The sequence below is a fragment of the Bacillus sp. M6-12 genome (genome assembly GCF_002860285.1).
Lineage (GTDB): Bacteria > Bacillota > Bacilli > Bacillales > DSM-1321 > Peribacillus.
Genome location: NZ_PGVF01000005.1, coordinates 115,344 through 173,014 on the forward strand (window position 1 = coordinate 115,344; position 57,671 = coordinate 173,014).

General features: G+C 39.1%; 59 protein-coding genes, 2 pseudogenes and 1 riboswitch (2 of these 62 cut by a window edge). Of the genes and pseudogenes, 20 read left to right on the forward strand and 41 right to left on the reverse strand.

From position 1 onward, the window contains the following. The 9 genes and pseudogenes from CVD28_RS07980 to CVD28_RS29235 form a co-directional block, all read right to left on the reverse strand. Window positions 1-209, reverse strand: partial view of a flavodoxin domain-containing protein gene (locus CVD28_RS07980; RefSeq protein WP_101591844.1) — the 5' portion only. The gene continues 226 nt to the left of window position 1, outside the view; only the first 209 of its 435 coding nucleotides appear in the window; the start codon lies at window positions 207-209; its stop codon lies beyond the left edge, outside the window. Beyond that, window positions 210-1,256: a ribonucleotide-diphosphate reductase subunit beta gene (locus CVD28_RS07985; RefSeq protein ID WP_101591845.1), complete on the reverse strand. Its 1,047-nt coding sequence runs from the start codon at window positions 1,254-1,256 to the stop codon at window positions 210-212. Between the two features lie 27 nt (window positions 1,257-1,283). Then, window positions 1,284-3,566: a ribonucleoside-diphosphate reductase subunit alpha gene (locus CVD28_RS07990; protein WP_101591846.1), complete on the reverse strand. Its 2,283-nt coding sequence runs from the start codon at window positions 3,564-3,566 to the stop codon at window positions 1,284-1,286. A 70-nt stretch (window positions 3,567-3,636) separates the two neighbouring features. After that, window positions 3,637-3,729 (reverse strand): annotated as a pseudogene (locus CVD28_RS28640) (acyl-CoA thioesterase); the annotation flags it as partial. Between the two features lie 198 nt (window positions 3,730-3,927). Next, window positions 3,928-4,105: riboswitch (cobalamin riboswitch) on the reverse strand. A gap of 140 nt (window positions 4,106-4,245) precedes the next feature. After that, window positions 4,246-5,448 carry an MFS transporter gene (locus CVD28_RS08000; RefSeq protein WP_101591847.1) on the reverse strand — a complete coding sequence of 401 codons (1,203 nt, stop codon included), beginning with the start codon at window positions 5,446-5,448 and terminating at the stop codon, window positions 4,246-4,248. 100 nt (window positions 5,449-5,548) lie between these two features. Next, window positions 5,549-5,806 (reverse strand): hypothetical protein, encoded by a 258-nt coding sequence (locus tag CVD28_RS08005; protein ID WP_101591848.1) that lies wholly within the window; start codon window positions 5,804-5,806, stop codon window positions 5,549-5,551. A 285-nt stretch (window positions 5,807-6,091) separates the two neighbouring features. After that, window positions 6,092-7,558 carry an aldehyde dehydrogenase family protein gene (locus tag CVD28_RS08010; protein WP_101591849.1) on the reverse strand — a complete coding sequence of 489 codons (1,467 nt, stop codon included), beginning with the start codon at window positions 7,556-7,558 and terminating at the stop codon, window positions 6,092-6,094. Between the two features lie 275 nt (window positions 7,559-7,833). Further along, window positions 7,834-8,259, reverse strand: coding sequence for a MarR family winged helix-turn-helix transcriptional regulator (locus tag CVD28_RS08015; protein WP_101591946.1), 426 nt, complete (start codon window positions 8,257-8,259; stop codon window positions 7,834-7,836). 306 nt (window positions 8,260-8,565) lie between these two features. Further along, a pseudogene (locus tag CVD28_RS29235) lies at window positions 8,566-8,826 on the reverse strand (FixH family protein); the annotation flags it as partial. Window positions 8,827-9,382: 556 nt separating this feature from the next. Here CVD28_RS29235 and CVD28_RS08025 point away from each other — a divergent pair. The 5 genes from CVD28_RS08025 (at window position 9,383) to CVD28_RS08045 (ending at window position 12,916) form a co-directional block, all read left to right on the forward strand. Next, window positions 9,383-9,964, forward strand: a complete 582-nt coding sequence (locus CVD28_RS08025; RefSeq protein WP_180954053.1) for a copper resistance CopC family protein — start codon at window positions 9,383-9,385, stop codon at window positions 9,962-9,964. Continuing rightward, a complete protein-coding gene (locus tag CVD28_RS08030; RefSeq protein WP_101591852.1) occupies window positions 9,961-11,040 on the forward strand; it encodes a copper resistance D family protein in 1,080 nt (359 codons plus the stop codon). Before CVD28_RS08025 ends, CVD28_RS08030 begins: the two co-directional genes overlap by 4 nt. A 610-nt stretch (window positions 11,041-11,650) precedes the next feature. Continuing rightward, the gene (locus tag CVD28_RS08035) at window positions 11,651-12,031 is read left to right on the forward strand and encodes a YmaF family protein (RefSeq protein ID WP_101591853.1); all 381 of its coding nucleotides are present in this window, start codon (window positions 11,651-11,653) and stop codon (window positions 12,029-12,031) included. A gap of 124 nt (window positions 12,032-12,155) precedes the next feature. Then, a complete protein-coding gene (locus CVD28_RS08040; protein ID WP_101591854.1) occupies window positions 12,156-12,467 on the forward strand; it encodes a hypothetical protein in 312 nt (103 codons plus the stop codon). A gap of 236 nt (window positions 12,468-12,703) precedes the next feature. Continuing rightward, window positions 12,704-12,916 (forward strand): hypothetical protein, encoded by a 213-nt coding sequence (locus CVD28_RS08045; RefSeq protein WP_180954055.1) that lies wholly within the window; start codon window positions 12,704-12,706, stop codon window positions 12,914-12,916. Window positions 12,917-13,038: 122 nt separating this feature from the next. Here the strand turns inward: CVD28_RS08045 and CVD28_RS08050 are convergent, their stop codons facing one another. The 6 genes from CVD28_RS08050 to CVD28_RS08070 form a co-directional block, all read right to left on the reverse strand. Beyond that, window positions 13,039-14,457, reverse strand: coding sequence for an NAD(P)/FAD-dependent oxidoreductase (locus CVD28_RS08050; RefSeq protein ID WP_101591855.1), 1,419 nt, complete (start codon window positions 14,455-14,457; stop codon window positions 13,039-13,041). A 55-nt stretch (window positions 14,458-14,512) separates the two neighbouring features. After that, window positions 14,513-14,683, reverse strand: coding sequence for a hypothetical protein (locus CVD28_RS27970; RefSeq protein ID WP_180954057.1), 171 nt, complete (start codon window positions 14,681-14,683; stop codon window positions 14,513-14,515). A 99-nt stretch (window positions 14,684-14,782) separates the two neighbouring features. Then, window positions 14,783-15,238, reverse strand: a complete 456-nt coding sequence (locus tag CVD28_RS08055) for a MarR family winged helix-turn-helix transcriptional regulator (RefSeq protein WP_101591856.1) — start codon at window positions 15,236-15,238, stop codon at window positions 14,783-14,785. A gap of 178 nt (window positions 15,239-15,416) precedes the next feature. Continuing rightward, window positions 15,417-16,937 carry a class I adenylate-forming enzyme family protein gene (locus CVD28_RS08060; protein ID WP_101591857.1) on the reverse strand — a complete coding sequence of 507 codons (1,521 nt, stop codon included), beginning with the start codon at window positions 16,935-16,937 and terminating at the stop codon, window positions 15,417-15,419. A gap of 221 nt (window positions 16,938-17,158) precedes the next feature. Beyond that, the gene (locus tag CVD28_RS08065; RefSeq protein ID WP_101591858.1) at window positions 17,159-18,301 is read right to left on the reverse strand and encodes an acyltransferase family protein; all 1,143 of its coding nucleotides are present in this window, start codon (window positions 18,299-18,301) and stop codon (window positions 17,159-17,161) included. Between the two features lie 234 nt (window positions 18,302-18,535). After that, on the reverse strand, window positions 18,536-19,402 hold the full coding sequence (locus CVD28_RS08070; RefSeq protein ID WP_101591859.1) for an AraC family transcriptional regulator: 867 nt from the start codon (window positions 19,400-19,402) through the stop codon (window positions 18,536-18,538). Between the two features lie 214 nt (window positions 19,403-19,616). Here CVD28_RS08070 and CVD28_RS08075 point away from each other — a divergent pair, with 214 nt between their 5' ends. After that, entirely contained in the window at window positions 19,617-20,705 is a 1,089-nt protein-coding gene (locus tag CVD28_RS08075; protein WP_101591860.1) for an AbrB family transcriptional regulator, read from the forward strand. 54 nt (window positions 20,706-20,759) lie between these two features. Here CVD28_RS08075 and CVD28_RS08080 read toward each other — a convergent pair whose 3' ends face one another. The 4 genes from CVD28_RS08080 to CVD28_RS08095 form a co-directional block, all read right to left on the reverse strand. Next, window positions 20,760-21,239, reverse strand: coding sequence for a DinB family protein (locus tag CVD28_RS08080; protein WP_101591861.1), 480 nt, complete (start codon window positions 21,237-21,239; stop codon window positions 20,760-20,762). 27 nt (window positions 21,240-21,266) lie between these two features. After that, the gene (locus CVD28_RS08085; protein WP_101591862.1) at window positions 21,267-21,644 is read right to left on the reverse strand and encodes a DUF2750 domain-containing protein; all 378 of its coding nucleotides are present in this window, start codon (window positions 21,642-21,644) and stop codon (window positions 21,267-21,269) included. Between the two features lie 107 nt (window positions 21,645-21,751). After that, entirely contained in the window at window positions 21,752-22,231 is a 480-nt protein-coding gene (locus tag CVD28_RS08090) for a DinB family protein (RefSeq protein WP_180954059.1), read from the reverse strand. Window positions 22,232-22,485: 254 nt separating this feature from the next. After that, on the reverse strand, window positions 22,486-23,181 hold the full coding sequence (locus CVD28_RS08095) for a DUF421 domain-containing protein (protein ID WP_180954062.1): 696 nt from the start codon (window positions 23,179-23,181) through the stop codon (window positions 22,486-22,488). A gap of 212 nt (window positions 23,182-23,393) precedes the next feature. On the opposite strand from CVD28_RS08095, the gene pssA reads away from it, so the two are divergent. Beyond that, a complete protein-coding gene (pssA, locus tag CVD28_RS08100) occupies window positions 23,394-24,140 on the forward strand; it encodes a CDP-diacylglycerol--serine O-phosphatidyltransferase (RefSeq protein WP_101591865.1) in 747 nt (248 codons plus the stop codon). A gap of 91 nt (window positions 24,141-24,231) precedes the next feature. Further along, complete coding sequence (locus tag CVD28_RS27975; RefSeq protein ID WP_180954064.1) at window positions 24,232-24,402, forward strand: hypothetical protein; 171 nt, start codon at window positions 24,232-24,234, stop codon at window positions 24,400-24,402. A gap of 148 nt (window positions 24,403-24,550) precedes the next feature. Here the strand turns inward: CVD28_RS27975 and CVD28_RS08105 are convergent, their stop codons facing one another. Next, complete coding sequence (locus CVD28_RS08105; protein ID WP_101591866.1) at window positions 24,551-26,926, reverse strand: immune inhibitor A domain-containing protein; 2,376 nt, start codon at window positions 26,924-26,926, stop codon at window positions 24,551-24,553. 292 nt (window positions 26,927-27,218) lie between these two features. On the opposite strand from CVD28_RS08105, the gene CVD28_RS08110 reads away from it, so the two are divergent. Then, window positions 27,219-28,379 (forward strand): glycosyl hydrolase family 18 protein, encoded by a 1,161-nt coding sequence (locus tag CVD28_RS08110; RefSeq protein ID WP_101591867.1) that lies wholly within the window; start codon window positions 27,219-27,221, stop codon window positions 28,377-28,379. A gap of 58 nt (window positions 28,380-28,437) precedes the next feature. Here CVD28_RS08110 and CVD28_RS08115 read toward each other — a convergent pair whose 3' ends face one another. The 8 genes from CVD28_RS08115 to CVD28_RS08145 all read right to left on the reverse strand — a co-directional run bounded on the left by CVD28_RS08115 (window position 28,438) and on the right by CVD28_RS08145 (window position 35,370). Next, window positions 28,438-28,698, reverse strand: a complete 261-nt coding sequence (locus tag CVD28_RS08115) for a DUF1292 domain-containing protein (RefSeq protein ID WP_101591868.1) — start codon at window positions 28,696-28,698, stop codon at window positions 28,438-28,440. A 62-nt stretch (window positions 28,699-28,760) separates the two neighbouring features. Then, entirely contained in the window at window positions 28,761-29,651 is an 891-nt protein-coding gene (ligD, locus tag CVD28_RS08120) for a non-homologous end-joining DNA ligase (RefSeq protein ID WP_101591869.1), read from the reverse strand. A gap of 145 nt (window positions 29,652-29,796) precedes the next feature. After that, entirely contained in the window at window positions 29,797-30,225 is a 429-nt protein-coding gene (locus CVD28_RS08125) for an EamA family transporter (protein WP_101591870.1), read from the reverse strand. Window positions 30,226-30,666: 441 nt separating this feature from the next. Continuing rightward, window positions 30,667-30,792 carry a hypothetical protein gene (locus CVD28_RS28645; RefSeq protein ID WP_257985794.1) on the reverse strand — a complete coding sequence of 42 codons (126 nt, stop codon included), beginning with the start codon at window positions 30,790-30,792 and terminating at the stop codon, window positions 30,667-30,669. Further along, on the reverse strand, window positions 30,779-31,060 hold the full coding sequence (locus CVD28_RS08130; protein ID WP_142384746.1) for a heavy-metal-associated domain-containing protein: 282 nt from the start codon (window positions 31,058-31,060) through the stop codon (window positions 30,779-30,781). Before CVD28_RS08130 ends, CVD28_RS28645 begins: the two co-directional genes overlap by 14 nt. Before the next feature lie 5 nt (window positions 31,061-31,065). Beyond that, entirely contained in the window at window positions 31,066-31,563 is a 498-nt protein-coding gene (locus tag CVD28_RS08135) for a DUF1641 domain-containing protein (RefSeq protein WP_101591872.1), read from the reverse strand. Then, the gene (gene fdhF, locus CVD28_RS08140) at window positions 31,538-34,522 is read right to left on the reverse strand and encodes a formate dehydrogenase subunit alpha (RefSeq protein WP_101591873.1); all 2,985 of its coding nucleotides are present in this window, start codon (window positions 34,520-34,522) and stop codon (window positions 31,538-31,540) included. The genes CVD28_RS08135 and fdhF overlap by 26 nt, the downstream gene beginning before the upstream one ends. Further along, entirely contained in the window at window positions 34,519-35,370 is an 852-nt protein-coding gene (locus tag CVD28_RS08145) for a formate/nitrite transporter family protein (protein WP_101591874.1), read from the reverse strand. The genes fdhF and CVD28_RS08145 overlap by 4 nt, the downstream gene beginning before the upstream one ends. A 100-nt stretch (window positions 35,371-35,470) precedes the next feature. Here CVD28_RS08145 and CVD28_RS08150 point away from each other — a divergent pair, with 100 nt between their 5' ends. The 6 genes from CVD28_RS08150 (at window position 35,471) to CVD28_RS08175 (ending at window position 42,131) form a co-directional block, all read left to right on the forward strand. Then, entirely contained in the window at window positions 35,471-35,689 is a 219-nt protein-coding gene (locus tag CVD28_RS08150; RefSeq protein ID WP_101591875.1) for a hypothetical protein, read from the forward strand. A 288-nt stretch (window positions 35,690-35,977) separates the two neighbouring features. Beyond that, window positions 35,978-36,727, forward strand: coding sequence for a uracil-DNA glycosylase family protein (locus CVD28_RS08155; protein WP_257985795.1), 750 nt, complete (start codon window positions 35,978-35,980; stop codon window positions 36,725-36,727). Window positions 36,728-36,883: 156 nt separating this feature from the next. Then, the gene (locus CVD28_RS08160; RefSeq protein WP_101591876.1) at window positions 36,884-38,350 is read left to right on the forward strand and encodes a spore germination protein; all 1,467 of its coding nucleotides are present in this window, start codon (window positions 36,884-36,886) and stop codon (window positions 38,348-38,350) included. A 9-nt stretch (window positions 38,351-38,359) separates the two neighbouring features. Further along, entirely contained in the window at window positions 38,360-39,445 is a 1,086-nt protein-coding gene (locus tag CVD28_RS08165; protein ID WP_180954066.1) for a GerAB/ArcD/ProY family transporter, read from the forward strand. Then, a complete protein-coding gene (locus CVD28_RS08170) occupies window positions 39,438-40,556 on the forward strand; it encodes a Ger(x)C family spore germination protein (protein WP_101591878.1) in 1,119 nt (372 codons plus the stop codon). Before CVD28_RS08165 ends, CVD28_RS08170 begins: the two co-directional genes overlap by 8 nt. An 84-nt stretch (window positions 40,557-40,640) precedes the next feature. Beyond that, window positions 40,641-42,131 (forward strand): amidase family protein, encoded by a 1,491-nt coding sequence (locus CVD28_RS08175; RefSeq protein WP_257985796.1) that lies wholly within the window; start codon window positions 40,641-40,643, stop codon window positions 42,129-42,131. Window positions 42,132-42,187: 56 nt separating this feature from the next. Here CVD28_RS08175 and CVD28_RS08180 read toward each other — a convergent pair whose 3' ends face one another. The 5 genes from CVD28_RS08180 to CVD28_RS08200 form a co-directional block, all read right to left on the reverse strand. Beyond that, a complete protein-coding gene (locus CVD28_RS08180; protein WP_101591879.1) occupies window positions 42,188-42,529 on the reverse strand; it encodes a nuclear transport factor 2 family protein in 342 nt (113 codons plus the stop codon). An 11-nt stretch (window positions 42,530-42,540) separates the two neighbouring features. Next, window positions 42,541-43,866 carry a serine hydrolase domain-containing protein gene (locus CVD28_RS08185; protein WP_101591880.1) on the reverse strand — a complete coding sequence of 442 codons (1,326 nt, stop codon included), beginning with the start codon at window positions 43,864-43,866 and terminating at the stop codon, window positions 42,541-42,543. Between the two features lie 81 nt (window positions 43,867-43,947). Then, window positions 43,948-44,526, reverse strand: a complete 579-nt coding sequence (locus CVD28_RS08190; protein WP_101591881.1) for a branched-chain amino acid aminotransferase — start codon at window positions 44,524-44,526, stop codon at window positions 43,948-43,950. 41 nt (window positions 44,527-44,567) lie between these two features. Then, complete coding sequence (locus CVD28_RS08195) at window positions 44,568-45,227, reverse strand: NUDIX hydrolase (protein WP_101591882.1); 660 nt, start codon at window positions 45,225-45,227, stop codon at window positions 44,568-44,570. Between the two features lie 281 nt (window positions 45,228-45,508). After that, window positions 45,509-45,847, reverse strand: coding sequence for a hypothetical protein (locus CVD28_RS08200; protein ID WP_101591883.1), 339 nt, complete (start codon window positions 45,845-45,847; stop codon window positions 45,509-45,511). A gap of 401 nt (window positions 45,848-46,248) precedes the next feature. Between CVD28_RS08200 and CVD28_RS08205 the strand changes: the two genes are divergently transcribed. Next, a complete protein-coding gene (locus tag CVD28_RS08205; RefSeq protein WP_101591884.1) occupies window positions 46,249-46,524 on the forward strand; it encodes a YqhV family protein in 276 nt (91 codons plus the stop codon). A gap of 105 nt (window positions 46,525-46,629) precedes the next feature. Here CVD28_RS08205 and CVD28_RS08210 read toward each other — a convergent pair whose 3' ends face one another. The 5 genes from CVD28_RS08210 to speD all read right to left on the reverse strand — a co-directional run bounded on the left by CVD28_RS08210 (window position 46,630) and on the right by speD (window position 52,303). Continuing rightward, window positions 46,630-47,466, reverse strand: a complete 837-nt coding sequence (locus tag CVD28_RS08210; RefSeq protein ID WP_101591885.1) for a deoxyribonuclease IV — start codon at window positions 47,464-47,466, stop codon at window positions 46,630-46,632. A 207-nt stretch (window positions 47,467-47,673) separates the two neighbouring features. Beyond that, the gene (locus CVD28_RS08215; protein ID WP_257985797.1) at window positions 47,674-50,259 is read right to left on the reverse strand and encodes a helicase-related protein; all 2,586 of its coding nucleotides are present in this window, start codon (window positions 50,257-50,259) and stop codon (window positions 47,674-47,676) included. 184 nt (window positions 50,260-50,443) lie between these two features. Then, window positions 50,444-50,896, reverse strand: a complete 453-nt coding sequence (locus tag CVD28_RS08220) for a CoxG family protein (RefSeq protein WP_101591886.1) — start codon at window positions 50,894-50,896, stop codon at window positions 50,444-50,446. A gap of 88 nt (window positions 50,897-50,984) precedes the next feature. Next, on the reverse strand, window positions 50,985-51,296 hold the full coding sequence (locus tag CVD28_RS08225; protein ID WP_101591887.1) for an MGMT family protein: 312 nt from the start codon (window positions 51,294-51,296) through the stop codon (window positions 50,985-50,987). Between the two features lie 179 nt (window positions 51,297-51,475). Further along, the gene (gene speD / locus CVD28_RS08230) at window positions 51,476-52,303 is read right to left on the reverse strand and encodes an adenosylmethionine decarboxylase (protein ID WP_101591888.1); all 828 of its coding nucleotides are present in this window, start codon (window positions 52,301-52,303) and stop codon (window positions 51,476-51,478) included. Between the two features lie 471 nt (window positions 52,304-52,774). On the opposite strand from speD, the gene CVD28_RS08235 reads away from it, so the two are divergent. From CVD28_RS08235 to CVD28_RS08245, 3 genes are all read left to right on the forward strand, one after another. Then, complete coding sequence (locus CVD28_RS08235) at window positions 52,775-53,011, forward strand: alpha/beta-type small acid-soluble spore protein (RefSeq protein ID WP_101591889.1); 237 nt, start codon at window positions 52,775-52,777, stop codon at window positions 53,009-53,011. Between the two features lie 269 nt (window positions 53,012-53,280). After that, entirely contained in the window at window positions 53,281-53,844 is a 564-nt protein-coding gene (locus CVD28_RS08240) for a YitT family protein (protein ID WP_101591951.1), read from the forward strand. Window positions 53,845-54,297: 453 nt separating this feature from the next. After that, complete coding sequence (locus CVD28_RS08245) at window positions 54,298-54,660, forward strand: VOC family protein (protein ID WP_101591890.1); 363 nt, start codon at window positions 54,298-54,300, stop codon at window positions 54,658-54,660. Window positions 54,661-54,700: 40 nt separating this feature from the next. Here CVD28_RS08245 and CVD28_RS08250 read toward each other — a convergent pair whose 3' ends face one another. Continuing rightward, the gene (locus tag CVD28_RS08250) at window positions 54,701-55,177 is read right to left on the reverse strand and encodes a YbaK/EbsC family protein (RefSeq protein WP_101591891.1); all 477 of its coding nucleotides are present in this window, start codon (window positions 55,175-55,177) and stop codon (window positions 54,701-54,703) included. Between the two features lie 148 nt (window positions 55,178-55,325). Between CVD28_RS08250 and CVD28_RS08255 the strand changes: the two genes are divergently transcribed. Beyond that, complete coding sequence (locus tag CVD28_RS08255) at window positions 55,326-56,846, forward strand: PAS domain-containing sensor histidine kinase (protein WP_180954068.1); 1,521 nt, start codon at window positions 55,326-55,328, stop codon at window positions 56,844-56,846. A gap of 43 nt (window positions 56,847-56,889) precedes the next feature. Here the strand turns inward: CVD28_RS08255 and CVD28_RS08260 are convergent, their stop codons facing one another. Then, a complete protein-coding gene (locus tag CVD28_RS08260; RefSeq protein ID WP_101591893.1) occupies window positions 56,890-57,438 on the reverse strand; it encodes a DUF1700 domain-containing protein in 549 nt (182 codons plus the stop codon). Beyond that, window positions 57,407-57,671, reverse strand: partial view of a PadR family transcriptional regulator gene (locus tag CVD28_RS08265; RefSeq protein WP_101591894.1) — the 3' portion only. It continues 110 nt past the right edge of the window; 265 of the gene's 375 nt are visible here — the last part of the coding sequence; its start codon lies off the right edge, out of view; its stop codon occupies window positions 57,407-57,409. Before CVD28_RS08265 ends, CVD28_RS08260 begins: the two co-directional genes overlap by 32 nt.

Below are 57,671 nucleotides of genomic sequence, written 5' to 3' on the forward strand. Positions count from 1 at the left end.
AGCTTCAGCATTTCTTTTGGGATTTCTCCATTTCCCCATGTATATGAACCAATAGCAAAAGCCTGGAATTCAGTTAGACGAGATATAGGAAACTCTTCTATTTTATAAATTGTAGTGTCGACTGACTTACTGAGGCAAATTTGATATAGGTCCCCGGCTAATTCTTTCGTGTTTCCTGTAATTGAAGTATAAACAATCGCAGCTTTCATCTACAATTCATCAAAGCCATTGGAATGTGAAACTTTTGTATAGGTTCTGGATTTTTGTTCAAAAAAATCGGATTTTGTTTCATTCATCATCTCATCTCCAAAAACTTGAATCCATGGCATTGGATTCTTTCTTTCTTCATAAAGATTTTTAAGTCCAAACTGTCTTAATCGCTTGTTTGCCAGATATTCGACATACCCTTCGAATTCAGCCAAATCAATCCCTTTTATTTGGGCTAATATATAATGGGCCCACTCTTTTTCGAGCTGCACAGCCGTATTAATTGTTTGATAAATATATTCAATATTCTCATCGGTATTAAGATGAGGATTCTCGGTTAAGAGAATACGGATAAACTGGGAAATAAAGTAGGCGTGCTGCATTTCATCCCGCTGAATATAGCTGATCATTGTACTGGTTTTAAGCATTTTTTGATGGCGGGCCAAATGGTAGAAAAAAGCAAAGCCAGCATAAAAATAAATGCCTTCAAGATTTATAGAGTTCACACATAATTTGAATAACGACTGCTGGTTAGGGTTCTGTCTAAATTCCTCATAAGCATCCAATATGAGTTTATTTCGTTTCCGTACAATCAGATCGTTTTTGGCCTGATTAAACCGGTTATTTTGCTCATCCAGGGGAATGAGCGAGCTTAGTATATAGGAATATGATTCATTATGAACTGCTTCCTGCTGAGAAATAACTGCAAAAATAGCCTTGAAACTGGAATCTGACACATAATCCATCACCTGGCTCATTGTCGGAGTTTGCAGGCTGTCGAGTGATGCAAGCTGTGTATTGATCCGTAAAAATACGTCTTGCTCATGTTTACTTAAGAAATCCCACTGCTTAATATCGTCCTGCATATTAATTTCCTGAGCCTTCCAAAAGTTGGATAGCAGAGTTTGATACAATTCGTACATTTGGGGGTATGCAATATCGTTCCAGTTAAGAATACCTGAAGACTCTCCGTTAATAACCCCGGTAGATTTATTTGGATATTCAGGATTCAATAGCTTAATTTTGGACAATGTTTTATGTTCCAACAAAGATAATACCTCCTCATATTTTGTTCACTAGCTATGGCAAGCCTCACATTCTTCAACTTCGGATTGAGAAGTGCTTCGCACATAATAGGTGGTTTTTAACCCATATCTCCATGCTTCCGTATGGAGATGTAATAAGTCTTTCGCTTTAATATCATGGCGGACGTAGAGGTTAAAGCTAATTGCTTGGTCTATATGCCGCTGGCGGGCTGCGTTTTGCCGGATACTCCAAGTCTGATCTAATACATGCCTGGAACGGCGATAGTAGTTGTATGTGTTATGATCCAGATCCGGTGCGGTTACTTTAAATTTAAAATTTTTCTTTTCCTCTGCATATTCGACTGCATACAAAGGATCAATTCCATCAGTAGAACCGCCAATCTTTGCTGTTGATGAGTTTGGAGCAACAGCCATCATCCATCCATTACGGACACCATATTTTGCAATTTCTTCCCTTAATTCAATCCATTTGGCAGTTTTGTAGCCTTTGCGCTCAAAATAACGGCCAGTTTGCCATTCGGAACCATTAAAAGTACTATAGGCTCCTTTTTCCTTTGCTAGTTCCATAGAAGAGTGTATTGTATGGTAGGCAATCTCCTCATATAACTTATCAGCATAAGAGACAGCTTCTTCCGATTCCCAATATATTCCCTCCAATGCCAATAGGTGGTGCCAGCCAAACGTGCCTAAGCCTACTGCCCGATATTTTTTGTTCGTCAATTCTGCTTGTCCAACTGAGATCGAATTTAGGTCGATGACATTATCCAGCATTCTCATCTGTATTGAGATCAATCTTTCCAATACATTTTCTTTCACCGCTTTTGGCAGATTAATAGATGATAAATTGCAAACAACAAAATCTCCAGGCTGCCGGACAATGACAATATTGCCCTCTTCATCCGTATATTCTTTAACAATATTGGACCCAGACATGTTCTGTGTAATCTCAGTACACAAATTGCTGCAAAATATAGATGTACGCCCTTTAGCCTTCAGATGCTTGTTAGGGTTTTGCCGATTTACTTCATCTCGGTAAAACATATAGGGGGTTCCGGTTTCTAATTGAGAAATCATGATTCTCGCCATTATATCCATAGCCCTGTACGTTTTTCGTGGCAAAAGAGGGTTGTCTACAGCTTCTTGATACTTTTCCGAAAAGTAATTTTGATCAAATTCATCATAGAAATCTTCCAGGCTAAGCGGGTTTCCCCTTTCATCCTTCCATCCCATTATTTGTTTTACCTGATGGGGACAAAAGGTATGCCATTCTCCAACACTTCTGCCGCTTCCGTCCACTTCCTCAAGCTTCTTCATAAATAAGTCCGGAATTGAAATTCCTGTAAAAATATCATGTGCCTTTCGCCTTTCGTCTCCATTATTCGTCTTAAGGTCCAGGAATCCATTCATGATGTCTTTATGGAATACATCCAGATAAACGGCAACGGCTCCCTGTCGTTGTCCAAGCTGGTCTACGCTTACAGCCGTATCGTTTATAAGCCGGATCCACGGTACAACTCCTGATGAATTACCTTTGAATTTTTTGATATCTGATCCCAGGGCACGTACTTTTCCAAGGTAAACACCTATTCCGCCCCCATCTTTACTTAACCTGGCAATATCCCAATTATTTAAATATATACCATCTAAAGAATCTTCAACTGTATTAATAAAGCATGATGAAAGCTGGCCGAAGCTTTTCCCGGCATTTGAAAGAGTAGGTGTGGCAACAGTCATATATAAGTTGCTCAAGGCCCAGTATGCCTCTTTTATTAGTAATAACCTTTTATCCTTTTGTTCATTTTTCATCAATGTCATGGCAATGATCATAAAACGTTCCTGAGGTAATTCATAAAGGTTACCTTCATAATCCTTGGCAAGATATCGATCTGACAGTAAAAATAAACCTATGTAATTAAATAAATGGTCTTTCTCAGGATCAATTTCAGTACATAAAATATCAATTTCTTCCTTTGTGTAATCATTCAATAGATCCTCAGAATAAATTCCTATACTAGTTAATTCGGCGATAAGAGAGTAAAAATCACCGTATTTTCTTTCACTCTCATATCCCCTTATCTTTGAAGCATTATGATATATCTCCGTTAAATATAGATTTGCTGCAAGGAAAGTCCAGTTTGGCTCCTCCATTGATATTTGATTTAATGCATAAAGAAGGGACTGTTCGTATCTGGAAGCTTCCGCGAGACCGGTTATCTTCTTAAAAATTACCGCCGTATCAAGGTTATATTTTTCAGAGGCTCTTTTAATGGCTTCCGAAATTGAATCCATTTCTGAATGAAATTGAACACTCATATTCTCTTCTCCTTTTGTAAACTACATTAATATCAATCTTCTTTGTTTTCGCTCTTGGGCTCTTAAGTAATCCAAAGATTGTTCCCATATGATTTGTATCTGGCGGTAACACCAACTTTGTCTGTATCGTTCTGAATACACTTGGAGATATCTTCTCTTCCACAACCTTTTCCTCATTTCTGTTGATAAATCGATATACATCTTCGAAGGTTTATTTGTTTCCCTTTAATAAATTCTATATAAAACAAAAAACCCATCTAGGAAGATGGGTTACATAAACGCAGAATAATCTAGAAAAACAGCACGAATTCACTGTAATAGTTAGAGTACCCCCGTTATATCTTCCCAGCTCCCGAAGAAGATAACACGCTAAAAAATGGCAGGTCTCCTGACTAATGCTTCTTTCTACTCTAATCCCTTCCCGTCCTAGGACAGTGGATATGATTATTTCGTCAGCAATTACAGTTGCGGGTACAGCTCTGGATTTTCACCAGATTCCCTATTAAGTCTTAATAGACACCATTATTATTGGTAGTTATCTATATTTAGTATTTTTGATAATAGTCAAGCACTAAATATTGTATATTTAAAAATATAATATACAATATTTAGTTTGACAAGTCCTATGCTGCCATCCATTAGTTACTTTTTCATGAAATGAAGCAATTCACCTCATATATCACGCAGACATTTTCTCTTCTAAAGCACGATTTTTCTGCTTTGCCTTTCTGCCATGAAGTTTATGATATAAACCGATTGATATTAAAACAATAATGGATCCCAATAAGTAAACTGTTTGGTAACTAGTATGCATAGCAACTATTCCCAATGCGAATGAACCAAAAGCGAATCCGGAATCAAATAAAACAAAAAAGGTGGCAGTTGCGATTCCCTTTCGGCCTTCAGGGGCAGAATGTACGGCTATTGTTTGAAAACAAGAGACGAGTGTACCGAATCCCAAACCAATAAATGCCCCCGACAGTAAGAGTGTAATTCCTGAGGAAGCCTGGCTAAGAAATAAGACGCCTGTACTAAAAAAAATGATGCAAGGATAAATTACAAAGTTTTCTCCATATTGATCAAACCATTTTCCAGTAAAAGGCCGTGATATTAAAAGAAAAACGGCATAGACAACAAAGAAAAAGCTGGATGCCCCCATCAAATTTAACTCTCTTGCGTAGACTGAAATGAAAGAAATGACTCCTGAATACACAAAAGAAAGTGCGAAAGCAATCATAGCAATGGGGAGTGTACTTTTCTCAAAAAAGTCCGAAAGTCCGTTTGGCGTTTTCGATGTTTTTGCCGGCAGAATGCCGGTTTCCGGCAGTTTTAACATGAAAGAGCATCCTAGGGCTAAAACGGAAAAAATCACACACATTATGAAAAGTAAATGAGAACCTGTAATCCCTATAAGGGTAAGACCCAAAAATGGGCCAATTACCATGGCTAAATTCATAAAGGTTGAATAATAGCCCATCCCCTCACCGCGCCGCTCATTTGGTATAATGCCCGCTACTATTCCTCCAGTGGCAGTAGTAGCCATACCAAATCCTATTCCGTGGATAATTCTTATTATCAGCAAGCTGCTGATCGAGTCTGCTGTAAAATATAGAAGGGATCCGGCTAAAAAGGTCCCTGCACCAATGATTAATATCTTTTTTTGTCCAATAGAATCCAGCCACTTCCCTGTTAACGGCCGCAGGATGATGGCAGATACTACAAAGATTGTAATGACGAGGCCAATATCCTTTCCATCTCCATGTAATTCATCTGTTATATAGACAGGAAGTGTAACTGTAAGCATATAAAAGATAAGAAAAATAAAAAAGCTGGCAAAAGAAATGCTGATAAAATCTTTAGTCCAAAGTTTTGCTTTTGTCACGGTATAAACCTCTTTCTGTATTTCTTAGCTTAAAAAGGAAAAGCTCTCCAGGTTGAATGGAGAGCTTCGAAATATTGATAACTCAACTACTCACTTTAATTTAAAGCTCTGTTAAATAGGCTGTTGAGTACCGCTTCAGGCACTCGATTTTACCTCTCACGTTTACCGCCTGCTGAGTCTCCCTTGCTCCGCTTCCCCCGCAGGACATTGAAGGGAACATCTTCGAACAAAGACCGCACGAAGGAAATGCGGATGCATTTTCGAGGAGTCCCGCGCCTTCCGCTCCAATATAGAAAAGCGAAAGCGCCCTGGTCAGAGGAAGAACGGCTAAAGTCGCCAGTGTTGTAACAAAAACCATGTTACAACCTTCCTCCTGTGGCAACGCCGTTCTGACCCACGTCATGACAAAGGAACGTCGACTAAGTTCTGGCACGTCCTGTGCCAAACGTCGACGCCAGCACATCCCTGTGCAAGTCCGACAAGCATAAGACAAGCGCTGACAGAAGGCGCTATTTGCTTTCCGAAGCGATTGGCTTATGACCAAGGTTGTAACGGCTCTTGGTTACAACACTCGAGGGGCTGGGCGCTGCAGCTAGACATAAACATAGTATCAAGATAAACAAAGACCTTTAACATAGTCTAATTAAAAAGGAAATTCACGATATTTCTTTTGAACCGATACCCATTTTGTTGTTGTAAATTCTTCAATTAGCCAAGGATTACCGAATCGGCCAACCCCAGATGCTTTATTACCCCCAAACGGAATATCAGGCTGTGCATTTACAGTTTGGTCGTTAATGTGAGTTACGCCGCTATCAATTTGCAGGGCAAACTGTTCAGCTCTTTCAAAATCCTGTGTGAATATCGCTGAAGAAAGGCCATACTCTGTTTCTGATGCGATTTCGATAGCTTCTTCATCACTATCAACAGGAATGATCATGGCAATTGGAGCAAACATCTCAGTTTGCGCAAGGACAGATTCATTTTTTACATCTATAAACACATAAGGTGTTAAAACATTTCCTACACGCTTTCCTTCAAGGGCGAGTTTGACCCCGCTATTTTTAGCATCTTCAATTACCGCTTGTGCTTTTTCAATCTGTCTTTCATTAATAAGAGGTCCGACCACTGTAGCAGGATCCTTTGGATCACCATATGGAAGTGCCTTCGTTCTTTCAACAAATTTAGCAGTAAATTCTTCAACAAGATCTTTGTGTACGATAAATCTGTTCGTAGCCATGCAAATTTGTCCTTGGTGGGCGAATTTTCCAAAGATAGCAGCATCAACAGCACGATCAACATCGGCATCAGATAACACGATAAATGGATTGTTTCCGCCAAGCTCTAATGCAACCTTTTTCAGGTTTCTTCCGGCAATTGCACCTATATGACGGCCTACAGCGGTTGAGCCTGTAAAGGAAATAAACCTTGGAATTGGGTGCTCAAGCAGATAGTCACCAGTTCCATCTGTTTTAGGATCAGTTAATAATAAATTTAATACTCCTGCCGGAAGCCCTGCTTCTTCAAATGCTCTAGTAAGGATAACACCGCCTGTGATGCCAGTAGCTACATCCGGCTTGTGAACTACAGCATTACCAAGTGCAATCGCAGGAGCAATCGTCCGCACTGACAAATTCAGCGGGAAGTTAAAAGGAGTTATTGATGTAATGACTCCAATTGGCACACGATAAACATGATTTTCTTTTCCTTCAATCATAGCAGGAACTTCTTTCATTAAGTTCACTTCATCAGCAAACTTAATAGCTTCTTCCAATTCTTCAAAAGTAATTTGAAGGGCGATATTTGCTGAAAGAACAGTTCCGCCTGTTTCAGAAGTGTAAATATCGATAATTTCTTCTTTGTGTTCTTGCAGGTATGAGATTACTTTTCTTAGTACTTCTTTTCTTTCTTCGGGAGTGGTTTTAGCCCACTCCTTTTGAGCTGCCTGTGCAGTGATCATTGCTTTATCTATATCTTCTTTTGTAACAGTCTTAACAGAATACAATGTGGAACGGTCATACGGATTTAGGACATCGATTGATTTGGCTCCGTTTCCTTCAACCCATTCGCCATTGATAAATTGTTTTGTAAAGTCTTTAAAGTTAACCATAAGTATTTTCCCCTTTGTTTTAGATAATAGTGAAACCTTTGCTTACATTCGGCAAAAGCTCTTAAGTTAAGATGTTGCTACAACAACTAAAATTCCTCGAAAATAAATACCGATTCAGGTTCCGTGAACCTCAGTCTCGATTTTCATTTACATATCCCTATGTTTTTCATTATGTTAAGCAACAACAGCATCATATTATCATATAAAAATTTGTTGTAACAACTTTTTTGCCCGAAGAAATTTTTGGTAATATTATTAGTCTCTGTTCCAAAAATTTACCGTACATTATTTCTCATTTTTGTAAGGATCCTGCTAAATTCCTTTAACTCATCTTCTGTAACGCCATTAGTAACAAGCTGGTTAAACTCTTCGGTTATAGGAATAATTTCATTGCCAAGTGCACAGCCTTTATCAGACAAATAAACTTTTAATGAGCGGCGGTCGTGCTGGCTGATGGTCCTTTCAATAAAACCCTTATGTTCCAGGTTTAACACCATTCGAGCGATATTCGTTTTATCTTTATCCAGCTTTTCAGCAATATCATTTTGAGATAAACCGTCCTGTTCCCAAAGAAGCATCAGAATTAGATTTTGTTCGGGAGCAAGATTAAAAGGCGCTAACTTATTTTTAATATAGCTTGTTAGCGTTAAATCAGTCTGATGAATGGCTATACTTATATAATCTGCCCAGGATAATTTCAAATGGCTCTCCCCCAAAAAGTTGCTGTCTGAATTATATGTAAAAGAGATTTTTTTGTCAATTCCGTAAAATAATTTGGATTTGTTAAATCTCATTGTTGATTTTGCCACTATGTTGATTGGAGCGGAAGGCGGAAGAACGCGATAAGATGAGCGTTCTTTTTTATTTTGGATGGTATTTCTTTCACTAACAGATGATAAAAACCGAACTATAATTAGTTCGGCTGGTTCCTTTATCAAAATATCTTACAATACTAGTGATGGCCTCCACCCTCTTTGCTTTCATGCATAGCATGAGCTTCATTTTCCTCAAGCTCTTTCAAGGCAGCTTCTGAAACTTGACCTGCAATGTATCTTTTTCTTTGGCATTGAATGAAGGCTGCGAGCCGTTACGTGTGATTGTACATAATAGATGCCGCCGGTTGTAAAGGTGTTTTTAGCAGTATAGATTCCTTCTTTTTTATGATCTGTCTTTAACATAATACTTTTCTTTTCCTTGTCAGCATCCCAAATTTCAAACTTTACTTCATCTGCATCTTCTACATTTTCTTTCCCTGCGTTACCTTGACATTTAACGTTGTTTCCTTGTTCAGCTCAGCCATGGTCTTTTCTTGCTTCTATTGCAAACGAAAGACCATCCATAAATGGCATCATGAAATCATCTACAATTAAAAGGTCTGGCATCCTGTTGTGATTCTTGTCCAAAGCGTCCTTCCGTTAGCAGCTTCCGCAATCTGATTTCCTTCTTTCTGTAAAAAGGTTTTCACTATTTACGGTTATACTATTCACACTTCAAACCCTCGTTCCTTAAAGGAATTTCTATATAAATAAATACCTATCTTACAGGTGAAATGTGAAGTCTTTGTGAGGTTTTTAGAGTTTGAAAAAAATCGGAGAGAAAATTTTTTTTTGATTGACTTGATATTTTTTGATCTCTACAATGAACAAGGTGCCAAATTACAAAGTTTTATAAGCATAGGGGAAATACAGGATATTCTAAGAAATGATCTTTAAATGTCGGTGAGCGCATTTAAGGAGTTTCGCATTTTTTAAAGGAAACACATCCAGTAACAGCGGAAACCTGAAAGGTTCTCCAAAACAAAATAATAATTTTGAGGTGATTCATTTGAAATTTATATTATATTTTTTGTTAGTTATTTCTCTTTTAGTCCTCCCTGCTTCTGCTTTTGCCCATACAGGAATCGAAAGCTCAAAGCCTGAAGCTAACTCCATTGTACAGGAAAATACAAAAGAAATTACACTGTTCTTTGAAGGTAATATTGAAGATATAAGCACCATGGCTGTAAAGGATGGAAATGGGCAGGAATTAGAATTAAAAACTGTAAATGTTAAAGGGCAAACGTTAACCGGGGAACTCGTAAATCCTCTTCCAAAGGGAAACATTACCGTTACATATAATATCGTTTCTGAGGATGGGCATCCGATGGAAGGCGATTTTGCTTTTCAAGTAGCCAACGAACCGTCAACCGTCCCGAATACTAATGGAACTCAGAAATCACAAGATGAAACTGAGCCTGAAGAAATGGAAAAAGCAGATCCAAAGCAAGAAGAATCAAATACTAGCCCTTCAACTGCCGTTCAGGATGAGAGGGAAACAAACGGTGTTTCAACTTTGCTAATAGTGGTTGTGGCTGTTGTAATTGTCGGGGGAATAATCTTGGTTATGGTAAGAAAAAGAAATAAATGACCTGGCTTATTACGTTATCAGATGCAGCTCTATATCTTTGTTTTTCCATGTTGCTAGGGAGTTGTCTTTTAGCTTCTTTACCTGAGAATAAGAAAGTACCGATCCGTTTTTCAAATCGGTGCCGTGTTATGCTGGCACTGCTTATTCCATTGCTGGCATTTGTTCCAGTGTTAGACATCCTTTTTCAATTTTCAGCTAATCGGGATATTTCAGCCGTCCTGACAAGTGTTTTATTGCATTCCAGAACGGGATCAACTTGGCTGGTGGCTGTTATAGTATCCATTTTTCTGGTTTTATTTTTCTTGAATATGGATATTCAAACATCAAGATTGAACGCTGGTATTACTCTTATGTGGGTAAGCTTGCTTGCATTTATTGTAAATTGGTCTGGCCATATTGCTGCACTATCTCCAATTTGGGGTTATTTGGCTAATACGATACACTTCATATCTATGGCATTTTGGACAGGTATATTATTTATCATTAGCTGGAAATCAACAGCAGACTCAAACTGGGACGTGTTTAGAAAATGGTTTACACCATTCGCATTTTCCTGTGTACTTCTGATTCTCGTTACGGGTATCATCCTTATGAAGTATACCGTTCCTGAGTACTGGAATTCCTGGCTCTTGCCTTATGGCGAAGCACTTTTGTTAAAGCATTTGTTGTACTCTTTAGTATTAATATTTGCTTTCATTAACGGCTTTGTTCAAAAAAGACAAATGAATATAAAATGGCTAAGAGCAGAAAGTATCGTCATATTTGTTGTATTTATAGTCACAGCGTTTATGAGTCAATCTGTGCCGCCAAAGAACGTTTCAGAATCCATTGATAATGCAGGAACAAGCCCAATGATAACAGCTATTACTGGTAAAGAATGGGACTCAAAATTTTCCGTTGCCTTAACCTGGAACCCTAAAATGATGATTTTCATAGGTATTGCAATCCTTATTTCAGTTTTAATGCTGCAAATATACGAACATAAAACTAGTCCATACCTGTTCGCATTATTTGGCTGCCTATTGGTGCTTTCACTGTTTTTTACAATCCTATTTGCAATTGAACCGTTAATTTAAAACATATAAAGCATTCTGTAATGTTTTAGTATGATCTTTAGTTGACACCGTCACCGTACCAGCTAAAGCCACCTTGTCCGATTGTTTACCATCATTTCAAAAGTATAGACAACGTATAGCGAAACTTTATAGTGACCCCATATATTACGGTATAAAAAAAAGAGCCAATGGCTCTTTTTTTATGCTCCTAACAGCAATGACCTGTATTTCCTAACAACACAATCCCCTTTTTGTCTCCGCTAAGATCAAGAGTAAGGTCATGTGTACTTGGTTCAATCATTGGGTCAATCGCAACCTGTATTTCGTTTATTAAAAAAATTTTATCATTTGCTTCTGGCTCATCCAGATCAAGTCCTACTTGAGGCTGCCCTCATCCATAACCAGCAAAAAATACACGAATGTTTTTGGAACTTTTGTTTTAATATATCACGAGCTTGATCTGTGATAATCATTGCCATGCCACATTTCAAAGGAAAGGTTTTTGCCTGCTTATACTACTTCTTTTGTCTCTGATTTTGGACTGTCTATTCCTTGATAATGTGTGTTCTAAATGCCTGCTCCTTTTTATATTATAACTCTACAATATTTAAAATAAAAAGGAGTGTTACGGATGGAAATTCCTGTTTCTGGATTTATGTATCATTCAAATGATTCAGATCCTATGCATTCTCACCACCTTTATATTACCTCATGGGATGGAAGACCAGTGTCTACCCATGTCCATGAATTTAAAGGAGTCACCTCTTTTAATAGCGGACACAGTCACAGATATGCTGGCAGAACAGAACCAGCACCAACTGGAGTGCAACATACACACAGATACTTTACTTTCACTTCTATCAACGATGGGCATCGACATCAAATTAGAGGAGTTACTGGACCCGCTATCCCATATCAAGGGGGCGGGCATTATCATGAGTTTAGTGGTGTTACCACCGTGGATGGAACTGCCCCCCACAGACATGGATATAGTGGAACAACAAGTTTATAAATAACTTTTCCTAGCTCACCGATTGTGGTGAGTCTTTTAATTTAAGTACCATTTTTTACAATTGAATAAAAATCGGGAAACGGAGAACAATACCTTTAAACTAAAAAGGAAAGAGGTATTGAATATGAATACAAAGTGGTTAAAACTTTTAACAGCATTATTTCTATCTGCTGCTATGGTAGCGGGATGTAATAATGACGATGGTGACAATAATCCGCCTCCAAACGTGGATCAGAACGATACAAATGATGGAGACGATAATAATTTGCCAGACGTTGATGAAAACGACACAAATGATGAAGGTGACAACGATACACTTCCAGGCGTTGACGAAAATGATACAATAACTGATGATGATGAAGATGACAGAGATCCCGATCCTGAAGATCCTGTAGAAGATACAGAGGATGCAGACAAAGATAAGAAAGATGAATAAAGTTATATAGTAACCCTGCAGCACCGTTCTTCCTGGAACGGTGCTTCTTGCTGTTCGTACCTATTATCATGCCGATTAGAACCCTATTTGAAGCATACTTCGAGGCTATCGGAGATAATCACTTAGTTGGGTCTTACTCTAAAAGAGGCTTGTTCTACAGGCAACATGGTCTTAAAGGACATACTCTTTCCTTATAAGGCATGCATAAAGTAAGGTAGAAACATAGGGAGGTTTTCATGTTGGACTATCAAATGATTAATGCAAATCAAATGCCTCAGTTCGATCAGGAACAAATTTCTGATATGGATTTAAGACAGTATTATTATCCGCGTCCAAGACGGCGACGCAGACCATATTACCCATATTACCCATATTACTTCTATCCGCCATACCCATATTATCCATATTATCCAGGGTATGGATACGGTGGAGGTTATGGAGGCTACTAATAGTAATAGGCACATTGCTCATTTTATATTTAAAATTAGAAAATCTATTAATTTAATTTAAATAGAAAAAAAACAACGTTCACAATTTGAATTGTGAACGTGTTTTTTTTTCTTTATTTTCCTCAGCAGCAGGATTTACTTTTAATCTCAATTTTCACAGGGGCGCTAGTTCCGCAGCATGAATTGGTTAAAGCAGGTTCCTTTTCTGAGCAGGATGCTGATTTACAGCTGTCATTAGAAGTTACTGTATCAGGAGTCATAGTTTCATCACAGCAATTCTTTAGATTCACACTGCACACTCCTGTTTCAGGGAGTTCCAGCCGGACTTCTTTCGCAGCGGTAAAATCGCCTGTCAGATAAGCGACAACTGATCTCACTTGTTCATACCCTGTTGCGAGCAGGAAGGTTGGTGCCCTTCCATAGCTTTTCATACCAACAATATAGAAATCCTTTTCTGGCTGTCTTAATTCTTCTTCACCATGCGGCCTGACCGTTCCGCAACTATGAATATTCGGATCAATAAGCGGGGCAAGAGCCTCTACACTTTCAACAGCTGAATCTAGGCTTAGTCTGACTTCGCCAATGTACGAGGTATCGGGTCTGAATCCAGTGCTTACGACTATTTCATCTACATTGCCGACTGACGTTTCCTCCCCGTTTATTTCCCCAATTATATTAATTTTTCCATTTTGGGAAGCTATTTCGGTTACATAAAACGGTGTTAAAATAGTTAGTTTTCCAGATTCTGCAAGCTGTTGAATTCTAATGCCAAGTTCTCCGCGAGCCGGTAAGCCATCATTTTCCTGGCCGCCATACACTTCTGCAATATGTTTCTTGCGGAGAACCCAGTAGATAGCTGTTTCGGAATGTTTTTCTTGTAATTGTGCTAAATCAAGTAGAGCATTAATCGCTGAATGGCCGCTTCCGATAACCATCACATTCTTATTCGCATATCTATTTTCCAGTTCCTGTACATTAGGAATGCCATAGAAAATCTGATCTTTTAATCTTCTTTCTGCATTTGTCCAAATTCCATTAGAAAGAATCGGATTTGGATTCTTCCATGTTCCGGATGAATCAATAACAGCTCTTGCTTCAAATAATTTTGTTTCCCCGTCTACCTCTGCATAAATTTGAAATGGAACATTTTCTCTTTGGGCATCTTTTAATTTATCGTGCCCTTTTTTAGTGACACCAACTACTATAGCATTTAATATGACATGCTCCTTCATTTCAGGAAGATTCCATAGTGGCAGCAGGTATTCCTCTGCAAGTTCACGGCCGGTTGGTATCTTCTCGACATCCGGTGATTTCCAGCCGGATTGTTTAAGGAATTCTTTTGCCGCTTTATCAATATTGTATTGCCATGGAGAAAACATTTTGACGTGTCCCCACTCAAGCACGCTTGAACCAACTGAAGCACCGGCTTCAAACACGATAAACTTCTCCCCTTTTTTTAATAATTGAGCAGCTGCAGCGAGTCCTACAGGGCCACCGCCAATAATTGCGACTGGCAAGGCGCTATTCTTAAATTGATTCATTTTGTTCCTCCCTTGAATGAAAATTCGGTCAGTGTCTGCATCTTTCAGTTTAATCTTAACAGCAAGCCGCTTGGCAGCAGTCGGTTTGAACTGTTGCCTGTTTGAAAATCGGAATTTGTTTCTTTGTGTGCTTTGCTGGGTTCCTTAAGATTTGTTCTTTCATTAACCCTTCAAATTCTCGAACTCTCTCTTTCGCAATAACTTGAACCTCATAATCATTAAACATTGTAAATCCTCCTTTTTATTTGGTTTCATTTGGGCTTAACGAACATGTTAGAGCTTTAAGTTAAAGCTTGTAATTTGCAAGTGTTTTCAAAAAAAGATACTACCCCCAAGGAGTAGTGCAGCACACAGATGATTTTACCATTCGGTCATTTAGTAATTTTAAAGAACGAACAACAGTTTCTTTTTCGAACTCATTCATGGTAGAGAAGATCTCATTCAGATAATCATTCATTTGCTGTTCTATGGTGTTGTTAATCTTAATGCCATCTTCGGTCAGAGAAAGAATGGAAATTCGGCGATCTTCAGCATCCGGCGTTTTTTTCACTAAATTCATTTTAATAAGAGTCTGAACCTGCCGGCTGAAGGTAGTAATATCTGTACCCAGTGTCTCCGCGATTTGCTGGATCGAAGGTTTATGCTGACGGTGAATTTCATATAGGATATGGCTCTGGACTAATGAAACCTCAATTTGTTCAGTACTGCAGCAGTTTTTGTTTAATAGTCCAAACCGCCTTGTCAATAGTTGAAACAGTCCTCGAAGATTTTCAGTTTCCATTATTTTCACCTCTTGGTTTATTTATACGCTATGTATTTGCAAAATGCAACCATTTTATTTTGAAAATATTTTGAAATGCTGTAGCAAACTAGAGGTTTAATAGTAAGAAAATTAAAAACTTATACCTAAAAACCTTAGCCCAAAATATAAAGGCTAAGGTTTTTTTCCAATCATCATATTAAGCTGAATGAACTTTATCTCTAAGCACCATCTTGAGTACTTTTCCGCTGGCGTTTCGCGGCAGAGCATCTAAGAATTCAATTTCTGCCGGGAGTTTATAATTTGCGAGCCGCTTGGAACAATAGGATAGGACTTGATCTTCTGAAAGTACTTTTCCTTGCTTGGTCACTACGTATGCCTTTGGAACCTCTCCCAGTATTTCATGAGGGACTCCTACAACCGCTGCCTCTAGAATTTCTGGAATTTCATATAGTATTTCTTCTATTTCAACCGGGTACACATTTTCTCCTCCGCGTATGATCATGTCTTTCTTCCGGTCAACAATATACAGCAATCCGTCTTCATCAAACCTGCCTAAATCACCGCTATACAACCAGCCATTTTTAATAGATTGCTGAGTAGCTTCGTCGTTCTTCAAGTAGCCCTTCATAACCTGTGGCCCTTTAACCACAATTTCTCCTACTTGGCCTGCCGGCAGCGGATCACCATATTCATCGACTACTCTTACCTCAGTCTGCGGAAGCATTTCCCCGACGGATCCTATTTTTGCTAGTGCATAATGGTCCTTTAATGTAGTAGCAGCAGGAGAATTCTCAGTCTGGCCGTACATATTCTGTACCTTTACATCGGGGAATAGTGTCTTTACCTGCTTTACCAGCTCGTAGGGCATCGGTGCAGCACCATAGGAGAATAAACGCAGATGAGATAAATCCACTGTTTTCAGTTTTTCCGTATTAAGTAAAATACTGTACATGGCTGGTACGCCAAAGAATATAGTAACTTTTTCTTTTTCCATTGTCTCCAATGTTTTTTCAGGAGAAAATGCCTCTTCAATGACGAGCGATCCTCCTGCATAGACTACCGGGATACTAAAAACATGGCTTGCTGCACAATGAAATAAAGGAGTGACAATATGCATCCGGTCAGCATAAGTGATATCCATCGCTTCCATCCAAATCTGAGCCGTTGCCGCTACATTTTTATTTGATAGCATAACGCCTTTTGGCCTGCCGGTGGTACCTGATGTGTAAAATACAACAGCAGTATCATCATCCTGTGCATCCGGATTCTTTAAGGTTCTTTTTTTGCCATGAATGATTGCTTCCAGTCCAATCACACCATTTTCTTCGCTGCCAACCAGAACACGGTCTTCTATTCTATGAAGGCTAGGTTCAATTTCTTGTAAAAGATCATTAAACCGGGAATCATAGATTAACGCTTTTGCTTCGGAGTGATTCAATATATATTCCACTTCGCGTGCCGTCAGCTTTGTATTCACAGGCAAAACAGTAAAACCTCCGATATGGCAGGCATAATAACAAATTAAAAAATAGTCTGAGTTATGTAAATAAACTGCTATGATATCGTTTTTGCCATACCCTTTTTCCTGAAAATAACCAGCTAGTTTTTCTGCTTGTTTATAAAAGTCTCCATATGATGTATGGTGATTGTTAAAAGTGGTGATCAATTGATCAGGAAAATTTGAAGCTATTTCTTTCAATTTATCAGCAATATACATAGAATACCTCCAGTTTCATTGTAAGCGCTTTATTTCTTACTCCTATGATAAATTGATAGTACTTGGATGTCTACTGATCTGTTTGAATATTTAGTTAATATCATTGTGAATTTTTCATATTAACTATCGTATGTTATTTAGTATGGGTTTAGAATATTGATATTTTATCAGTCTGAAAAAAACAAAATCTGTTACATTGTCGTAACAGATTCATTTTCTTTCTATGCGGTAGGCCTATCAGCAAAAACTTCTTTCTCATAGAGTTTTTGGCCTTTCATTCCGAATAAGAATCTTAAAACAGGAACACGCCGGATAATAAAATGGAAACACAGCATAATCAGAAGAAATGAGACAGAAATAAGAAATATAAGCTTTAAGGGCACTGGCCAAGATAAGTCACGTATAATAAAACCGAGAAGTAAAATAACAGGCTGATGGAGAACATAAAATGACATGGAAGCCTCACTTCCATACTCTAAAATATGATTGGAAGATATTAAATACTTGTCTGCGAGATAGAAAATACATAATAATAAACTCCAGCAATTAATTGTTCGTACCGCAAAAAAGATTATTTCCTGAAAAGAACCTGGTTGGGGATATGCATTCATAAACCAAACGATATAAGTAACTGATGTAATAAGCGCCAAAAAAATATGAACACCAATTGTTGATTTCAGTGCTGGTTTAAAGGATTGACTGGAAAAGAAATAATAGCCATAAATAAAAATAATTAAGTAAAAAACGATATCCCAACCGCCTAACCCTTGTGTTTCTATTTTTCCGGAGATAAAAAGTAAAGTGGGCAGAATATATAAATGTATCATTCCAAATTTGCGGATACTTGGAATTTTTTTAAATAATGGTACCGTGAGAAAAGAAAAAACTAATAATACAAGTAAATACCATAAATGCAATCCAAAAAAGGCAAAGTTCCCTGTGCCGCCAAAATCCAAATATACTCCATCAAAATAATGTGGGAAGAATTCAAAGAATGAACCTTTAAACTGATTGTTGGCTAATCGCTCCATGTAGACTTGCGGAGGTGTCAGGACAAATACTCCGAATGCGAGCGGCACTCCCAGCCGAAGAATACGTTCTTTTAGATAGATTTTTATACTCCTTCTTTTTAGTGCATAAGAAACGCTAATTCCTGAAATTGCGAAAAAAATCGGCATGATCCATGCGCCAATAAAAAGGGAAAATACTAAAATACTGCTTGAATCCAATTCATTATTTTTAACGTGCCAAGGAAATGGATTAAAAAACATGGAGCAGTGATATAGGAATACGGCAATTGTAGCTAATACCCGAATCCAATCCATATCATATTGCCGTTTTAGTGAAATATCTTTATTTTCCATAACTCACCCCTACAAAATCATTCATTATCATTAGAAAAATTTACCTCTTATCTTTTCAGTAATTATTTTAACATTAATTAAAAAATTAAGAATGAATTTCATCTAAAATAGTTCGAGTACTTTTTCATTTCCTGCCACATGGTCAGAAACTGAATTTACTGAAGTTACGCCTTTTTAGTTCTGGTAATAAAAAAATTGATTACCCGGAGGCAATCAATTTTTATTAGTCAATGTTCATTTTTTAATTGGAATCCAGATTTCTGAATAGTAGTCAGGACTGTATGCATTTCCCTTCGGATAAACTTCCAATTCCGGAGTGCCGGCATGCTGGAAGCCGCTTGAAGGAAACCACTCAGAGTATATTTGCTTCCATACTCTTTGCATAGCATCAGGCATAGCTCCATGAACACCGAAAACTACCCATTTAGATGGCGGTATTTCCAGCTTCGAAAACTCTGCCGGCAGGTCACCGTCATATTCTGCTGCAATCCAATAATCCATAACTGGCTCAGCGCTTGTTCTGCTTTTATCTACGCAAACGCCTAAAACACCTTGTATCTGCCCGTTATTCATTGTACCCAATAAATTGCTGGTCCCATCTTCGTTCAGCTTTTCCCATAGCTTTGGAATCGCTTTTAAATTTTGTTCATTTTGTAAGGAACACTCCTGCTTTACGCCAACTGCCTGAAAACCGTCTCTTTCTACTACTTTAAAATTCATTGGTTCTGCTCCTTTCAGACTCACCTCAATGACGAGGCGGTTATAAGATTTTAGTGACTCGGTGCTCTTCCTCGCTTCAGTCGGAGAAACACCATGCTGCCTGCGAAAGGCTTTTGAAAATGCTTCGGGAGTGTCATAACCATATTTATAGGCAAGATCGATAATCTTACAGTCAGTTCTTTTCAGCTCCTGAGCAGCTAATGTCAATCGGCGGCGTCTCAAATAATCGCCTACGGAAATATCGGTCAGTATTGAAAACATACGCTGAAAGTGAAATGCTGAAGAATTTGCCTGCTCAGCGATACTCTCGATAGAGATATCCTCTAATAAATATTTTTCCATGTAGTCTATTGCCTTCTGTAAGGATTCAATCCATGCCATAAACTCACTCCTTGAAATGATAATATCAGTAAAGGAAATTCAATTCCGGTCAATTTATGCTCTGTTTTGTCTGTATTTTGCTGATTAGAAAAAGCTGCTTCCACATTATGTTGTATGAACAATCTAAAAGGCTTTTAAGACATTTTTATTGGTTTTACTTGTTTTATTATATAATAGAGATATTATTTTAGCGTGATTAGTTAGGGATGGTGTTTTGAAAAAGTTAGACATTCAAAGTAAACCTGTTCGGTTAATCTGTACATTTCTGATTGCATGTGGAGGAAGTCTATTATTCTCGCTTTTCCATTTGCCTGTTGCCTGGCTGCTTGGATCGCTGGTAGCAGTATTCATCGGTTCCAGGGCAGCCAAGGTTAAAATGTTTTGGCCGGCTTATTTTCGTGATGCAGGTTTGCTGGCAGTCGGGTATTCATTGGGTTTATCTTTTACTAAAGAGGCTGTTATGCAAATAGGTAAACAGCTTCCTTCTATAGCAACTGCAACAGTAATGCTGATTTTGTTCTGTGCCGGTATAGCTTTTATTGTTTCAAGGCTCAGCGGGATTGATTATCCGACAGTTCTGACGGGGAGTATCCCTGGAGGACTAGGTCAAATGATTATGCTGGCTGAAGAGATGAAGGATATTAATACGACGGTTGTCGCGTTTTTACAGGTTACAAGGTTATTAATGGTAATATTTCTGATCCCTTTTATGATATTTAGTCCTATAGTGGGCGGAAAAAAAGAAATGATCATGCACCATGCTGCGTTCGATTACAGCTATTCTATCCTCGACATTCTTTTATTCGCGGCGGCTTCTATCATGGGAGCCTTTTTGGGAAAAAAACTAAAACTTCCCACTCCTTTTTTATTAGGGCCATTAGCAGGTACGGCAATCCTCGTTCTTTGCGGTATGGAGCCAATACCTTTGCCGAATACAATCTTAAATTTCTCACAGCTGATAATCGGCAGTTATGTAGGGCTGCTTTTAATTCCGGATAAGCTGGATAAGAAATGGACTTTCTCTGGATTATCGATTTTAAGCGGCGGGATTTTGATAATGGGATCCCTTGCTTTGAGTATCTTTCTGCATAAAACTTATGGAATGTCGTTAAAAACAAGTTTTTTAAGTGTGGCTCCAGGCGGAATGGATCAAATGGGGTTAATTGCCCATGAAGTCAAAGCCGATTTATCTGTAGTTACAGGCTACCAAGTATTCAGGCTCTTTTTTATCTACTTTGCAGTTCCTCCGTTATTAAAAATGCTTTTTAAAAAGTTTCGTAAAAAAGGAACTAGCCCCAATTAAGCAATATGCGTGGGACTGGTTCCTTTTTTTATCAAATAGTACAGCAGCATTGTGTTATTGTTGTTTGCTAAGACTGCGGCCAATTAAATTTGCTGATACAGGCACCTTTCCTATTTCCCTTGCCCAGACCGACAATTGCCCAATATGATGGATTTCATGGGCAGCAGCATGTCTCATTACTTCGCCCCATGAATAAGCTGCAATTTGTCCGTCATGGCGGGGAACGTGAAGAATACGATTCTCCATACTCTCCTCCCATCTATTAACAAACTCTTGCACCTCTGGGCGAAATGCTGCGTCTAATTCGCGAACCTTTTTTAAACTCCTAAATTGCTCAAACTTTTCCTGAAAATCTGATTCGCCTTGAAGAAGTCGGATCCAACTCCATTCCACATCAATTATGTGAAACAAAGTTTTTAAAATTCCCCCAACCCCGCCAGTTCTCGTCTCTAGAAGATCTTCTTCACTTATCTGCTCACAACTCTTAAACCATTCTTCCCTTACCATCCAGTTATAATGAAACATCATTTTCAATTACCGTTCTCCTCCTGCGGAACAAATCTAATATTGCTCTAATTCCTTGTTTAAATCACTTACTAAAATGTCTGTTTCCACTACTGCAGAATCTTTATTATTAAAAAAAATAGAAAGACGTATTTTATCTTCCTTTAGACTTATAATATATTCATCTATGAATTCATAAATATTGATGTTTTCTGCAATATAGGTTTTCCACTCGCCATTTTTGCAGGCTTCAGCATACTCCTTGAATGGCCAAAGCGGAAGCAGCAGCTCATCATTTTCATTTCCCGATAAAGCGACTTCTCCTTCATTCGTCAGTACCCATACTTCTTCAAAATCTGCCGCCCGCTTAATGAAATATTCATATCTTACCTGAACAGGTGAATGGAAAACTGCTTCAAACTCTTTCGGACTCATACGTCATCTCCCTTCCTTTAATAAGGCTTTACTCTGCCGTCGTAAAAAAATAAACAATAATATATAAACCTTTTAAAATTGCACCAGGTTACATAATTAAAAAGGAACTAATTTTTCCCTATTTCCCTCAAATAAAAGATGTAGTCAGTGGATATGCTTTTTTTCCCTAATGCCCAAAGCATTGCTGTGATATTTCCTCTATGGTATGTACCGTGGTTTGTCAGATGAATGATAATATCATTAAGTACATTTTGAAATTCAGTGCCGGAAGAATTTTTATAGGTAATCTTTTTAGATAAATCAGCTTTTCTTAAATATTCATCCATCGACTGGAACAATTTATTTATTTGTTCCTTAACGACATTTATATCAGTAAATTCTATTGGTGCTAAAATCCCTTCGTGGCCTGTAATTCTGTTAAACCAAAGCTGGTCAACTGAAAGGATATGACTGACCGTTTCACTTAAAGATGAAAAAACACTGTCCACTCTTTCGTTAAAGACGTCCTGGCAATTTTCTGCAATATAATTGATCAGCCTGTTAGTAGCCCAGTTATGATAATGAAACAGTAGTTTGGTATTTTCCATTTTGTAACCCCCTAGTATTGTCATGAAATAGGATGTATTAGAAAATTCTTAATATTTGCAGTTTCTATACACAGAATAACATTTATGCGGATTTATGGTAATGTATAAAATTTATGGATACATAGCTTTTGGTTATAACATATAGGGAAATTAACTTATAAAAAATGGAAATAACAAAAGGCGGATTCAGGTTTACCAATCCGCTGTGGGGTTTTTCACTTTTCTGCCTTGAAGCACTATTTATATACCTTTTGTTAGCTTTTTTGAGTTGGAAAGTCTTGAAAAAAATCTAAAAACAGCTTTCCATTTGTTCCTGCAACGGCATAGCTAACATCACTTATTGTGATATTGCGCCTTTTTAACTCATCATTTAATTGTTTTATGTACCATTCATTGTGAGCATCCTGTTTTATCATTTTTCCATCCATAATTAATTCTATTGGAATCATACTTGGCTGGGGAGCCAAATGTAAATCTTTTGCAGTGATATTGCGGTATTGCGGCTTTTTTAGAACAGATAAAGAACCGTTCACCTCTAATACTGCTTGCTCTACTTCTTCAATATCAAACACATCTTTTTGCCTTAAAGCCTGTGTAAGGGAATCCAAGGAATATCCCATTTGCTGCATATTTGTTTCCAAGACTAGACCCTGGTCAATAACTGTTGTTGGCTTTCCGGAAATCCATTGCCTATATTTTCTGCTTTTTAGGGCAATCGCATTTAAAATAATTACAATTAAGCCCATTGTAACAATAGAGAGGATAAAATAGAAAAAGCGTATTTTAATATTAAAAGCCAGATTTCCTGCAATTGTGCCCATTGTTATGGAAGCGATATACAGATGGTATGTCTTTTGGGCAATTACCTGTTTCCCATATATTTGTACAAATAACCATAGTAAGACGAAGGCGGTTAAAGTCCTGATGATTATTTCCACTGATCCTGTCATGAACATTCCACCCCTGCTGAAAACTTTAGGCTGATAGTATGGCACCACCTAAAATTCTTTATTCATCTGTCTCCTTTTTATTAAACAACCACATCTTTTTGCTGTATATTAGAGCTTATCTTCAAAAACAATAAAACTCGTAATGTTTACCAGCTCAAAAAAGGTTAAAATAATAGGGGAGAGATTATAAAACCAAACAAAGAAGGTGTATGATGAAGAAACATATTCCTAATTTATTTACTTTCGGGAATCTATTTTGCGGCTTTTTATCCATTCCATATATAATCCATGATGATTTACGAAATGCAACAATCTTAATTTTTATTGCAATCATGCTGGATGCTGTTGATGGAAGAATAGCCAGGATACTTGGTGTATCAAATGCGATTGGAAAAGAACTTGATTCGCTGGCAGATATCGTATCGTTCGGGGTGGCACCCGCTTTCCTGGCTGCACAGACTTATTTTTATGAACTTGATATGTATGGGGTAATTATGTCCGGATTATTTCCGCTGTTTGGTGCTTACCGGTTAGCACGATTCAATATAACGTCTGCAGAAGAGTCGCTTAAGCACTTTAAGGGAATTCCAATCACTCTTGCAGGCGGAATTGTCACCTTCTTAACACTTTTTGTAGATGATATTCCGCTATGGGTCTTTATTTTGCTATTTTTTGGCCTTTGCTTTTTTATGGTCAGCCGGATAAAAATCCCAAGCATGAAGAAGCTGGGACTTCCTTTGCCGAAATACAGCGTTCTCATAACTTTATTCTTATTCTATATGTTCTACTTAGTCGCTAAATCAAGGTTTGAAAATGTACCTGCTTTCTTTTACGTAGCATTATTTATTTATATATTGTTTATCACAGTAAGATATATAAAAGAAAAAGAACCCAAATTCGCTATTAGAAGAAGAAACTTCCGCCTGCCAAAACGGCTATTTAAAAGGAAGAAAAAATAGGTTAAAACATTCATTTTTGTGATGAATAGGTAAATCTTTGTTTTATCATACTAAAACAGACAGAAAATTCATTGCAAAAGAGGTCGTTAAAATGGTTAATGAAGATAAAGAAAAATTTATCAGAATTCAGCAGCAGCATAAATCCCATAAAAGTGACGGTACTGGAGTGGAGCAAAAACGAGGCTTTGCCGACCCGAAATTTGAAGGCAACAACGGAACTGATATAGCACCTGGTGCGGAAGGACGTAAATATCCGCTATGATCCCGGTATAAATCAGTTCAACTATAATGCGGTTTGTATAATGAAACAATTGAGCGGTTTTGCGCTCGGCATTACCCGCTTACATATCTTCAACAAAAAAAACAGCCTGCTTCCTTTGTATAAAGGAATCAGGCTGTTTATTTAGAACTTATTTTTTGATCCAAACAGCACCGGCAGAGTTATCTTTTGCTTCACCGATTACCTGGAATTTTAAACCATGCTTTGGAACTTTGCGTCCAGCATCTGGAATCAAAGTGTTCATATAAGTCTTAGAATCATCAAAAGCTGTTACCCCTGGAAGACCTTTGTAGTCAAAAATACCACGAGTTGGAGAATCGACATACCAAGCTGGTGACTTGTCTAAAGAAAATGCTGAGTCAGCAATTTGGTAGCGTGTGCTTTGAGCAGTAGTTTTTTTACCATTCAGAGTTCCAACGATTGCTTCAGGGTGGGCATCAACTACTCCAAGGAATCCTTCACCAGGGTGAACTCCAGTCCAGTTATCAGTAAAGCTTGAATCAGCGTACCATACTACTAACCCTGTGTTGTACTTAACGCCGCGGGAGAATGCAAGTGCCTTATCGGAACCAGCATAGTTTCTCCACTCAAGGTAGTAGTTGTGATCCTTCAAGAAGATACCGTTTGTCTGGATAAATCCATCCAGTGTAACTCCAGAAGTTCCTTCGGCGCCGTCAGTAAATACAACATTGCCATCAACTGTCAACTTAAGTTCGTCCATCGCAAAACCTTCAGGAGCCAAGCCACCGTCAGTTACATAATCAAATGTAAGCTTAACTTTCTTGCCGGCAAATTGACTTAGGTCATATTCTTTGTCAACCCAAGTTCCGCTTGTAGTTTCCATACCGTCTGCAGTGTTTTCATCACCAATAACATCTAATTCAACTTCTTGGCCATCATTTGTGACAGCATTTACATAAACATAATCATAATCGAATTCAACTTCGAAATTGGCTTTATAAGAAAACTTTGTATTTGTTGCATTCGTTAAATCAAATTCAGGAGTTTCAAGTGTAGTATGAAGATCATCACCTTTTTGGCTGTAGTAATATTTGCTGCCAAATTCAGTTTGGATTCCTTTTACTTCCTTCTTCGGAAGATTTACTTTCACGATTCCTGCATTTTTAGACTTGGTTACACTCTGATCGATAACCGCAGCGACACCGTTTTCATCGATATCTTGGTAATCGACTTCTGTAATGTTTGCCCAATTGCCACCCATTACCTTTTGGAAAAATTCTTTGTTTTGCGGTGAAAAGCTAGTTGGTGTAGTTCCTGCAATATTTCCATTCCAGCTGCCGCCGCTCATGATGGACCAGGATGCAACAGGCTCACCTTGGCCGCTATAGACTGTATCATACTCATCCGGCAGACCTAGGTCATGGCCGAATTCGTGTGCAAATACGCCAACTGCACCATCCTCAGGTTCAATCGTGTAATCGTATGCTGCCATCTTTCCGCCCCAATAATCAACTTTTGCTTTGGTATCGGCTACAGGATATACACCATTAAGCGTCCAGCGGTGTGACCAGATTGCATCGTCGCCGAGCTTACCGCCGCCGGCTTCCTGGCCAACACCGGCGTGAAGCACCATTAAGTGGTCAACTAGGCCGTCCGGCTCGTTCTGGTTTCCATCACCATCAAGGTCATAAAGATCAAATTCATCATAATCAGCAAGGTTAATACCTGAATCAACAGCAGCATTCAAAGCGTCCTTAACAAGGCCACGCGGTCCTTTTGTTCCTGGTGCATTGTCGTGGCCTCCGTTAGCATCACTGCCATATTCTTTATAATTCCCTGGCACTGTGAGCCAGTCAGAAACTGTACCGTCAACAGTGTAGCTGCCGCCAGACTGCTCTTCATAATATTGCTTAAAGGTTTTAATTTTTTCGCCATTGAATAATGTAAAATCTTCATCACCAAACAACATTTTTTCATAATGCTGTTGGTTAAAGTCGTCAGCATACATATAGCCAGGTTCCTGATCGATGTTGTTATGCTTAAAGTCAGCATACTCAACTAGAAGAACTAATACCTTATCCTCGCGAACACCGCCATTGTATGCTGCCTGCTTAGCAGAGTCTACTTTAACTGCCCCAGTCGGCTTTCCTTTCTTAAAGTTTTTGTGGCCTTTATCAAGCTGCTTTTTAAGCTTGTCCTTTTGCTTGGTAAGGAAGTCCTTGCTTTTTTTATCTATTTCATGCTGATGTGAGTCTTTTCCAGACTTCCCCTTTACTGACTTTTGGGCTATGTACTTCTTTACAGCCTTAGTCGCCTCTTCTTTTGTCGCATTCTTGGAAATTAATCCTCTATCTTTCAAAGCTTTTACCAAGCGATCTTCATCGACAATATTTAGGTCGATCGGTGCGGATTCGATTGACGCTGCGGAAACTTGTTTTGGTGCAAAGGTACTTCCGGCAAATGAGCCTACGAATAATGAGGAAGCAACGATTGTACTTGCAGTAACAGTAGATAAAACTTTAAGTGCTTTGTTCTTCTTCTGCAAAAAATATTCCCCCTAAAAAGTGTTATTTAGTTGTGATATCAATATTAATATAGGGTTTGGAATATTGTAAATATTTTTATTAATTGGAATTAAAAGATAGTTCAAACATACCTAAGTGCACTAAAATCCGCATTAAAAGACAGGAATAATTACCCACAAAGAAGATATTATATAGTCCTAATTTTGGTAAATTTGTATTTTGCGAGGTTTATATTACCAACTGCTGATAGAGTCATTTTTTGTTACAATCTTAAGAGTAAATTGAGCGAGATTGTAAGAGAGGTAAATATTTATGAGGAAAATTCCGATCCTTGTTGGATTGTTTGTTTTTGCCGCTTTTTGCTGCGGTTTTTTGGGTGGAGTTTTATACTCTGAACAATTTAAACATCCGACAAAAGAAGCTGAACCGGTCTACCATTCGAAAAAAAGTCCGGCAAGCAAGCAAAAACCAGAAATAAAGCTGTCAAATAAGAAAGTGTTAATAGGCTATGTACAGGATTTCCGCGATCCGGCTTCCATTGATTATTCTCATATGACTCATGCGATATTTTCTTTTGCTCATCCGGCGAAGGATGGCAATCTCTTGCTAAATGGTGATTTGGCCATGCAAAACCTGCGATCAACCGTTGAAATAGCGCATAAGTATAATACTAAGGTAATTCTTGCGGTAGGCGGCTGGTATCATATTCAGGGCGGGGAATCCTATGAATATTTTAAAACGGCGATAGCAGATCCGTCTTCCCGGATGAAACTGGTCAATGAGCTAATGGGCATAATTGAACGCGAAAAACTGGATGGGGCCGATATTGATTTTGAACATCCACGCTCAATAGAAGATGCAAGAAACCTTTCCCTCTTTACAAGAGCTTTAAGTGAAAGGCTGCATCGGCAGGATAGAGAATTATCGATAGCGGTTTACTCAAAGGTTCATAGTGTTACCGGAACAGAAATAAAGTCGGTAGTTTTTGAGCCGGAGATGTTTCAGTATGTTGATCATGTAAATATTATGGCGTACGATGGCCAGTACGACGCAGGGTATGATGCTGCGTATCTTTCGCCTTACACTTTTGCTGCAAATGCTGTCGAATATTGGTCCGGCTTATTTGAATCACACAAGCTCCCAAAGCAGAAGCTAGTTCTGGGCGTCCCGGTTTATGCCCAGCCCGAAGAACAGTCAATAAAGCAGGTTTCGTTTGCAGCCATAATCGAAAAGGATCCTGCAAATGAGAAGCTTGACACTGTTAGCATGAATGGTACGACCTATCACTATAACGGAAAAGTCACTATCCAGAAGAAAACTAAACTTGCAATGGATCATGGTTTTGGCGGTATGATGCTATGGGAAGCAGGCCATGATGCAAGAGGAGCAAACAGTATAACCAAAACTATTTCAGAAGAGTTGGCGAATGCGGAAATAGACTCAAGACAGCAATATTATGTTAAGAACAAATAAAGCAGAGGGGCACTTTGCCTCTCTGCTTTATTTGATTTGAAGCCTTAATATTTAATGATTAATCTTCCATTACTTCTGTAAATGCAGCGGAAACTTTGTTAAATTCTTCTTCACTTTCAATCGCTGAAAAATCGCCATCAGGATCAACTTTTAAGAAGAATACATCAATTTCTTCGTTTTCCTCTTGAATGTCTTCCACAAAACTTACGGCTGCGTACTGTGTACCTTCAACGTTTATTGTTCCAAGTACTTCAACGTCCTGTTCTTCTCCATCTTCATCTGTAATGGTGAAAATTTCACCCTCTTCAATCGGTTCCATTTCCATCTCTCCTCTCACAATGTAAATTAGCACTACTATTTATTTTCCCATAAAAAGACAAGTTAATGCTTTATAAATGCCAATATTTCATCTAAGCCCTGATTTTGTTTATTGGTCGTCACCAACTGGAACAAATCGCCCTTTTCCTGAATTCTTTGCTTTATGTTTAAAATAGTGTATTCAGACGGCACGAAACCATGTTCTACCTCTCCCCACGTAAGGGGGGCAGCAACGGTTGCTTTTGGTTTAGCCCGGGGCGAGTATACAGCAGGCATGGTTCTCCCTCTCCAAAGCTGCAGGTAGTCAAAATAAAGCTTGTTTCCCCTTTTTTCGACGAGCCTTTCAAGCGTCAGTTTTTCAGGCATTTTTTCCAGAAAATAATTCGCAATAAATTCATTTATTTTTCTACTCTCCTCAAATGTGTAGTCAGCTGCTATCGGCACAAAAATTTGCATTCCTGAAGAACCGGAAGTTCTCGGAACCGATTCAAGCCCAAGTGAATTAAGCAGGTGATACAACTCAATAGCTACTTCCAAAACCAGCTCAAAGCTTTGATCATCTGGAGGATCCAAATCAAACACCAATTCTTGTGGAAAATCCGTTTTTTTATATATGTCAAATGGCACGTGAAATTCCAATGCCCCATAGTTGGCGGCCCAAATGAGTGTCGATTTATTGTTTAGCAGAATCCTCTGTTTTTCCTTATATAAAGTACTGGAAACCCAGTCTGGTGCCTTGCTTGGCAGCGATCTCTTTTCGATTCTTTTACCTTCTATTCCATGCGGATAAATCCAGATCATTAACAATCTGTCTCTTGCATGTTCGATAAGATATGGGGCTACATCAAGCAGGTAGCGGATGTATTCTAATTTGGTTATGCCCTGCTCCTTCCAGATGATCTGGTCAGGGTTGGTTATTGCTATACGATTATCATCAATGATCAGCTCTTCCATTGCTGAAGCTCCCCTTTTTCCTATATTTTCAGTGGAATTTATGGAAACTATGTATCATTTAGGAGATTGGAGACTGAGTTTAAGTAATTTTAGTCAAATAAAATCAGCTTGCGACCCAAGCTGATTTCCATCCGAAAATAGTTAATTAATTTAATGCAGTTAAAACAACACCAATGGCAATAAGGGCAACTCCGACCCCATTCACTATGCTTATCCTCTCACCAAAGAATAATATTGCTGCCACTGTGGCAATAACTACGCTAAGTTTATCAATTGGTGCTACCTGAGAAATTTTTCCAACTTTCAATGCCATGAAGTAAAAAAGCCATGAAGTGGCCCCCGCTATCCCGCTGAGAATAATAAAAAGAAACGTTTTCTTTTGGCTGATGATTTCAGGGATTTTGCCTAAGTTCCCCTCGAAAGCCACTACTCCTATTAAAAAGATGGCCATGATTATCGCTCTAACAGCGGTAGCTGTATTCGGATCAAAATTTTTTAGGCCAATTTTCCCAAAAATGCTGACCAGCGCTGCGGAAACAGCAGCAAGTAATGCGTAAATTAGCCAGAGAGGCATGAATGTTCCCCCTTTATATTCGCTAAGGATTAAGTATTACAGCAGTTGTTATTATTTGCATGTTTTGGGTTGTTCACTCATAGTACGACTGTCATTATTTGAACTATCCAATACGGAGCGTATTATGACCCTCACTCTATGGGATAACTCAGAGGATTCTTAAATAATCTGAGAAAAAATGCGGTATTTGTCTAACTTTGACTATCCCCATTTCAATCATGTTTCTGCAAAAATAACAATATAAATCCTTAATCTTGACCTAATAAAGACGTCTTCAGATAAGGTTCGACGGTTAATGAAAATCCTGGTTTTAAAATTGAGAGCATAGATTACCAATCGTTTTATTCTTGGTGAATCGAAACAGGTCCTTCTGAGCAGTCTAACGATTTTGACTAATATTCCAAAAAAACAACCCGGCATGAGAGCCAGGTTATTTTGCTTTTATTCGAATGAAAGGATTCGGTCATCCCTGCAGGTTTCACAAATATGAATCAGCTTTCGGTAATTAGCTTCTTCTTCTAGAACGTCCATTTCTTCTTTAGCTCCGCAGATTTCACATACTTTCATTTGATTCACCCCGATTCACCAAATTTTGATTGTCAGCGGGAGTATGCTGATCATGGGCTATTTGATACCCGGAATCCAGGATTGCTTGTTCAAAGTCGATAGCGGAAGCCATACGTTTATCGTATGTAAACATGGCCTGGTTTTTCGACAAGTTTACTTCCGCTCGAGATACTCCCCATACCTCTAGCAAGGCATTCATAATTGTATCTGCATCCTTCTGGCTGACCATATCCTTTACCACAAACACACCTGTTTCCAATGCAGCCACCCTTTCTACTCGTTGTGTTTCTTGTTATGCAGGAATGCTTCGCCCATTCCTTCCATAAAATCGACCATTGCTGTCATAGCGGCCCGTATTTCTGGGCTTCGAAGCCTCCGCCTCATTTTCCAAATGCTCTGCTTTTCCCCTTCTTGGCCGGTTTTCGATAAACGTTTCATCCCGAGTCCGACACCATTCATAACGGTTTCCAGCTGTCCAAGCTGTAGGGTGCTTAAAAACTGGATACCGAACATTCCGGCTTTAATTACATTATGGGTTGCCGGCTGATTAAGCTGCTGCATGGCAATTGCCCCTACTTCTGTCCGGTTGTCCAGCATTCCTCTAAGTGCATCGAAAATTCCCATATCATTTAGGCCTTTCATTACTTGAATCCCGGCTATAACTGCATCTTTATTCTCAGTGAGCTGTCTCATCAAATCCGCTGCAGCCTGTGCCTGCTCTTCTTCGACATTTGGAGCTTGCTTGCTAATTTGCCTGATTGCCCTGGCCATATTCATCCCCCCTTATTTGATACAGTTCTTCAATCGGTGTGAAATCGGCGCGATTCCATTTTTCTTCAACCTTGACGCTAATTTGCGGTATTCTGTTTCCATAGCGGTGGTTATGGTCCGGAAGCGGTGATTCTCCCTCTGCTTCTATCACTTCCATTTTTACACCCATCTCCTTATAGGCAGGAGTATGTGTAATATAATCATGGTAGCTGCTTGTCAGATAGTTAACCGCCTTGCTGTCATCACGTGTATTCATCGGCAGATAAACTTCTTTGCCTTTCACCCTGTCCGTAACAATAACCCTTACTTCAACGTGGCCATAAGGTGAAGTAAGTCCAACCAAAGTACCGTCCTGAAGGTTTCTTTCCTTAGCAAGCTCAAGTGATACCTCCAGCCATGTATCAGGCACCTTATGGGTTAAGCCCTCATTGCGGTAAGTCATATTGCCTTCATGGAAGTGCTCAAGAATACGGCCATTATTTAAATGCAGATCATACTCTTCATCTAGGTCAACTGCTGGTGGTGTCCAGTCCACAGCAACAAGACGTGCCTTGCCATCCGGGAATGCAAATTTTTCTGTATATAACAATGGCGTATCTTTGCCGTCAGCTGCTACTGGCCATACTAGAGATTCAAATCCTTCCAGTCGCTCATAGCTTACTCCTGCAAATATCGGTGCAAGGCTGGCGGCTTCATCCATGATTTCACTTGGATGCTTATAATTCCAATTTGCGCCGAGACGGTTGGCGACCTCCTGGATGATTTCCCAGTCAGGTTTTGAGTCACCCAGCGGTTCAAGTACTTTATAAAAGCGCTGAATCCGGCGTTCTGTGTTTGTAAAGGTCCCATCTTTTTCAAGGCTAGGAGCAGCAGGCAGTACAACATCTGCAAATTGGGCTGTTTTACTGAAGAAGATGTCCTGAACGACGAAGAACTCTAATTTTTCAAATGCAGCCTGAACAAAATTAGAATTGGCATCCACCAATGCCATCTCTTCTCCGAATAGATACAGCGCTTTTAACTCATCCTTATGCATTCCTTCAACCATTTGATGATTATCGTATCCTGGTTCTGATGGGATGGTTGTTCCCCATGCTTTTTCATAACGCTCCCGTACCTTAGGGCTCTGTACTGGCTCATATCCAGGGAACCATGCCGGCATTGTCCCAAAATCGCAGGCACCTTGGACATTGTTATGGCCTCTTAAAGGATAAGCCCCTGTTCCAGTACGGCCATAATTACCAGTAATTAATAAAAGGTTAGAGATGGCTGTACTTGCATCTGTTGCCCCGGAATGCTGTGTGATGCCCATCGCCCATAAAATACAGGTCGATTTAGCCTCATGAATTGTTGTGGCAACGGTAATCATTTGTTCTTTTGTTACACCAGTCTTCTCTTCTGCATATTCCAATGTGAATTTATCAAGCGATTTTACGAATTCTTCATAGTTGTTTACTCGCTGTTCAAGAAAATCCTTCGCTTCCCAGCCCATGTCGAGGATATATTTAGTAACGGCATTGATCCAGATTAGATCCGTACTTGGTTTCGGGTGGACAATCAAATCGGCGCGCTGGGCCAGTTCATGTTCCCGAATATCCGCAACAATTAATTTTTGCCCATGCAGCTTATGCGCACGTTTAACGCGGGTGGCCAGTACTGGGTGTGATTCTGCTGGGTTTGCCCCAATAACGATAATTAATTCCGCGGCTTGTATATCATGAATGGTTCCTGCATCTCCGCCATGGCCAACAGTTCTGAGCAGTCCTGCAGTTGCCGGTGACTGGCAGTATCGGGAACAATTATCTACATTGTTGGTTCCAATTATTCCCCGGGCTAATTTTTGGAAAATATAATTCTCTTCATTAGAACATTTGGATGATGCGATAAAACCAAGGGCACTCGCTCCATATTTCTCTTTTACCCCACCAAGCTTTTCGGCGATAAGATCAAGCGCTTCATCCCATGTGGCCTCTACAAATTCGTCGCCTTTTCGGATCAATGGTTTTGTCAGCCGTTCCTCACTGTTGACGAAATCCCAGCCCCATTTACCTTTAACACATGTAGAAATTCCGTTAACCGGTGCTTCCTCCAGCGGCTGAATTCTCAAAATGTCCCTGTCCTTGGTCCACACTTCAAAGCTGCAGCCAACGCCGCAGTATGTACATACAGTTTTCGTACGCTTGATACGGGACTTCCTCATGGCAGCTTCCACTTCGGATATCGCAAAGATCTCTCTGTATCCTGGCTCAACCTCTTTTGTCATATCTATCATTGGGGCCAAAATTTTAGGAGGTATTCCGGTGAGATATCCTGCTTCTCCCAGCATTGATTTTTCCATCAATGCATTACATGGGCAAACATTTACACAATGCCCGCAGGATACGCATGAAGATTCATCAATCGGAACGTCATTATCCCAGATAACCCGCGGTACTTTTCGGCTCCAGTCAATGGTTAATGTTTCGTTTACCTGCAGATCCTGGCAGGCCTCAACACAGCGCCCGCATAAAATACACTGATCAGGCTCGTACCTGTAGAACGGATGTGAATTATCCGGAGGGTATGGCTTTGCCTCAAACGGATACTTCTGATGCGCCAAGCCCATATGTTCTACTGTATTATGGATAGTACAATTTCCGTTATTGTTATCGCACACCGTACAATAAAGCTCGTGATTTTTTAAAATCCTGGAAATACCTTCATATTGAGCTTCCTGCACAGGTTCGGATAGCGTTTCTACCTTCATGCCTGGCTGAGCCTTTGTTACACAAGATCTAACCAGTTCACCGCCGGCATTTACAAAGCATGTATCGCATGTCTGGATTGTTCCTAAATTGGGGTGATAACAAATGGCAGGAATAAAAAGGTCCCCTGCCTTTGCAACTTCCAAAATGGATTGCCCTGGCTCAGCAGTATACTCTTTGCCGTTAATCTCGATTGAAAAATTTGATTCTGTCATTCTTCTGCCTCCCTCATATTCCGGAGATTAATGTTAGATTTCGTTGTTTCCTTTGTTGGCACTGGTGTATCACTTGGCGAGCCTTCTGCCAAATAAACAAACCAGTAAACGAAGCCTACCAATAATGAGCCTCCGACCACGTTACCCAGAAAGACGGGTATGAAGTTACGTAAGTAGTCAAGCCAAGTAAAATGTCCCGCAAAAATGGCTGCTGGGATCAGGAACATGTTGGCAACCACGTGCTGAAAACCGATTGCAACGAATGCCATGATTGGGAACCAGATAGCGAGTATTTTTCCACTGATCTCCTCTGACCCATAGGAGAGCCACATGCCTAGGCCCACCAGCCAGTTACAGCCAATCGCAGAAAAGAAGGCCTGCCAAAAATTCTCATCCAGTTTCGCCTGTGCAATGGCGACGGTTTTATCCAAAAACGGACCATGTTCCGTAAGTCCTACTAAATGCCCGAATACATAAGCAACAAAGAGTGCTCCAATAAAGTTGCTGATAGTAATCCAAAACCAATTGGATGCCAATTTATTCAAAGTTACTTTTCTTGACAGACAGGCAATGGACACGGCCATCATATTCCCGGTTACCAGCTCCCCGCCGGCAATTACAACTAACATGAGCCCCAGCGGAAATACGGAAGCACCTAAAAAGGTGCCAAAGGAGCCCCAATTTTCGGGCAGATTTCCAATAACCCTTATATCCAGAAGAAACCCAAGAGAAATAAAAGCACCTCCAAGAAAACCAAGAAATAGCATGCTCCGGAGCGGGAGTTCTGTTTTCTTTTTTCCAAGGTCTGCTGCAATACTGGCAATTTTCTTCGGTGGGTGAAATCCCATTAGCAACCCTCCTAATTCTTTTTCAGATAATATTATTTACCGTTTTGGGAAAATTATTTAAAGTTAGCAATATTATTATTTACGAAAGAAGGGTTACAGATTGGATAAGGATAAATTATTACAAAGGGCACAATCTATGATTATGTCTTCAAGCAAAAATCCAAAACAAATGATAATATCAACGGTTAAAATGGCGGACATATTGAAAGTAGATTCTTCAGAGGTTGACCGGGGGCTGCGTGAGCTTGTTGAGGAAGGACGATTGCAGAAAGAAAGAATGACAGAACCGCCGCATCATGATATATATTTTCTTCCTTAGCCTCTAAGGTCCACATAAAAAGCGGAACAAGACTACTTTCCTCTTGTTCCGCTTTTTTATTATTTATCCTAAAGTTGGTTAATTGCATTAATTAACCATACCTCTTCTTGTTTTTCCTTGCTCATATATTCAGTCTCCTTTAAGTGTACGCAGGAGATTGGATTCTTTCTTTCATTGATAGGTAATTTTTTCGCGAATTTTATATTAGCAAAAAAGCTGGTTATCCCGGGTAGGAATGAGGTAATTTTGTATATTAGCACAGAAACTATTCAAAAAGGTGATTAAATTTTGTTAAATCAATACAACTCATTAAAGCATTTTATGGATTCAATCCGACAATTGCCGCTGGACCGTCCGCTAACAAAACAAGATTTATTAACCGAGGAATTTTTAATGGAGAAGAATGCGGATTTGGAGATGTTTTTTACCCCGCATAATGAATATATAAACCGAGAGGCCAGGATCGTTGTTGTCGGGATCACCCCGGGATGGACACAGATGAAAGCGGCATTTGAACAGGCAGTGTCGAGCTTGAATGAAGGGGCTTCACTTGAAAAAATTGCAAAATCGGCCAAAATGGCTGCAAGTTTTTCCGGGACGATGAGAATAAATTTAATTGAGATGCTGGATCAATGCGGTATTGCCCGTGTAATAAATTGCCATAGTACCGAAATGCTGTTTTCCAAGAAACGCCATCTTTTGCATACAACCTCTACCATTAAATATCCGGTATTCTTCCATAATCAAAACTATAATGGGTACCGGCCTAGAATAGAGTCTTCAACACTGCTAACAAAGTATGCTTATGAGGTTTTTCCAAGGGAATTGGCCGAACTTAAACAGGATATTCTCATTATCCCCCTTGGCAAAACTGTAGAACAGATCATCCGAACCGTTATTACTGAAGAAAAGTTAAATGGGTATATTTTATCGGGTTTTCCTCATCCATCAGGTGCAAATGGCCACCGAAAAAAACAATTTGAGGAGAATCTGGGCCAATTAAAACAATCTGTAAAAAAATGGTCGGAAAAGTTTTAGTATTACACTCTGAGGCAGATTCAGACATACATATATCAGCATTTGCCTGCTAGTCTTAAGTCCTTTTGGCAATATCCCTTTGGAATGGATTGTATAAGAACCCTTTAAAATCCAAACACTATCCCCAGCAACTAGTAAATGTGCGGAGGAACTTACATGGGGTTCTTTAGAAAAAGATATCAAAAGTCTCACTTTACCAAGGAAAATACAAAAACACAGGAAAATGTCTCATTGGAAAAAACCCTTGATCAATTTCGGGATTGTTCAGATTTAGTTCAAAATGATCTTCCTGAACTTCAAGTGAGCTACGTATATATTGAAAACCTGGTAAATCCCCAGAAGGTAAAAGAATATCTCGCAGACCCCTTCGATACTTTAAAGTCACCTGATGTCGGGTTAATTCTTAACGAGAAAAGATATAAGAAAACGACAGAAAGCAAGTCATTATATAAAGGAATATTAAATGGTGAGGCTGCAATCTTCTTTAAGGATGAAGCCTACCTTGTCAACCTTTTTGGGCCAGAAACCAGGCCTATGAATGAATCGGGAACTGAAACCGTTATTACAGGTCCCCATGAAGCCTTTAATGAATCAGCGGGACAAAATATTTCATTAGTGCGCAGGAGAATCAAGAGCTCCCATTTAAAGGTTTATAAAATTACAGTTGGAGAGGTCACTTTAACAGATGTTTACCTGCTTTACCTTGATAATATCGCAAATAAGGGCTTTGTCGAGCAAGTAAAACAGAGAATTGAATCTGTAAGGATGGATGGAATTTTGGAATCGACAATGCTAGTCCAAATGATTGAAGAAAATCCTTATTCATTTTTTCCTCAATTCTTGACAACTGAGCGGCCTGATACAGTAGCTTCCAAAATATTGGAAGGGAAAATTGCGGGGATAACAGATGGCAGTCCAACAGCATTCATTGCTCCAACCAGCTTTTTTGAATTTTTTAATTCACCTGAAGATTATTACCAGAGATGGGCCTTGGCCACATTCTTGAGGCTTTTAAGGTATACTGCCTTCTTTATAGCCATTTTCTTTACTGCTTTTTATGTGGCGGTCACAACCTTCCATTATGAAATGATCCCAAGAACGCTTCTCTACACGTTACTTGAATCCAGGAGCAAAGTACCATTTCCTCCATTAATTGAAGCATTGATAATGGAAATTACTATCGAGTTATTAAGGGAAGCCGGAGCAAGGCTGCCGACTAAAATCGGCCAGACTATTGGCATTGTTGGCGGTATTGTTATTGGACAATCAGCAGTACAGGCGGGCATAGCAAGCAATATCCTGATTATTGCCGTCGCTATCTCAGCAATTGCTTCCTTTGTAATCCCAAACTATATTATGAGTGCTTCGATTCGATTGATCCGATTTGGGTTAATACTCCTTGCCGGAATATGGGGCAATTTGGGAATAATGTTCGGGCTCGGTTTGGTTCTAATCCACTTAACCGGAATTATGAATTTGGGAACATCATTTTTAACGCCGATTGCCCCTATATCAAAGAGTGATTTAAGGGATATTGTTATTAGGGCGCCATTTTCAAAATTAATAACACGGCCTTCGCAATCAGTTGCTACAAATCGAGTAAGACAAAAGAAAAAATTGTAGAGGTTCATGATGAAAGAAAAATTACATTCCTTCCATTTAACGATTTTAATTTATTTAATCCAGACTGGTGTTGTGTTATTCATCCTTCCAGGTACACTTGCAAAAACTTTTGGGACAAACGGCTGGCTTGCCATTCTTCCAGTTTCCGCTATGATGATAATCAATATTATATTGATCGGGGCAGTCTTTCGCCTCGGAAAGGGTAAACCCTTTTTTGCAATAGTCGAGGAAGGAATTCCTCGTCTGGTTGTGGTTCCAATATATATATTTCTTATTATTCTTTGGAGCCTCTTGGGATGTTTGACAGGAAAACAGTATATTGCCATCTTTCAGGTTTTCTCCTTTCAGCATTCGCCTAGCTCCCTTTTAAAGCTGATGTATGATGTATTGCTGTATTTCCTGGTTATTAAAGGAATATACAATATTGCCAAAGCGTCTACAATTATTTTTTCCATCACAATATTTTTGTTTATTCTGTTTTTCTATTTTTTCCCTGATCTTGAAATGGTCAGTTTTACTCCCTTTTTATTTCAAAATGGAGATGGGTGGACCAGCGGTGTGTTTGATACTTATGTTGCTTTTCTTGGAGCTGAACTCTCCCTCCTATTTTTTCCGTATGTGAATAAGGAATCAAAGTTTATTAGATCAGTTATTCTTGGAAATCTGCTTACTACCTTTGTGTATGTTTATTCTTGTTTTTTGATTTTTGGAGTTTTTGGGTACGATTATATAAAAAATTTAAGATTCCCATTAATGCAGCTGCTGTCCCTAATTGAATTCCCATTTATAGAAAGGCTGGAAAATCTGCTTTATTGTTTGTTTATGTTAAAAGTCTTAATTACGACTGCGATGTTTATTTGGGCGGCAACTGAAGCGGCAAAAAGAATTTTCCCGAACAAGGGGGAGAAATCTATTGCTTTTTTAATCGTTCTGGGCGTTTATCTCATTTCTTTTATACCAGAAACCTTAGACCAGATTGCAAGCTGGATGAAATTCCTGGCTTCCATTGAAATTGTGATTTCTTATACCTTGCCTATCATAGCAATTTTGCTGCTTTTTATCCGGAAAAAAGGAAGGAAGAAAGAACATGGGTAAAAGATTTAAGACAATTTTAGCAGTTTCGGCAGTTGTTATAATTGCTGGGTGCAGCGATATTAATACATTAGAAGACCAGGCACTTGCTCAGGTTATTACATATGATCTTGAAGAAACAAATGATGGTAACATTGGAAAGCTTAAAGTAACTGCATCCATTCCCTTAAAAAATAGGAGGAATGACCAGAGAGTAATTACTTCTATTTCAAAAACGAGTAAAGGTGCTAGAATGGAATTCAAATCACAGACAGATTTGCATTTTGTAAAAGGTCAGCTTAGGACTGTTATGTTCGGTAAAAGCCTGACAAAGCATGGATATACTAAATATTTTGATACATTGCACAGAGATCCACAAGTTAGCCCGCGCACGAATGTAGTTATTGTAAACGGTAATGCTGCGAAGCTGGCTGCTGCTAAGTACGATAACAAAGAAGCAACTTTTGAGACTATTGATCGTTTTATTGAAAAACAGGATATGGAAAGTATCTTGCCCAACATAGATATCTTTCAGTTTATGAGGGATTACTATGAAGAGGGAATAGATCCGGTAGCCCCGGTTCTGATAGAAAGAAAGGATTTTATTGATTCGGACGGAGTAGCTTTGTTCAGAGATGACAATTTTATAACCCAATTAGATCCGTCCATGACCACTATTTTTTTGATGTTAAGAAAAAAAATAAATAATGGGCAGCAAAATTTCGAATATCCTGCTCCTGGACATAAAACTCCGGAAATTGTTGCTTTGAATATTTTACATAGTAAACGGAAAATAAAAGTAAAAGAAACTGCTGCCAATGGTAAAATTCATGTACAAATTACTCTGGATGTAAAAGGATCCATTTTTGAATATATTGGAGAAAAAACCCTTGATACAAAAAAGAACCAGCAGATTTTAACAAATAAGATGGAGAAGTCTATTTCTAAGGATGCAGAGCGGATTGTAGCTTTCACTCAAGAGCATAATGTTGATAGTTTGGGCATAGGAAAATATGTACGCAACAGTATGACATACTCTGACTGGAAAAAGCTTGATTGGCGGAAGGAATATCCGAATATTAAAGTTACATGCAGTACCAACCTCGAAATTCGGAATTATGGATTAGTTGACTGACAATTTATTATTTTCAATCAGAAATGGATAGTATATGCTAAAATGATGTTAAAAGTTTTAGGCATCATTATAGGAGGAATATCTTTGCAAAATCCTGCCCTGGCCAGGCTGGTTCATGACTGGCTGCCGGAAAAAACAATTGAAGAATTACAGCAGGCTTTATCTATTGGAGAAATCACATCTAAAGAGCTTGTATTAATGTATTTGCATCGAATAAGCTCATTTGATAAGCAAGGGATTGCCATCAATTCCGTTCTGGAAATCAATCCGGATGCTGTGCAGATTGCGGAGGCTTTAGATACAGAAAGAAGCCAATCTGGCTCACGCGGTCCGCTTCATGGTATTCCGGTTTTATTAAAAGATAATATTGATACTGCTGATAAAATGCATACGAGCGCCGGTTCCCTTGCACTGCAATATAATATTGCGGCAGAGGATTCATTTGTCGCGAAACAGCTTCGGGATGCGGGTGCAATTATTTTAGGTAAAACAAATATGACGGAGTGGGCCAATTTCATGACAACTGATGGTATGCCGAGCGGTTATAGCTCCAGAGGCGGGCAGGTGCTTAATCCATACGGTCCTGACCGCTTTGACGTCGGCGGATCAAGCAGCGGTTCGGGTGCTTCCATCGCGGCTAATTTGGCGGCTGCCGCTGTTGGTACAGAAACTTCGGGATCAATTCTTAGCCCGGCAAGTTCCAACTCAATTGTGGGCCTTAAGCCAACAGTCGGTCTGATCAGCCGATCGGGCATTATACCGATCTCCCATAGCCAGGATACCGCTGGCCCAATGGCCAGGACTGTATCAGATACGGCACTGCTGCTGACTGTCCTGGCTGGTAAAGATGATCGGGATCCAGCAACTCTCTCCAATCCGAATAGAAATCTTACATACAGCCAGTTTTTAAAAAAGGATGGATTGCGCGGTGTCTCGATTGGGGTTGCCAGGGATCCTTACTTTTCTTATTTGGACGAAGAAGAAGTACTGCTGATGGAAAAATCTATTGAATTATTGCGGGAGAACGGCGCTACTGTGATTGACTCTATAGATTTCCCGTCTGCGAAAGAAGACTTGGGGTATGATACGCTTGTATTTGAGTTTAAGCCCGATCTTAACGCCTATTTACAGAATACTGGCGAAAATGTCCCGGTTTCCACACTTAGAGATGTGATTGCTTTTAATGAGGCACACCCTGAAAAAATGCTTAAATATGGGCAAACATTACTGGTTACATGTGAAGAAACAAGCGGAACCCTAACTGAGACTGCGTATATCGAATGCAGAGAAAAAGACATTTATTTTTCGCAGATTAAGGGGATTGATGCAGTCATGGATGATTATAAACTCGATGCCCTACTATCTCCAAATAATTTTGGGGCTGGACTTCCTGCTAAAGCCGGATACCCGTCCATCACTGTTCCAGCTGGTTATACAAACGAAGGTAAACCGCTTGGAGTAACCTTCACAGCAAAAGCATTCGAAGAAGGAAAACTGATAGAGATTGGTTATTCCTTTGAACAGGCTGCTAAACTAAGAAAGCCGCCAGTATTAGCAGTGGCGGAAGAAGTTTAAATATCTTTCAACAGCAAATTGGGCCGCTTGTTAGCGGCCCTTTCTTGCTGATTAAGTTATTTTATAAACCAGACTTTTGTGATTTTGTCATTGATTACTTCATACATCGCAACAGCCTCTGATTCCACCCCATTTGCTCTTCCAGTTACATGTTCATGGTCAATAACAATATTATTGCGGGCGATCCGTGACCGTAGTTCTGCATGCTGGTTTGGATTATCATTAAATAATTTAGTATATCTTTCTCTCATTTTTTCTATACCGGTATACGTGATTATGTTGGATGGAAATTCTAAAACTTGTACGTCTTCACTGTAGGCTTCCAAAAATTCTTCTATATTTTGGGCGTTATACGCATCAAGCTGTTTTTGTGCCAGTTCAATTGCTATTGTGCTCATTATAATGCCTCCTATATGTCTTCCGCTATTCTTCTAAGCATTCTGGAACCAAATAATACGGCCCATGCCTTTTCTCCGCTCTTGACATAAAAACGAATCGAGAGACCATATTCTTCGTTCCATAACATATCCTTTGAGGCAGATCGAAATTCCAAACTTTCCTCACCCATTGTTACCTTTGGCATTCCATCATGGGTGGTGACGGTTATCTTACTCCCTTCTGCAGATGCATATGACCCATCCATTACTAGAAGCTCTTCCTGAGAAGACTCATAAACTGGAGGTTCATAGCGTTTTCGTTCTATTGGCAAGTCCAAAGCCGCATTTACTGCTCCAAGCCATAAGTCTGCACTTGGTGCACCGGAAATATTAGTCAGCACCGCAATAACCAGTTTTTTTTCAGGAGCGAATCCGAAATGCGAAGAAACACCTGGCTGCCCTCCGCCGTGTTCAATCAATGTTATACCCGAATAGTCCGGTGTAGTGGTTAACCCAAATCCATAAAAGGAATATTCACTAATTTGAAAGAAAGCTTTTCCCATTTTATTAATTTGTTTTTTTGATAAGATTTGCTGATCGTTTGTATCACAATCTATATACTGTTGGCCATATTTGATTAAATCAAGGACATTTGACCGGATGCCTCCGCCCACTTCGTAATTCCCCAATTTTGGCCAGGGCTGCTGCTCAAACTGCTTCGTCTTTCTATTGAACTCATAAGGTACTGAAATGTTATCCAGCTTGGAGATTTCCTCCAGGCTAAATGTTGAGCGATTCATCCCCAGCGGTTCTAGTATATTGGAAGTTATATATCTTCTGAAAAGCTGGCCGGTAATCCGTTCAATAATTAATCCCAGTAAAAGGAATGTATCATTGCAATAGCTGAAATATTCCCCCGGGTTGCCGAGCATCTTAATATCTTCTTCAGCAAAATAACAAATATGGTCATCCAGCTTATCCAGGTCTTCCCTTCTATTCATCGGCGGGACGCCCGATGTATGGGATAACAAGTGATGAATATTGATCTTATCTATGCTGGGAACCCCTTTTATCGTAAATTCAGGTATATATTTAATTACCGGATCAGTAACAGAAAGCCTTCCTTCCTGCTCGAGCTTCATGATCGCCATTGCGGTAAATGATTTAGATACTGAAGCAATTCCAAAGATGGTTTCGGGTGTGACCAATTCTTTTCTTTCCACATCCCGATATCCAAACCCTTTTTGATATACAAGCTCCCCATTCTTTGAAACAGCAATGGCTGCACCGGGAATATTTTTAGCTTGCATAAGGTTTGTTACATATTCATCCAACTCCTTCTGCCTAAGCTGGTCCATGAAAGTTCTCCTCTTCCCTTTTTCTCTGTTAACCATTATGTATTTTTATCCGATGAACTAAGTATTCTTTTTCAACAGCAATTATGCGGCTTCCACGGATTCTGCAAGCCTAAATATAAAGCTGTATATTAATTGATAGGCTTCTCCGATTGACATTTCTTCTCGAAACCCATCTGCGTAATTTAATGTGAAATTCACATTCCATAAGCCATCTTCAGGGCTGAATAATAAACTGAAACGCGCCTCTTCTCCATGTAAATGCTCCCGGAAAAAATCCTTAATCGATTTTTCATATTTCTTCTGAAGTCTTAAGCCCAGCAAGGCATCATAGGTTCCAAAAACATCATCCATTTCTAAAGAGACGGCATCCACGCCAATTATGTCTAACCATTTAGATTCCAGATATATAAACTCATTTTGCTGCAGCTTTAGATAAGAAATCGGCTGGTTTAAAAACTGTGAAGACTCTTCAGAAATAACATTTTCTGATTCTTTATCACATTTTTCAATATAGGCATCCGCAAAGCGATCTGTCGGGTCGGCTTCTGAAATATTTTCTTTCGAAATCAGTTTATGCTTTACTGCATATGTCCTTTCCTCTTTGAAAAGGGAAAGATTTTGCGGGATAGCTACCAGTTCTTCAATTCGTTTTTTTAACACTAACAGGTTCCTCCTTATAGAATCCATATATGACAATAATATCAGATGTTCTTTTCGCGGCCTAACTTAGGACTATCTATAGTGTTTTGTTTGAGTATCTCGATAAAATGAGCCAGGATCCGGGCGGTCATTCCCCAAATGACCCGGTTTTCGTATATATAAAAGTATTCTTCCAGCTGTCTGGTCCGCCAATTATAATTTTCTCCGCCTACTATTAGTTCAAACGGAAAATCATCTTCCGGTTCAGCTCTGAAGTTTACCTGATATATTTTAGGGTCCGTTTTCAGTAAAAAGGATAGCGGCACTGTAAAAATGTCGCCTACCTCCGACGGGTTTGGCTTCAGCTCCTGCGAACTCTTAATTAACCCTATGTAGGGGTATACAATCATTCCAAATGGTGAAATAAGATAATCCAATGGATAAACATCCGTAATGTCTCCTTGCTTAAGCCCCAATTCTTCTATCGTCTCTCTTATGGCTGCACCTTTTTCATCCTGGTCACTTGGGTCTATTCGACCGCCTGGAAAACAAATTTCACCTGGCTGCCGCCTTAATTCGAGTGAACGGATTTCAAATAAAACATGAATACTATCCGCTTTTTCAATCAGCGGCAGCAAAACTGCATACTTGGAAAAACTGCCGCTTCCAAGTATGGTAGGTGTATGCGTTTTAATTTTATGTAATACGGATTCCAGCCTCATTTTTGTCTCCTCTCTCTTTTTTTTGGCAGCTTTGATAGCTGCATCCACTCCTATATAAATTGTTTGTATTTGATATCATGCATACCAAATACTCCTCTGGTAAATTATACATCATATTCTTTTACTTCTTCAGGGATGAAACTCGGATTTCATAATAATTCCTGCCTAATACATGCTTTTACTTTTATTCCCTTTTTTTCGTATAAAAAAACGGGCTGTCCAGGCAAGTTTGCATTGCCCGGCTAGCCCGGAAAAAATAATCGTACATAACATAATAACGGTTATATCATAGAAACCAATGGTTTAACTTCTTCTTTTTCTTTGACTTTATCAATTTTATCAACAAACATTTGAAACACCTTTTTCTTTTCTTCCAACTCTTTAATCTCTTCCTTTAATTGGTTGTATCTTTGTTCAAAAGGCTTATGGTAAAGCTCCCGGATGTTTCGGATAATTTCATCGTTCACTGTGGATTGAACAACCTGTTTAGTGATGCTGAATTTATATGTATACACCTGCAATTCGCGTTTCATTTCCTCATATTCATGGTCAATATCATTCAGCAGGCTGCAAATTTCAATTTTCCATTCTTCCAAAGACTTTTTCACATGATCTTCCATAAGCCATCTCCCTTTTCCTTATCCAAATAATCCTTAGATAAAGTGCATTTCCCGCTATTTTACCATTCAAGTTTTTCAGTTACTTTTCTATCGAGTTACATTAATAATACTTTTAAACAATGTGCCCGGAATTAAGGGCTAGATAAGCAGCTGAAATTTCCTTGTGTTGCAGAAGAGCTTTATGCTGAAGGTTCAGAAGGATAATTGATTGTGTTGGATAACTATAATGGTGTTATTCATTAAATGTGAAGCTTATCGGACGGAATGAACCCTTGTTTTTTCTTGCCTGCTCTAACCCTCATTGCAAATGTATCGATTAACCGCATTGAAAATAGTTGTCCTTTCTCTCTCTTTTTTGTCATATAGTTAAGAGTGGAGCGTTGTTGTAAAGGAGGACATGTATGTTTGTTGTAATTGAAAAAGCTGTACTGCTGATGGTTATGTTAAGATTCATCTCCGGCAGTATTGAAATTTTTGCTGCGGGATTAATGCTTAAACTAAATGATGTTGAAAAAGCCCTTATTGTAAATAGTTCACTTGCCCTGGTAGGCCCGATAATTATGATCGCTACTACTGCCATCGGGCTGTTAGGTTTGTCCGAAAAGCTTTCATTTAATAAAATTGCCTGTATAATTTGCGGTGTTTCATTGATTTTAATAGGCATTAAAATGAAATAATGGGGCTTACAATAAAATACCACTACCTAAGTAGTGGCACAGACTTAATGCGGCTGATTTACATCTTTCACGATTCTGTAGCGAGGCATATCATTTATTATTGTTTTATTTTCCCCACTTCTCCTTTAACATGGCGATTTCTTGTTTATGGGTGATACCTTCGTCTGATGGCGTTTCCAGTATAAGCGGGACATTTTTAATGGCAGGGGAAAGGATAAACGCTTCAAAGAGATTTTCACTTATATAACCAGTGTTAAAAATATTGGCATGCCTGTCTTTCATAGAGTATGCAGGGTATTTAGAGTTATTCAAATGAATGGCTTTCAGATGTTCGAAATATCCCAGTTGCTGACCTTTAGACCAAAATTCTTCAGCATTTTCTTCATTCCATATTCCGCTGGCAAAAGCATGGCAAGTATCCAGACAAAACCCAATCTTTTCTGAGAAGTCGCACAGATTCCGGACTTGGACGAGCTCTTCCAGCGTGGTCCCCATCGGACCGTGTTTACCAGCGTTGTTTTCCAATAATATCAAGCTATCGCCATCCCACTGGCTGAGAACGGTGTTAAGCATTTCTATCATTAATTGATAGCCGGCAAGCTGGTTATTTTCTTCCGTTCTATGCCCAAAGTGGACTACCACTCCAATTGAACCGCAGGCTTCCACTATTTCCAAATCGTTTAGCAGAGATTGGATCGTTAATTCTTTTTTAGCTTCAGTCGGTGTAAGGCTTGTTGGATATGGGGTATGAGCTATGGAAAGTATTTGGTGTTCCTTGCAAAATTGTTTGCAGTGCTCAGCGCTTGTCTGATCGAAATCTTTAACCGTTAAACTTCTCGGATTTTTAGGGAAAAATTGATATGCGTCTGCGCTGAAGCTCGCTGCGCGTTTTGCGGCACCTAAATACCCTTCCTTTATACTTACGTGGCAGCCAAATTTCATAAGTACCCCGTCCGTTCCGTTAAACTTTTATGAGACTTCCCAGCTAAATTATTTGAAGCATCGCTTTAAATGATGGCGTTTTTCTCTTAATTACGTGTTTTTCGGTTTTATTCAGTTTGATTTTCGCTAACAACAAACCTTCTGCCGATTAATTCGCCGGTGGAAGCAAAACTATTCTGATCATTCGATTGCTGCTTTAACATCGAATTACTTCCATTCTCGATGGTTTCTGCCTCTCCTTCGGTTATAACGAGTTGCATGGCAGGCGTCACAAATGGGAAATGGATGATCTAAATGAAGTTTTTTCCCGCAATGCTTACACTTTTTCTGATAGTTTTTCACTTCAGATTTTAGATGCTCGTGAACTTCATTACTTAGTTCCTCCCTTAGCCTTTCCCAGTAGCTGGCTTCGGTACGCATATCCAATCGGTACAAAAACAATAGGTGCAGACCTATCGATTTGTAGGAAAGTTCTATTTCTTCAAGGCTCTGCTTTTTGATTCTTGGTTCAGGAAGATCGGTTCCCCTTACTATTGCCAGCATGGTGTCCTTCCACTGAACAGTTAAGGTTGGCTCTTTTTTTGAAAATGGCAGATGTAAAAATCCATAAAGATCCATCATGGAAAGGCGTGCTTCTATTTCTGTTCCCCTGATCAATTCATAGAGCTCGCGTTCCTCAGTAAGTGCAGCTTTTTGTGTCCCCTTAGGGCTCTCAAAGCGTTCCCACAGCTCAAAAAATGTTCCAATATCTCGAAAGTATTTTTGAAAACGTTCAAATACTGCATTAGTCGGTGCAATAGCAAACGTTTCTACGTGCTTATCTTCCTGTTCAAGCAGCCGCCTCATGGTTCTGATATCCGAAGTAAAAGCAACTCGACCAATATCATATATACCCTTTCGTCCGGCACGTCCGGCAATTTGCTTGACTTCCTGGGATGTTAAGCGGCGCCTTCTTGTTCCGTCAAACTTCTCATTTTCCAAAAAAACAATGCGGGCAATCGGGAGGTTTAATCCCATCCCAATTGCATCCGTTGAAACTACCACTGACGTTTCTCCCTTTACAAACCGCTGCATCTGCTTAATCCTTGTTTCGGGAGGCATACTGCCGTAAATCATGCTGACGGAATGGCGGTGTCTTTGAAGCTGGGATGCAGTTTCAAGAACCTGTCTTCTTGAAAAGCATACGAGGGCATCGCCTTTTCTTGTATTTTTCAGAGAAAATTCTTTTGATTCGACCTCCAGCGGAATATCGCGGGTGTAATCATTAATTTCAATGCTGGATTCTCCCAGCAGCTGGAGCAGCATTTGCTTAATATTTCGGCTGCCGATAATATGGACTTCTCTGGCATTTGCCTTTGAAATAGCTTTATACCAGGAAAAACCTCTATCCTTGTCAGCTATCATTTGCGCTTCATCAATTACTACTACTTCGTAAAAATCTTTCTCATGGAACATTTCAACTGTACAGGAAAAGTGGCGGGCAGATGCAGTGATCTTCTCCTCTTCTCCTGTTTTAAGAGAGCAAGGTACACCATCAGAGTTCAATTTATCATAAACTTCAAGAGCTAATAGCCGCAGCGGAGCAAGGTACAGTCCGCTTTGTGCCGCTTTCATGCGTGTAAGTGCATGGTGGGTCTTACCGGTATTGGTTTCGCCGATATGAAGAACATAATGAATATTTTGGCCAAGGGAAGGGCTATACTCCTGTCCAAAAATATCGTCGAGCATCCGGGCTTCTTCGGCTTCTTTCCTTAAAATTGCAGCCTGCTCTTCTGCTATTTTTCGTTCCCGTTCTGCTATATCCCTTTCGTATATCTCCCGGTGCAACGCCTCATTAAAGGGAATATCTGCAATTGAAAGAAGATCAGATAAAAACTCTTCCTCAAGCCGTGTAAGATATTCCTCTATATTAGCTATAATGGAATCTTCCAGCCAATCCATTATCACGGATGCTGTCAAATTTACTGAAAAAGCCTCTCTGTAATCAGAAAGAGTTTCGGAAGGCAGGATGCCCATCGCCCTCTCTGCCGCAAGCCTGGCAAGATATTCTGTAAGTACCCTTTGGTAACGGTAATAATATGTCTCATATTCAAAAAAGGTCCGTCCCCATTCAATTGCCTGGTGAATCTCACCAGTTAATTCATCAAAGAATTGGGATACGGTTGAGTAATCCGCTGGGTCAAAGTTTCCTTCAAACTCCAGCATTTCTTCCAGTCTAAAAGTGTCTATCGCTTTGTATTTTGTATTGTGTTTGAAGTCTTTAACTAATTGTTTCGCTGCGTAATGCCTTATATACAAATAAAAAAGCTCATGGTTTTGTTCAAGGATTTCCATAATTGATTTATCAATACTGGAGCGTATAGTTGCCCTTTTATGGGCTAAGGCTTGTTCTTTTTTTCTTTGAAAAAAATGTTCCCTTGCATCATGGTAAAGCTCGCCCCATGCATGTTCATTATTTGCAAAGGATTGATGTAGCCATTCATGCGCATCGAAGGATTGATACTTTCGAATTTCATTGCGGAAAACTTTATTAATGAGTTTTCTGTCTACCCCTTCAATTACAAAGCCTTTCTCTTTGAGATATTCCTTTTTTTCCTTCTTTGGCACACTATTGGCAGCTTTATTCAGCCAAACATTCATCCAAATGTCCTCGAGATAAGGTCCTCTTTCCGCTAAATACTGTTCAAATGGAGGCATTGTTTCCTTTTCCCCAAGGTAACGGTCAATATCGTCGTGGATTTTATGTTTTGTATGTTCTACGGCTTCAGGATAGATAGCAGTTAGTGATTTCACTGGATTACTCCTTTGATTGTCGTGTAATCTTATCTTTTGCAATTATTTTTCAGGTATTTACAAAAGTAAATACAATTATGGTTTAATTATTTTCCCAGGTAAGCTGCCCAATACACATGTAGATAATGACGAAAACACCGGATAAAGGATGAATTCCTTCTTCCGGTGCTAGTACTTTTTTTGATTATCCAATCAGTTTCGTAGCCCTGATTTTACCTGCTACCGCTTCGGCAAGTTCTTTAGCGGTTTCTGGTACAGTTGCTTTGAGAAGGCTATTCGCTACAGGAGCGGTTAATCCCCTGGCGGTAATATCAAGGCTGCCGGTCATTCGGGTTTGCTGGGGAGAGATAGCTTCTGCTTTAAAAAAGCCTCCCCCGGTAAAGTTCTCATTCAGCCCGGTCAATTGGAATCTTACCTCTGATGGCTCATTCCAATCCGTAATTCTCACCTTCATGCTAATTTCCTTCTTCATAATTCCAAGGTCGCTTACAAAGGTCCACGTAGATTCTCTGTCAGATAGAATTTCATGGCCGACATATCCCGGAACTAAAGGAGCCCAATTTTCCATTCTGCTTATAAAATCCCAAACAGCCTGAATTGGTACAGCTATATTAATTATTTGTAGTCCATTTGGCAATGCTATCCCCTCTTTCAATAGAACATTCCCTAACAAATTATGAACCACGGGTTGTCATTTAGTACCATAATCAGGAACAGAATACTCTTTAATCACCTGGATTAAATCTGTATTTTTCCAGGTTTATTAAGCAATGTTCATAAACTTCCACGCCTTCGCTCTGTAAAAATGATTTTTGGGCGTGGAACGCTTCCTCATCTTTTATTCCTATTTCCCCTTTTGAGTTGATTACTCTATGCCAGGGCAAACTATATTTTTTGCTCATGGAGTGAAGGATTCTGACAATCTGCCGTGCTCCTCTTGGGCTCCCAGCGAGGCTGGCAATTTGTCCGTATGTCATCACTCTCCCCTCAGGGATGCCTTTTATGATTGCTATGGCTCTATCTGTAAAAGTCTCCATTACCCTTACCTCACGATTCAATTTTCGTTAGCTGCATTTTTATTTCCCTTTCAGTTTACCCTAAGTCAAATTACAGGAATAGTATATAGCCTTTTAATAAAGCCTCAATTAAGCAACACATCCTTTTCAAAAAGGAAAACCCTTCGAAAAACGAAGGGCCAAGTATCTATGGTAACAGGTTAATGGTTGTCTAATGATCCTTTGTGTATATTTTTTCCATAAAAAATTTCATCCATTTCCTTAGTCAGCCGATCTGTTATTTCCTCGACTTCCTCTGGCTTTAATTTATCCTTGGTAAAGCCGAACAAGTAGTTATTCAAATCAAATTTTCTTAGCTTGCATTTTGTATGGAAGATGTTTTCCTGATAGACATTGACATCGATCATGTCATATGATTCTTGAATTTTCTCCGGAATGTAATTTTGGATCGAGCTGATATCATGGTCAATAAAGAGCTTGTGTCCGTTAATATCCCTTGTAAAGCCTCTAACCCGGTAATCAATTGTCATGATATCTGTGTCAAAGGAATGGATCAGATAGTTCAATGCTTTTAGCGGAGATATTTCCCCGCATGTAGAAACATCTATGTCTGCTCTAAATGTACTGATTCCTTCATTTGGATCGTATTCCGGATACGTATGGACGGTTATATGGCTTTTATCAAGCTGCATAACTACGGAATCTGGAAGCGGGCCAGGTGATTCAGCATACGATTCGGTAGGCACTTCCACTACCGGGCCTTCAGAAACCAGTATCGTAACACTTGCTCCCTGAGGCACGTAATCCTGTTTGGCAATATTTAAAACATGGGCCCCGATAATGTCAGACACGTGCGTTAAAATTTTAGTTAATCTGTTAGCATTATATTGTTCATCTATATATTCCAGGTATGCTTCCCGTTCTTCTTTTGATCTGGTATAACAAATATCGTACATATTAAAGCTTAAAGATTTTGTCAGATTATTAAAGCCATGCAATTCAATCCGCTGCTCTGGTGTTAGTGGCATAATTTTATCCCCCTACCTTTTATTTACTATGTACTTTGCCCCGCACTTAAATATTTGTATGATACCCAATCTGTTCAATAAAAAACTATCTTATTGCCGGAATAAACTGTACAGCAGCTTTCCCATGGAGGAAAGCTGCCGGTGATGCATTATTACTTTACTTCTTTTGCGGGGAAATCTTTACGTTAATTGCTAAATAACATTCTTGGATGGTGAGACTTATACTGCTTAATATCTTGATTTCATGCAGCAATACTCCATGTTCGGTAAAGGACAAACTTAGCTCTTCTCAGACTCATGTTATTATCTGGCTTCCAACTGATTTTAATAAATAATCAATGCTGAGATATAGTTATATAAATTGTCTTTACGTTACTGGATTCTATTTGCGGATAAACCAAATTTTACAAAGTATTATTTCATCTGCCTGGAGGGAGATTAATATTACTAACCGACAAGGAGGTGAAACACATGTCACGACGCAGTGGTGGTGGAGGACGTAATCGTCTACTTGTACAAGGTGCTGAAAATGCTGTTGAGCAAATGAAGTATGAAATCGCAGCAGAATTCGGTATCCAACTAGGTGCTGAGCAAGTTTCTCGTGCTAACGGTTCAGTTGGAGGAGAAATCACAAAACGACTGGTTGCAACAGCTCAATCTCAATTAGCAGGAGCTTTTGGTCAACCAACAGGTCCTTCTAGGGGCTAATAACAATTTAATAAAAACTTGGCTTAGGCTACTCGCAAATGCGAGTAGCCTTTTATGCGCTTAAGGGAAAAGCAAAGTGACAGACGGCTAGACAATAGAATTTATTACATGTGTTTCGTTTTACATTACCGGCATCAACCTGCTTTAAACTAATGCTGCTTACTTCAATCATTTAGCCGATTAAGCTCAGGCCAGCCATAAATATAGTCTCAAATAAACTGCTTGGACGTATATATAGAAAATAAGTTAAAAGAAGTAAGGTGATCATTATTCTCCAAAAACTGGCGGCTATTATTATTGGAAGCTTTCTGTTGGCGATTGGCATAAATGGTTTTCTTGTACCCCATCATTTGATCGATGGAGGGATTATCGGAATAGCACTTATTCTGCATTATTTTTTTGATTTTCAAACAGGGGTAACGATGGTGATCCTAAGTATTCCCTTAGTACTCTATGCCTGGCTTTATGAACGGGCCTATTTTTTTAGCAGCATTCAAGGACTTTTATTATCATCCATTTTCATTGATTTTTTCAGTCCGCTGCAAAATCTGTTTTCAGTTCCCATTACGGTTAGCGCCATTTTGGGTGGATGCATAATTGGACTTGGGATTGGCTTGATGCTCAGGTATGAGACAAGTACGGGGGGAACAGAACTGCTGGCAAAATTTATTTCAAATGCCTCTTCCGTCAATATTGCGGTTCTAATTTTTCTGATTGATGGCCTTATAGTAGCAGCCGGGTCATTGTTATTAGGAGCACAAAGCTTTATATTTTCGTGTTTTACCATCATGATTGTAGGAATTGTTACATCTGTATTGGAGATTTCGGATTAGTACACAGACAATGATGTATCATTTGCTAAGGAGGTTACCAAAATTAACGAACTAAGTTTATTATTATTAGTTAAAGCAGCAGTCTCCATCGCCTTTTTATTTGTTTCATTGCGATTTTTGTTTCAGCAGCATATTTATCGTTCACCGTATCGAAAGGTGAAATTCTATTTCATGTTTCTGTTCGGTTCGATCCCCTTAATATATGTTGTTTATATAGATACTACTTCAATTGAAAATGGAAACCATACGAATCATAGTGCCATTTTTTTTATAACCTGGATTATTACCCTTATCGTTTTTGCTATCGGATCTTACAAAAGGCAAAGAAATATGCGGATGTAATAAGCTCTTTTATCCATTTTTATTAAGTAATCGCAATATCTCTTGCTATTACTCAGCCTCTCAGGGAGAATTTTAGTGGGCAGATAGCATACCAAAAATGGAGGAATAATAATGATTAAGAAAATAGCTACCGTTGCGGTATATGTAGAGGATCAGCAAAAAGCCAAAGCTTTCTGGACTGAAAAGGTTGGTTTTGAAGTCAATGCCGAACATCCAATGGGTCCAAATGCATATTGGCTTGAAGTAAGTCCAAATGGCGCTGAGTCCCACCTGGTGATTTACCCTAAGTCGATGATGCCAGAATCAAATGAAATGAAGCCATCAATAGTTTTTGAATGTGAAGACGTTTTGGCGGTTTATAAAACAATGAAATCCAATGGTGTGGAATTTTTAGACGAGCCTAAGGAAATGCAATGGGGAACTTATGTGCAATTCAAAGATGAAGATGGCAACCAATTTTTATTAAAAGAATAGCTTTATAAGCAGGTTTCGAAAAAATGAAACCTGCTTTTTCTTAGCGGACCAGTTCAACTGTTTGAGTATTTATAACAGTGCCTTTCGTTATTTGCTGAAGCTTTTCAAATGTTATTGGCAGTGCGGAATGAGAGGTACCGGCTGCTGTATACACTACATCGAACCGTTTCATGGATTCATCCAAATAAATTGGCACTTCGTGGTTTAAGGCAAATGGGCAGACCCCTCCCACCTTAAATCCTGTGATTTCGTACACCTCTTCTGGTGAAGCAAGTTTCGGCTTTCCTGCTCCAAGCAGTGATTTAACCACCTTTTGATTCATTCGGATATCTCCTGCAGTGACAAATAACCCATAGCATGCTCCTGTTTTAAAAAGGATTGATTTGGCAATCTGAGCCCCCTTTACCCCGAGTGCCTTTGCTGCCTCTTCAACTGTATTTGTTTTTTCCTCAAATTGTATAGGTTCCAGGCTGGAATCAAATTGTTTTATATACTCGCTCACTTTTTGAAATGACATTTTTATCCCCGCTTTTGTAATTTTTTACAAATTTTAAAAGAAAAATTTTATTTTTTCAAGCATATCCTCTTGGAAAATTGTAAAATAGTAGTCAGATAATTCAGCGAAATAATATTTGTGTCTAATAAAAGCTGGTATGGAGGATAGGATGGAAGACCACTTTAAACTTGTTGGCAATAAAATGTTATTACAACGCAGAACGATGACAAAAAAGTCGTTTATGATGATAAAAAAGGGTGTTTCGTGGGCAGGCAGTAATGGAACAATCTATTGTGAAAGCTGGGAGGAAACTTTCTATAGCCTTCTTGGTGAATATTTATGTACGGGAGATAATAGAGTAAAAAACAGCTTAATTACCTGGGCTAATTTGGTTGGAGAAAGGACTCTCGGAAAAAATGGGACACTTGATCAATCACTAAGCTTTATTTTTGATACTCGTATGGCTATCTTGGAGCTTATTGAAGAAGAGATTACCAACAACATTATAACAATCAGCAGCTTATTTCAGGTCATGAAAATAATAGATCCCCTGCTTAAGCAGATTTCCAATACAATTATCACTCATTATCATGAAAATTTGCTGATTACAAAATATGAGCTGGATGAATCCAATGAAGACTTAGAAATCACTTTAAAAGAGCTTGCTGATTTGAAAAAGGCATTGAATGAGGCAACTATTTTTTGCATGACAGATAGTAATGATCAAATTACTTATGCGAATGAAAAGTTCTGCGAAATTTCCAAATATACGAAAGATGAGGTGCTCGGCGAACAACATCAAATTCTTAATTCCGGATACCATTCTGACGCTTTCTTTGAAGAGGTATGGGAAACCATTCAGAAAGGAAACGTATGGAAGGGAGAAATTCTAAATAAAGCAAAAGATGGTTCAACGTACTGGGTGGATACAACCATTGTCCCTTTTGTCGATAAAAATGGGCAGACATATAAGCACATATCAATACAATATGACATAACTGAAAAGAAGAAAACGGAGGAAACACTCCATAAAACAGAAAAGCTTTCCATGGTCGGTCAATTAGCCGCAGGAATAGCACATGAAATTCGAAATCCCCTTACAACTATTAAAGGCTTTGTTCAGCTTCTGGGTGAATCCACTGGGGAAAGCAAGTTATTATTCACTGATACTATATTAGAGGAAATTGACCGGATAAATTTTATCGTCAGTGAATTTATGGTGTTCGCCAAACCGCATACCTACTATTTTAGGGAATGCAACGTAACGGAAATTGTTGAAAGTGCTATTCAATTATTAGAAGCAGAAGCAGCTCTTAAGAATGTTATCGTCTCTTTTCGCTATCCATCCGAAACACCTTATATTACTGGAGAGAAAAATCAGCTAAAGCAAGTTTTTATCAATATTATTAAAAATGCGATAGATGCGATGCCTTACGGGGGGGAAATAAATGTTGAAGTAATGCCCGCCTCTTCTGAATTAATTATTTCAATTAGAGATACCGGATTAGGTATGTCCGAAGATCAGGTAAAAAAACTGGGAGAGCCGTTTTATACTACAAAAGAAGACGGCAATGGCCTAGGCCTGATGGTAAGCTTTAAAATTGTCCAGGACCACAACGGCACAATTACAATTGAAAGTGCACCAAACCGGGGAACACAATTCAATATTGCCTTCCCTGCGGTAATATAAGTGTAGAATTAAAAATCGCAGCCAGCGCGGCTGCGATTTTTTATCATCTTGGAACTACTCGCTGATACCCTTTCGAGATTAACCTGAAATAAGCTATTAACATTTTAATTATAAGCCATGTTAACCCTGCAAAAAGCAGCCCAAGAAGTATGCCTGCTGGAATCCCCAATAAACTTGGTATCTGTACATCGTCCCACAGTACAAAAATATTCTTTGCACCAAATGTTCGCATGACCCCGAAAATTGGCATTAAGATTGTAAATACGCCAAAGACTAAGCTTATAAATAAAAATGTTGGTATCACTACGACGCTGAGAAAACCGGTCGTTGCAAAGTAAAAACTAGATAATATTACATTTCCTACGCCTTTCTTGTGTGTAACCTTCTGCAAATGGTAATGAGATAAATAAGCTTTTGCCAATGTCTTAGCATCGCCCAAGTCTGAAAGTATGGAAGCCAAAGGTTTTCCGCCTGACTGGCTTTCCGCAATATGACTTGCGATTTCATTGACCGCATCCTCCCGTTCTTCGTTCGGCAGGGAACGCAATTGACTCCTCAAATCATTTAAATAACGAGTTACCATGTTCTCCATTAAAATCCTCTCCTTTTATTTGTTTTAATTCAGTGATTGCCCGTGTAAGTTTTCCCCACTCACTTTCCATCACCGTAAGCAGTTCCTTGCCTTGCTCTGTAATCTGATAGTACTTTCTTGGAGGTCCTGATTCTGATTCTTGCCAAAATGAATCGATAAGTTCGTCCTTTTGCAGGCGCCTAAGCAATGGATATAATGTGCCTTCCTTGGCGGCCAGCTGCTCCCAGCTGCTT

Excerpts from the sequence above, each read along its gene's own strand:
- fdhF (WP_101591873.1), bottom strand. The coding sequence starts at position 34,522 with ATGACAGAATCAAATTTTTCAATCGAGATTAACGGCAAAGAGTATACT.
- CVD28_RS08200 (WP_101591883.1), bottom strand. The coding sequence starts at position 45,847 with ATGGAAGATCATGTGAAAAAGTCTTTGGAAGAATGGAAAATTGAAATT.
- CVD28_RS08030 (WP_101591852.1), top strand. The coding sequence starts at position 9,961 with ATGACCTGGCTTATTACGTTATCAGATGCAGCTCTATATCTTTGTTTT.
- CVD28_RS08180 (WP_101591879.1), bottom strand. The coding sequence starts at position 42,529 with ATGAGCACAATAGCAATTGAACTGGCACAAAAACAGCTTGATGCGTAT.
- CVD28_RS08115 (WP_101591868.1), bottom strand. The coding sequence starts at position 28,698 with ATGGAACCGATTGAAGAGGGTGAAATTTTCACCATTACAGATGAAGAT.
- CVD28_RS08195 (WP_101591882.1), bottom strand. The coding sequence starts at position 45,227 with ATGAGGCTGGAATCCGTATTACATAAAATTAAAACGCATACACCTACC.
- CVD28_RS08250 (WP_101591891.1), bottom strand. The coding sequence starts at position 55,177 with ATGTCATTTCAAAAAGTGAGCGAGTATATAAAACAATTTGATTCCAGC.
- CVD28_RS08210 (WP_101591885.1), bottom strand. The coding sequence starts at position 47,466 with ATGAAATTTGGCTGCCACGTAAGTATAAAGGAAGGGTATTTAGGTGCC.
- CVD28_RS08110 (WP_101591867.1), top strand. The coding sequence starts at position 27,219 with ATGAGGAAAATTCCGATCCTTGTTGGATTGTTTGTTTTTGCCGCTTTT.
- CVD28_RS08095 (WP_180954062.1), bottom strand. The coding sequence starts at position 23,181 with ATGACAGGATCAGTGGAAATAATCATCAGGACTTTAACCGCCTTCGTC.
- CVD28_RS28645 (WP_257985794.1), bottom strand. The coding sequence starts at position 30,792 with ATGAAAGTATGTGAAATCTGCGGAGCTAAAGAAGAAATGGACGTTCTA.
- CVD28_RS08205 (WP_101591884.1), top strand. The coding sequence starts at position 46,249 with ATGTTTGTTGTAATTGAAAAAGCTGTACTGCTGATGGTTATGTTAAGA.
- CVD28_RS27975 (WP_180954064.1), top strand. The coding sequence starts at position 24,232 with ATGGTTAATGAAGATAAAGAAAAATTTATCAGAATTCAGCAGCAGCAT.
- CVD28_RS08050 (WP_101591855.1), bottom strand. The coding sequence starts at position 14,457 with ATGAATCAATTTAAGAATAGCGCCTTGCCAGTCGCAATTATTGGCGGT.
- CVD28_RS08235 (WP_101591889.1), top strand. The coding sequence starts at position 52,775 with ATGTCACGACGCAGTGGTGGTGGAGGACGTAATCGTCTACTTGTACAA.
- CVD28_RS27970 (WP_180954057.1), bottom strand. The coding sequence starts at position 14,683 with ATGTTTAATGATTATGAGGTTCAAGTTATTGCGAAAGAGAGAGTTCGA.
- CVD28_RS08170 (WP_101591878.1), top strand. The coding sequence starts at position 39,438 with ATGGGTAAAAGATTTAAGACAATTTTAGCAGTTTCGGCAGTTGTTATA.
- CVD28_RS07990 (WP_101591846.1), bottom strand. The coding sequence starts at position 3,566 with ATGAGTGTTCAATTTCATTCAGAAATGGATTCAATTTCGGAAGCCATT.
- CVD28_RS08060 (WP_101591857.1), bottom strand. The coding sequence starts at position 16,937 with ATGTATATTGCTGATAAATTGAAAGAAATAGCTTCAAATTTTCCTGAT.
- CVD28_RS08065 (WP_101591858.1), bottom strand. The coding sequence starts at position 18,301 with ATGGAAAATAAAGATATTTCACTAAAACGGCAATATGATATGGATTGG.
- CVD28_RS08185 (WP_101591880.1), bottom strand. The coding sequence starts at position 43,866 with ATGGACCAGCTTAGGCAGAAGGAGTTGGATGAATATGTAACAAACCTT.
- CVD28_RS08090 (WP_180954059.1), bottom strand. The coding sequence starts at position 22,231 with ATGGAAAATACCAAACTACTGTTTCATTATCATAACTGGGCTACTAAC.
- CVD28_RS08225 (WP_101591887.1), bottom strand. The coding sequence starts at position 51,296 with ATGGAGACTTTTACAGATAGAGCCATAGCAATCATAAAAGGCATCCCT.
- CVD28_RS08160 (WP_101591876.1), top strand. The coding sequence starts at position 36,884 with ATGGGGTTCTTTAGAAAAAGATATCAAAAGTCTCACTTTACCAAGGAA.
- CVD28_RS08135 (WP_101591872.1), bottom strand. The coding sequence starts at position 31,563 with ATGGCCAGGGCAATCAGGCAAATTAGCAAGCAAGCTCCAAATGTCGAA.
- CVD28_RS08255 (WP_180954068.1), top strand. The coding sequence starts at position 55,326 with ATGGAAGACCACTTTAAACTTGTTGGCAATAAAATGTTATTACAACGC.
- CVD28_RS08070 (WP_101591859.1), bottom strand. The coding sequence starts at position 19,402 with ATGGCATGGATTGAATCCTTACAGAAGGCAATAGACTACATGGAAAAA.
- CVD28_RS08245 (WP_101591890.1), top strand. The coding sequence starts at position 54,298 with ATGATTAAGAAAATAGCTACCGTTGCGGTATATGTAGAGGATCAGCAA.
- CVD28_RS08045 (WP_180954055.1), top strand. The coding sequence starts at position 12,704 with ATGTTGGACTATCAAATGATTAATGCAAATCAAATGCCTCAGTTCGAT.
- CVD28_RS08035 (WP_101591853.1), top strand. The coding sequence starts at position 11,651 with ATGGAAATTCCTGTTTCTGGATTTATGTATCATTCAAATGATTCAGAT.
- CVD28_RS08145 (WP_101591874.1), bottom strand. The coding sequence starts at position 35,370 with ATGGGATTTCACCCACCGAAGAAAATTGCCAGTATTGCAGCAGACCTT.
- CVD28_RS08005 (WP_101591848.1), bottom strand. The coding sequence starts at position 5,806 with ATGGTTTTTGTTACAACACTGGCGACTTTAGCCGTTCTTCCTCTGACC.
- CVD28_RS08260 (WP_101591893.1), bottom strand. The coding sequence starts at position 57,438 with ATGGAGAACATGGTAACTCGTTATTTAAATGATTTGAGGAGTCAATTG.
- ligD (WP_101591869.1), bottom strand. The coding sequence starts at position 29,651 with ATGGAAGAGCTGATCATTGATGATAATCGTATAGCAATAACCAACCCT.
- CVD28_RS08085 (WP_101591862.1), bottom strand. The coding sequence starts at position 21,644 with ATGAGTCCGAAAGAGTTTGAAGCAGTTTTCCATTCACCTGTTCAGGTA.
- CVD28_RS08125 (WP_101591870.1), bottom strand. The coding sequence starts at position 30,225 with ATGCCTCTCTGGCTAATTTACGCATTACTTGCTGCTGTTTCCGCAGCG.
- pssA (WP_101591865.1), top strand. The coding sequence starts at position 23,394 with ATGAAGAAACATATTCCTAATTTATTTACTTTCGGGAATCTATTTTGC.
- CVD28_RS08010 (WP_101591849.1), bottom strand. The coding sequence starts at position 7,558 with ATGGTTAACTTTAAAGACTTTACAAAACAATTTATCAATGGCGAATGG.
- CVD28_RS08055 (WP_101591856.1), bottom strand. The coding sequence starts at position 15,238 with ATGGAAACTGAAAATCTTCGAGGACTGTTTCAACTATTGACAAGGCGG.
- speD (WP_101591888.1), bottom strand. The coding sequence starts at position 52,303 with ATGCCACTAACACCAGAGCAGCGGATTGAATTGCATGGCTTTAATAAT.
- CVD28_RS08165 (WP_180954066.1), top strand. The coding sequence starts at position 38,360 with ATGAAAGAAAAATTACATTCCTTCCATTTAACGATTTTAATTTATTTA.
- CVD28_RS08040 (WP_101591854.1), top strand. The coding sequence starts at position 12,156 with ATGAATACAAAGTGGTTAAAACTTTTAACAGCATTATTTCTATCTGCT.